Raw genomic sequence first — 53,974 nt, 5'->3', positions numbered from 1 at the left:
AGGAGGCTTTGGCGACCTTGGCCCAAGCCAAGGCTCAGGGCAAGATAAGGGCGATTGGCGTGTCAAACTTCGATGTTTCTCAGCTTGAGCGAGCCCGCTCCGTAACCGATATCGCCTCCCTTCAACCGCCGTATTCAGCTTTGATGCGTGATATCGAGGATCAGATCCTGCCTTATTGTGCAACAGCGCAGGTCGGCGTGATTGCCTACTCGACGTTACAATCTGGTTTACTGACGGGAAGCATGACCCGCGAGCGGATTGCACAGCTGTCCGACGATGATTGGCGAAAATCGCGGAGCGCCGACTTCCAGGAACCTCGTCTCAGCAAGAACCTCGCTTTGGTAGAAGTCATGGCAAATATCGGTGCCAGGCATGGGGTCAAAGCGGCGGCCGTAGCCATTGCTTGGGTACTACGTAATCGGGCAGTCTCCGGCGCTATCGTAGGCGCACGCAGGCCCGACCAAGTGAATGGATTGATCGACGCCACGAGAATTCGTCTTAGCCACGCTGAAATAGAAGAAATACGCCCCTATTTACCTGAAGGTATGGGTACAAATGTACCCAGCAGTGTGTCCTGAGCATCTGATACCCACCAGTTGATACGTTGATGACATAGCTTCTATTGCGGGCCGTGCGGATGCCGGTGAGCGATAGGGATCGCGGCCGACAAAACAGGGGCCAACATCGACCGTCCGGGTCGGGTCGATAGCAGCCGTTCGCGACGGACTGCTTGCGACCCATTATAGATAGCCCGTTCCCCCTTCAACAATACTGGTAACGGTTGGCAGGTAGCTGTCAACGAGGGTGGAACATGCATGCCTTTCTTGCCACATCCCAGGTATCGGTGCCGGTACTTGCAGTCAGCGCTCTGTATGGTCCAGTGGCATCAGCCCACTGTCCTTAATCGCTGCGTCAGCTTCTGGTGATGCCAGGTAGTCGAGGAGCGCCTGGGCTGCGGCATGGTGCTGGCTCTTGCTGACGACAGCGCCCGAATACATGGTCATTTTCTGCGCTTCAGCCGGGATCAGACCAACGATGTCGATGCCCTTTACTGGCTTGAGCTCACTTAGCTGTTGGAAGCCGATCTGCGCTTGGCCGCGAGCGATCACTGCGCCGACGGGCTCGGCTGGTATCATGTGAGCCTTGGCCGTGAACTGGTCACCGAGCTGCATGCGAGGGAACAGGGTCTTGGAGAGATATACGCCACTTGCGCTGTCGGAGTAGGCGACAGAGCTGCTGTTCTGCAGCGCCGTGCGCAAGCCCTGCATGGTGCCTATATCCGGCTTCGGTTCGCCTTTGCGTACGGCCATGGCAATGAACGATTTTCCGAGATCTACTCGGCTGGTTTTATCGGCTTGACCGCCGGCCACCAGGTTGTCGAGCGCCGAACCCACCATCAGGATAACATCCGCCTGCTCACCGCGGGCGAGCCTGTTCGGGACGGCCTGCGGGGTCTCCCCCATCGAAGGAGCGGCGAGAACTTCCAGCTTCACGCCAAATTTCTTCTCATAAGCTGGCGCCACTTCCCGGATAGCGCCCATGATGCCGCCGGAACTCAGAACGGTCAGCGTTTGCGTACCACCTTGCACAACGTCAGCAGCCAAGCAGACGAATGAAGTGGTCAAGAGGGCAGCAAAGGACAGCATTCGAAGCATGGGAACTTTCTCCACAGTAAAAGCGCGAAACTTTACCGGGCGAGGAGCACGCTTATGGTTAATCAGTTATTAAGAAAGTTTCACATTTTTATCCGCCAATAGCAGCTATGAGTTGTGGATTCAACCGGTCGTGGATGGCTGCCTCTGGTGATCGGCAGCTCACAGCCAGAAGCGGCCAAATCTCATCTTTGGTGAGTAGATCGGTTTCCAATGTGATTAGATACCGTTAGGAAAGAACTTTCCTGACCATTGAGTAGGGTTTAAAATCAAAATAGTTGACATTTATATTTGACAGTAGCCACTGCACCTTTAGGTAGTCTCTGAAAGCAACAGCTTTTGTATACCTATCACTTATAAAAAAGGAAGGTGCAAGACCACAAAGTATTTCTCTTGCAGTCTCATCAAAGATTGGGGTATCAATCGACATTGCATCTAAAAATGCAAATGAGCCTGCCCAGTGACGGACATGATATATTCCAACCGATGTAGCTCTATAATGCAGTTGATCATTCCGCTCATGCTCTGCAAGATGTATTTCGCGATAGTGTGCGTATGGTCCCTCTCGCGTGGTGCAGCATTCTTAACCTGCAAAGCCGTCAAAGGCATGCTGAGTACCCATAGATTATTGAACTAACCCAAGGGACTTGCAGAGGTACTCACAAGACAAGCGCTTGGATGAAACTGGATGGCACCGCATGAAGCAAGAAGCCCGCACTAGGCGGGCTTCTAAGGGGGGTCATGCTACTGCTTGGCACTGCATGAATCTATTGACTGGTGCGGAGACAGGAATCGAATCAGGCACCTACAGACCAGTAAATTCAGGATATCTAGCAAGCTAAAGCCGGCACTGTATACCTAAACATATACCTAAATCGAAAAGCACCCCGTTAGCGCCGTACTTAGCGGCGATCACAAAAAAGCCCTCCTGAGAGGGCTTATTCTTACGCTTTTTTCGGAGGCGGAGGCGGCGGCGGTGGTACGCGTCGAGGCAGATCCACATCACTCTTGATGTTTCTCATCGGCGGCGGCGGCGGAGGTGGCGGCTTTTGCTCGGACATGAAGTGCTCCTATGGTTGGGTTGATACGTAAATCGGAAGGAAGGAGATCAGTGACAAGATCACAGTGTAGATGACGTTCCTCGACAAGCCGTCCAGCTCGGAGCTTCGTCGATCGTTGTTGGTAGCATTTCTCGTTGCTCCCATGACGTAGTAATCCATCATGGTCTGCATGAAGAAGCTGTTGGCCTGCTCAACGCTTCCATCGTAGTAATCAATGAGCGTCTTTCGGTGGGCTTCTAGCTTTTCTGCCACCGGTATGGCCAAGTCATCGAAACGGACACGCCAGGCCCAGGCGAAATGCCACATCGCTCTGACGACGAAAACCCCTGCCCCTAGGTACAGAATCCAGAAATAGATTCCCGCGGTAGTTTCTGTCGGCGGGGCTTTGGGAAGAAGGTAGGAGAGGAAGCTCAAGAGGGCGACGATCAGCGCGAGCGGCAGATTCAATCTGGAGATCAGCTTCTCTTTCCGATCGGCCTCAGCTAGATAAATTTTCTCATACAGCTTGTACTCCTCGTCATCGGACCTCATGTCTCAGTGGCTCCTTGGCGCTCTGTGTGGCTCGTGGCCATCATCATCTGTGCGCGACTCACTGCCAAGAGCCGCGCCACGAAATCGAACCTCGCCATTTTGTGGCGCGCCCGGAACTAACCGATTGCTGGACAGTTAAATCTCCGGTTTGAGGCACGTAATCCTCCTGACTATGCCTCAGAATAGCCGAGAGCCGTTAGCTTGAAAGATTCACCGCCACGTATGATTTCGACCCAGCCCTTCTCTGCCGCGTGCTCCATACCTGGCTTGAAATCAGCCTCATGGAGGCCCCTTGTACGCCATACCGCAAGAAAGTTTTTGTGCTGTAACACATGGTCTGCTCGGCAGCCAAACCGTTCTACAAAGATGGTCAAAATCTCTCGAGCAGTTGCCTCATGGGAGGGTAAAGAAGCCATTGAAATCTCCTTGGCACGATGAGGGTCGCGCTAACCATAAGTGTGATGAAACCTGAAACTAACGAGGTCGAAGCTTCGCGTCAGAGCTATCCGACGCTTGCCGCAACCAGTTCCGCGATTCTTTGCCGCACGGCAATGATGTTGTCATCCATGGTGGTCAACGCACCATTGACGTTACCCACCACCGCCTCCGATCCCCGCTCGCCAACCCACTTGGCCAGCTCCTCTACTGAGGCCCGCAGTGCGTCTTGGTTGTGAATAAGTCGCTCAAGCACCTCAGCGACGAGCTTTAGCTCTTTCATGGGTGGGTCTCCGCTCGGTCGTACACTGGGCATCCCTGTTTAGGGTCGCTGGACCTGGATTGTCTAAAATCTCAGAATCACATGTACTCTTTTTGCCGCCTAATGAACTGACCCAGCAGCGGAACTGCAAATGAGTACTTGCCGTGACGGTTCTTATAAATCAAACCTGAATCGGCCAAACTCGAAAGCATTTGATTAACGTGACTGCTACTGAAAGGCTTCTCAAGTAGTTCCTTCGATTTGACTGTAACATCTTGAACGGAGAACTCTCCGTCACAATGCTCAAGCTCAGCAATAACCCCAAGCAGCTCACGCTGCCGATCTGTTGCCCTAGCCCATCGTCCAACGAAAAAGTCACTGTCGAGCTTACGCAGAATCTCATCAGCCGGAACACCGACCTGCGCACCGTTATCTATCTGCTGTATGAATACGTCATACACTTCCCTACAGATAAACTGAACAAAATACGGATAACCTCCTGAAAGCTGTCCAATCTGCTGCATTGAAGAATCAGATAGCTTAACCGGACATTCTTGCAGTGGAATCCGAATCGCGTCCTGTACGGCACTCTCGCTTAGTTTGTCGAGCATCACCACTCGGAACATACGCTCAGCGTAGGTCCGCGCTTCAACCAGTTTTGGGAAAAGCGTGGGCAACCCCGTCAGTGCCAACATAAAGGGAATCCCTTTTCGCTGTATAGACTGAAAGACGTCCAACAGCATAGAAAGTGGAAATTGATCTTTCTGCGCATGATCGGATAAGTTTTGCGCCTCGTCATACGCAAAAACTATTCCAGACACACCCAGGTCGGCGATAGCGCTCCAAACGATCTCCAGCACCCGCTTCACTTTGTCTTCCACCAGCCCCGGTGTTGACTCATATATGCTTTGAAGTGTCTGATAGCTTAAAGTTTGACTCACGGTGGATTCAGTTCTAGTGAAACCAATCCCCTCAGAGACTTTAAACTCCCCAACCTTTACTCCTGATGTCACCACCGAAAGATCGGTGAGCAGCCGGGTAGCGATACTGCCCTCATTAAGGCTAGCGCTTTCAGAAAGGTCGGTACCTACCCACAACCACTTGGCTTGCTGAGCCATGGGTTTGAAAGTTTCTAGTAGAACGGTCTTGCCAGTCCCGCGCAGGCCCGTGAGCACCAGGTTCTCCAAGATGGTCTTCTGACCTAACAGGCGCGCAAATTCCTTTTTTTCATCCTCCCGACCTGCGAGGTAGGGAGGCATGTGCCCCGCGCCCGGCTTGAAAGGGTTTTGAAATGCGGCCATGATTAGCTCCAGCTATAAACTTAGAAAGAATACTAAATTTACACCCTGAGCTTTAAATGTCAAAGCCCTTTTGTCGGCTATCACTTGACGGTGGCAAACTCCGTCGACTTAAGAGACTGCGTTGATTTTTCGTTAACCAGTTGCCCTTGACGAGCGCACCCAAATCTCTTGACGGCCGTTGGTCCCACAAAGCCCCCCGGCTTAGCTCTAGCGCTTCTACAACGCGGCTTACAGCTAATCTACCCGAGCACCAGGGGCCCAATCTGTCAAGAAGGGTCAATAATTTCCGTCAAGGCTGGTCAAGGATTCAATATGCTGCGATTCCATGCCATTCCGAGGTGATGCCAAAAATCCTACAGAACCGACGAGGCATACTTCCAGCGGTATTCCATCGGCGATTGCCCCCCCCTTTTAATTCACCCACAAAAAAGCCCCGCGGGGGCGCAGGGCTTTTCGTACAGGATGCTATTCCTGTTATGCGCAGGTAAAAGTCACCGCACCACCGCTGAATACCACTTTACGTGGTTGGGATCGCTCAGGCTCTTGACGTTGAGGCTCGTACAGAGGACGGGAGACCAAGCGGCCGCTTCGCTCGTGATCCTGAGGGGTCGAGGGAGTACCGGCGTGACTCGGTAAGCTTCCTGCGTTCATCAAGTCGTCATAGATCATGGGAGTACCCTGTATGATTGTGTGTAAGTTCTGGCTCATTGAGCATTCTGAAGCCCTCACCGCGCCGCAGGACACCAATATGGGTTCGCCCTCCGACAGTCGGTATACCGCTACCAAACCGCTGCATCCCTGACTGCGTATTGACTAGGAGCTCCACAAACTCAATTGCGTATTGAGTAGAGAGGTCCGAAAACTGAATGTCAGTCTGCGCAGATTCCCAAGATGGAGCTCGGCTTACGCCGGGAAAATCCATCTCAAAACCTTCTGGAATGTTGACCCCACTCTTGGTAAGAGATTCAACCATCGTGGTCAGCGCCTCAGTCGTGGCATCCTGAATCGTTTTGTCGAATTGCAACTGAACCGAATGTCTGACGCCATGATCTACCCCTAGCAAAAGGCGTTCCACGAAGTCGGACTGCCCGGCCCAAGTCGCTCCGCATTGATCTCCATCAGGGAACGTATCGATGCAAGACGGCGCTGTCACATCCAGTTTGAACACCCTCCCGACGTGATCATCTGGGCAGTGTCCTGCTACGATGAACTGTAGCGGCGGAAGAAAATTCCGCAAACTTGGATCAGTATTCTCGAAGTCAACGTCAGTTTCCCATTGAATCCGAATGAACGCCAAGAATTGATTCGCAACCTCCTCAACGCGAGTGAACTGCTCCCCCCGCTTTGAGTAGCAAAAGCGCTTCGCCCACTCGGCGACGGTAAGCCCGCAGAGCGTAGCTTTCCCAGCAGTCACGGCTGCGACAGAGAATCCATCATTCTCATAAAGAGAGAACATCTTGCTAACGCCACCATAAACATTGGTGACAACGCTTCTGACATGACCAACCGGAATGAGTCGCCTTCCCTCTGCATCGACCATCTCATTGCCCTGCACATCCCTAGCAAAACCCATGCCATTTCGAAGAGGGAATGCAGCGGTTTCCACCACGCTCGACAGGCTGTCACAACCCAAAATGATCGCGTCTCGAGTTGCTACAGCGATGTTAATCGTCACTGCTGAACTTCCATGTGAAAAATTAGGCCGGGGAGTATCGCTTTGATATCACTTTGACTGCAAATTCTTATTCGCTATAACTCTCCTTCCAGCCCAGTCTGTCACGAAGACAAATCGTGAAAATTTCAACGCCGGTAATGACTTACACAAAAAATGAAATTTCTTTTCTCATCTCATCAGTCGATACCTCCTTTGGGCGTTTAACAGACGGTACGGTCCAAACCACTAATGGCGCTCACAACGGGGCAGGACATCGCGTTTTGCGAGTTTGCGCGTCATCAGCGTTGCGACGATCCATCCAGAGCCTATCCAACGTATGCTCGCCGCCGTTTGACGAGCTGAGCTCGCAACTCCGCTGATTAAGCCACGTACCAGCCTTCAACCATTTTCTGCGTATTCTTGACGGCAAACAGCTTGAGCCACATGCGGTACCGGCTGAACGCTAAGCGGTCCGGAGCCAAACCCCATCGCGGCCAACCGATCCGTCCAGAGCCTGTCCAGAATTTGCCGCCCATATTTGACGAGGTGGTGGGTATCAGTACCACAGATTCAGCAGCGGCCCAGAACCACCCTAGGTTTGAGTACGATTCACTAGCAACAGCCCGTCTGCTTCTGTCTAGCGCCTGTCAAACATTCACTGCTGAATTTTGACGGTCCCTAAGCTGACGAAGGCGCCAAACCAGGTTGAATGCTCGATGGCATCGGCCCTCGGCGCAATTCCTCCCACCTGTTGCTGGCGCCGATCCGTCCAGAGCCTGTCCAGAATTCGGGCCTGGGCATTAGACGGGATAGCCCGAGCCAGCCCCTCACGTATAGGCCTAGGCCAAGCCCCTTGAGCCCATCAGGGCGGCTGTGCTGGTCGACCACCGTCTATTGCCGTCTAGTGCCGGTCTAGTTCCCCTGGCGATTCTGGACGAGCGTGTGGCCGGAGCAGCCCACCACTACACTGGCAGCCCAGCCATTACGCGCCATGCCGCCAGCACCACCGCGTAACACCAGCGACGACTCGTCCAAAGCTGTCCAAAATCCGTCTAAGGCCTGTCTGGGGTCTGAAACGGTCAGGGCCTTTACTTTGACGGCCTCCAGCACCGTGAAGACCTCAGACGCCCGGCCACAGAGGCTACGGCTATCTGCCTGGCCCGTGATCCGTCAAAGCGTGGTCAAAGTAGCGCCCAGCAATGTGAGACAGCGCCGACCACCAGCTTTACCGGCACGGCCTTGCGTGAGGCCGCGGGCGCCCAGGTCAAACGGTTTTCGTCTCATGCCCGTCTCACATTCCGTAAAGGCCCGGTAAAGGTACAGGCAAGGCAATCCATCATTGCTCATCAACAGGCTTGGTATCGATGACGGTAACGTTTGTAGATATCCGGAGTAGCTTTTGAACTTCAGATGCCGAATAACCCTTTGCGTGGAACGACTCACCCGCCTCTGTATAAATGATTACTTCTCGGCTTTTTCTCGCCTCAATCCACGCAACCACAACCTTCGCGATTGCATTCCAAGGCATCGCGTCAGACAAAGCAGTAATAGCTTCGACAAGCCCTGAGTTTTGAGGAGCACTTGAAAACATACGAACGGGGTCATGAGGAATACCAGCCTCGTCCAACGCGGACAAGAATGACTCCGCGCCGTGTTTGAAAAGCGTTAAGCGAACCACCGCACATTCCTGAGTGCTCATCCTATCCTCGCTTGCTGATTTGAAACGACTGTCGCGTGACTGCAGTAACTGCTGGCGTGGATAGTACTCGATGCCGTGCTGTAACGTGGAAACCACAGTGGAAACCAACGTCCGGCAACCTCAACATTTCTCAACAGGCAGGACGCCCAGGTTCGCGCCATGGTGGTTGCGAACGGCTGTGCGAACCCAGGGTGCGGACCTGCCCAGTACGCACCCCGGAATGCGTACCAGCGGTGCGTACTATGACGGGCTTCGCGCACTGCGCATGCGTGAAGATCGTGCGTGAAGCGCTGCGCGAAACAAGCCCGGCACTCCTTGCTGGAACCGCCCGTTTCGTGGATACCTCGGTGGATACCGGGCGCCAGCGATCTGACAAGAACCAACCTACGTGCCGGCGCCTGGGCCAGGCTGGACGTTGACAAATGTTGACATGGGAACGGCCCCGGGCCGCTGCCAGAGACCTCGCCCAGGTAGCAAATGTTTGTGCCTGGCAGGGGCTGGCCAACCCTCAATCCTGTTAACAATTGTCAAGGTTCCAGGCTGGCGCAGAGTGTGTCGGTGATGACCAGTAACCACGCCTGGGTGGTTACCAGAGTTGTTGCCGGGCGGTGCCCGCGGCGGCCTCACCGAACACAAACGAACCTTTGAACTGCGGAAAAATACAGCTCGTCAATGTCGAAACCCATAATGAAAGGATCTTGGCAGCCCTGTATACGGTAGAGGTAGGTCAGATTGCACACGGTCTTCGCTGCGAGCTTGATGATGTCGTCGTGATGAACTTGGTTAGCCTGATGCTCATATGTGTATCGGCTGCGTGTGAATAGGTCGCTATTTGTCCTTAGCGTCTGCAAGTCATGCTGATTAAACAGGTAGTTGCGAATCTCAGGGTCTAGCGCTTCAGCAAACTGAAGCAAGCCATGGCCATTTGAGCCTTTTGGCAGAAGGCCTCTGTCAAACTGATAGCTTTCGTTCAGCGCGCCTGGATTTGCTGTGACAACAGCGAAAAAGCTTTTGAGGCAGATTTCAAGGGAGAGAGCGGAAAGGACGCAGGTCAAGCCCATACGCTGATCAGCCGCTGTGGTCCCGATAGAATAGTAGTCGTAAGCCGTTTCAATCATGTAGGGCCTGAAATCGACCGTGGGTAGACCTTGAACATCAGGGCAAAAGCGTAAGTCCATTCACGTGATCCTTGGTTGATTGCGAAACTTTCTTGCGCAGCGAGACAGACGTTATGATCCTAGTCTCGCGCCACGTCTCCGCTCAAAAACCGGACCTCCCATTGCAGTAGATCAGGTTCGCGCGTTTGGGGTTGCGAACCAAAGTGCGAACCAGCAACGTCAGGCACGGCGCGAGAATCTACGAACAAGCAAACGCCGCCCGAAGGCGGCTGTCTGCCTTTTACATGGAGCTCGGGCGGATGTCGTTCCCATTTTGGGTTCCAGTGACTCTGAACCGCTGTACCTCTCCAACCCGCAAGTCAGTTGCCATTTCCTTCAGCGGCTGGCCAACCTGCATGGCGCACAATCCACTGCCATCGGCGTCACCCGCAACCCCAACGATATGACGGCCCGACTGCAGATGAAATCTTGCAACCTCCCCCGTATCGATACGCGCGGCCTTTTTGCCGTCGATGACAATCGTGGCGAAGCAGCCGCCAGACGCCCAGTAGCCGTTATCTCGCGTAATCACCAACATGCCCCCACCTTGCACCTCGGCTTGGTGTGCTAGAGCCCGATTTGCTGGTACGTTCTTGGCTGTGCCTGGGTCGACTGGGGTGCTTGAGCAACCAGCCAGGAATGTGATTGATGCAGCAGCGAGCAAGGTCCTGAGCATGATTCGTCCTCTGAATTGATTCGAAGACTCTACACCAGGTCGGCTACACCTTGTCTTCGGCATAGATCCCGGCGCTGATGATCGCGCCGCCCCACCGCCGATGGCCGATGCAGATAGGCACCGGGTTGCCGCTGGCTGTGGTGTTTTTTGCACTCCCAAACGCGTAGCTCGGGGTGTTCTCTGGGGCAGCGCTGGTGCTCAAGCCCCTTACCTGTGGGCTGAGCATCTGCACCACCCCGCCAGCCGCCAGCGCGATACCTGGTGCCATCGTGGCACCTCCGGTGAACGGACTGGCTATGATTAGGGCGATCCCGACGATGGTCTGCAGAATGCCCGCTCGCTTGCTCCCTTGGACGACCGGCACAAACTTGAGTTCACGTGCTCCCCCAAGATCGAGTTCGTCCTCACCGATGTTCTTACCATTCTTGAAGACTGCGAACCGAAGCCCCTTTAGCTGAGCATCGGCAATGTCTTTGGCAAACCCGGGGAAGTTCGCGTCCAACGCCCGCACTGCCTCCCTCGGGTCGCCTCGCCCGAGAAGCAAGTTGTACTCTTTGCCATATTTTTTACCCAAGAAACCGCCGAGGATAATTCTTGTTTTTGGGGTGTAGTTGATCGCTAAAGTGGACATTAGACAGCCTCCTGAGCTGGGTTAGTGGAAGACGGAACATTGAGCCGGCAAGCCAGCAGAGAGCGCGACATGCGAGCTTGGTCGCGGATCAGCTGCTCCCGCTTCGGATCTGGATTCCATGTCGCGCAGTGGCAGACGGAATAAGCCCTAGCGCCGCGGAATGTGCCGCGGAGCAAATCAGCAGAAATTCGGGCTTCGTCCTCGGTGAAGAAGGGACCGTCGATTTCGACGTGCTTACCATCCCGGACATAGCGCACATCCCACACGTCGTAACCGCTGATGGCCTTCGAATTGTCGGCGAAGTCGGTGGCCTTGCAGGCCTCTGTGAATCGTTCTTGGAACGTGGTCATAGATCGGTTTCTCCTTGGTATTGATCGTTCATGGATCTCTCTCTCGCATGGGCGCCACTGGCGCTGGTCATGGGCTGGTGCCCGGTGGTGTTGCTCTATGTCGCGCCACGTTTTCGCGCAGTTGCGTTTCGTGGCGCGGCCTATCCAATCAAGTTGCAAAGAATTGCCTCAGACTCCGCCATGTCGTTGCGCTGGCTGGCGATCAGGTAGCGGAACACCGCCAGCGCTTCGGCCTTATCACGGGGCCGGATCTGCGCCAGCAGGCCGAACACAAACCAGTCCCGTGCTGTTGCATCGGGCGGCCCGTCGCTGGCGTCCCGGTCCGCGGCGTGACGTAGGCGGTAGAGCTGATCCCAGTAGCCCAGCTCGTACAGGCAATCAGCCAGGGTGTGCGGCAGCAGCTCAGGGTGGGCGTTGAACCTGGCGGCTACCTGGCCCTTATCGAAGTCACCGAATTGGCCGGTAGCCTCCAGCCCGCGCAGCGCCTCGATACAGAACGTTTCCGCCACGGTGTCGGCCAGCAGGTCGTCACCGAAGCGGGCGGCGCCCTCCTGTCGTAGGTGGTGCTGCTCGATGGCCCGGCTGGCCAGCGCCTCGAGGTCAGCGAAGCCGAACGACGACATGGCAGCGAACAGGTGGCCGGGGTTTGCGACCACCAGGTAATCGCGGTACCGCTTCTCCAGCACATCGAGCGGCGTCCTGATCTTCTTGGCGCCCTCCATGGCCCGGTCAATGAGAGCGGTTTGGCCGGTACTGATGATCGAGCGCAGCCAGAGCACCGCATCCACCTCCTTGTCCCCGGTCACGACCTCCTGCGCCGGCAGCTCGGGCACGCTCGGCAGGGTCTCGGTGCTGGCGCTGATCGGCGGCAGGGTGAACATGGCGCGGTGCTGCTCGTTGTCGCGGAATGCCCCGGAGCGTGAAACCAGGGTCTTCACCGTTCCCAGCGGCAGGCCGGTCGCTTCGGCCACTTCGCGCAGCGAGTGACGGCGGCGCAACTCCAGCACCAGGTGCCGCTGCTCATCTGAAACCCGTTGTTTCGTCTTGGCGGCTGAATCCGCCTGTTTCATTGGCGTGGTCATGGCTCACACCACGCTCAGCTTGGGTGGCAACTTCGGCCCGAACGGTGCCCCGGGTGCGAAGGGATCGGGCAGCAGATGCTTGGGGCACTCCCTGATGAATTCCGCCATCGCCGCATGGCACGCGTTGAACAGCGGCGCGTCATTCCACTCTTGCCCCCGGCGTTCTGCGCTGTCCTCCAGCGCATGGGCGAACACCAGGTCTTCCAGGCTGGTGAAGCCCTCCCGCCTGGCCTGCTCGCGCTCAACGGTGTTAACGCTCAGCAGGTCGCACATACGCTCGAACCCCAAGGCACCGGCCAACCCGTCATTGTCGAACAGCAGTGATTGGCCGAACCCGGCCAGCGCGGCCAGGGCCTTGCTGCGTTCGTCCTCTCGGTGCGCTTGAGCCTGCTGCTCCAGATCGGCAATGGCCTGGCGGGTGAACGGCAAGAACGCTTTCAGCTTGCCTGCCTGGCGGCGCATGGCACGTTGCTCATCGCGGACCGAATCGAGGTTGCGGTTGATGTTGCGGCAGATGCGCCGGGTGGTGATGAGCTGCGTGCTGGCGCTGGCCCCTGGCTTCAGGGCGATATCGCACAGGCGCATTGTCTGTGTGGGCTTCATGGGTGGGCCTCCATGGGCGTGTTGTCGTAGGCGGTGCGCAGCTCGGCACCGGTCAGGCAATGGCGACCACCAGGCGCATAGCAGCCCCGGCAGGTCATAACGTGGTTGATGTACCGGTCACGGGCCTGGCGCCACTCGGGCGTGGCATTGGCGGCGTTGGTGTACGGGCTGGACGGCAATTGCGCGGGCTCAACCAGCACCAGGCGTGGGCGGTCCTGGGCGTGTTTCGCCACGGATGATTTGCCAGCGCCAGCAACGTTCGGCGGCATGTGATTGAGCAGGTCGGCAAGGAGGCTCATGGCGTCACCTCTCCCTGATTTCCATAACGCCCAAATGTATCTGTGAAAAAAATTGGGGGGAACGGGGGAACGCGGGGAACGCCCAGGGTTTCCGGGGCCTCCAGCGGGGGTACGTGTTCCCCACCCGAAAAACTGGGGAACAGTGATAACCAAACTTCAGGAACAGCATCGGCGCTTATATTCAAAAACATGTTTGTGTTCCCCCTGTTCCCCAACACTTCAATAAGGGGGAACGGCTACAGCCCCCGGACTTACTAGCTGTTCCCCCGTTCCCCCTGTTCCCCACGTTTTTAGGTTCCTGTGGATTCGGGCATTGGCGTTGGGTGGTGATGGCGGTCATAGGCCACCGCCTTCGCTGTCCATGGCGTCGGGGTCGATCACATACAGGCGGGCAGACCCACCAGCAGGCAGGCGATATTTCTTGGTCCTGCGGCTGTCTCGGTCGGTGTCGTGCTTGGCGATTGCGCCAGCGCCCTCCAGTGCTTTCACTACACGCGCCAATCCGTGCCCATGGGCTGCCTCGGTCAGCGCGGACTTGTTGAACAGGTAAAGCCGCTTGGTGCCGGCCACCTCCCAATACCCAGCACGGTTGAACACCTTGGCGTCTGGCGTTTGGTCTTCCACGTCCGAAAACCGGCTGCTGCCATGTTTGTCGATGAAGTCGAGGATGCCCGCCAATATCTGGCGGTCTTCGGCATTGCCGCTGCCCACCCGGCTCAGCCACTCGCCGTACAGCAACTGGCAGTCGGCCAGAGCGGTGCCCGGCGTCCAGGGCAGCAGGCCGTAGGCAATGGCCATTTCGCCCGCCAGCGCGATCACCGCGAAGCGATCTGCCACCCGCCCGGCCTGGGCGTTGTCTTCGACGAACTGGGCGCGGATTCCGGCGAAGTCCTCCAGCAGGCCGGGGCGGTCATCGCTGGCCAGCAGCTTCTCCACGAAGGCCGGCCCGATATGCCCATGGTTCGCTCCTACGGCCACCGTGAGCTGGCGGTGGAAGTCGGCGCCCTCCAGGCCGTGCAATTCATCGAAGGCGCGGTGTGTGCGGGTACCGGCGTTCACGTCCACCATGCGCAACTCAGCACCAGCATGGGCGGCGTTACCGCTGATGGCCGCGTGCTCAGATAGGGAGCGCTCGCCGCTGGATAGCGCCAGGAGGCGCCAGCTCAGTTTCCCGCGGGCTTCCCGATCGCGAGTCATGGTGCCCTTGCCCTGGCCGTTGGCGAGCGAGTAGGCCATCTCCTGTACGCGCTTGGGGTCGGCCCGCTTGATCTCGTCCAGGGGCAGCATGGTGTCGTTGCGGCTCGACGCCTCAATCTCCAGACCACCCTTGGTCATGTCCCATGACGCGGCGAATATGCCGGGGTCGCCCCATACCGACGAGCCGATCAACTGAGCCAGCGACTTGCCGCTGGAGCTATCGCCCACCAGGTGAACACCGCCACCCAACACGCCCACCAGGCTCAGTAGCGGGCCAGCGAGGGCGCAGCCGATCGCCAGGGTCAGCACCGGGTTTCCCTCGCACTTGGCCGCCACTTCGACCTTCCAGCCGTCCAGGCTCCCGCGCACGCTGAACAGGTTTTGGCCCTTGGCGCTGGCCTGATAGCGCACCTTGTCGCTACCAATGGTCCGCCCAGGCAGCACAAAGGCGCCTGACTCATGCCAACCGGGGCGGCAGGTGGTAGCGAACACCTCGGCGGGGCGCTGGTCCAGCAGGTACTCCATGAACTGGCCGCGCTTCTTCAGGGCGATGATGACGCCCATGCCGAACAGCGTCCGCCTGGCGTCCTCTCCGCTACCGCCGAACACCTCCATGGGAATGATCCACTCCTTGGGGCCGCTGTCGGTGAGCAGGCGCAGAAACCGGCCCTCGCTGCCGTCGTCGCTGTTGGTGGTGCGAGCGGCGACAGTCACGGGCGTGGATATCCACTCGTCAGTGATCGGGCGGTCGGCCTTGTCGTCGTCGCCGTCATCGTCGCTGGCGCTGCGCTTGAAGCCGTGCCAGTACACGCCGGGCTTGAGCCTGCGGCCTTTCTCATTGGTCACCCAGTGCTCATACACGCCCCAGCACGGGCGATCAGGCTCGACCTTGGGCGCCTCGGGCCGCAGGTTGATGACGTTGTTCTCAGGCGGGCGCATGGCGGTACCTCCAGGCGGCGAGGTCGTTGAAGTCGGAAAGGGTCAGCGGCGCATCGGCTGGCCACTCGGGGAAGGTCACCAGGCCGCCACACGCGGCAGCGGCCTCATGGGCGGCGGTGCGCCCCGGATTGCCCTTGCCTTCGGCTTCGGTCTGGCGGTCGTCGTCGCCGGTGACGATGATTTCTGAGCCGGGGTAGTCGGCCCGTAGCGCCAGCGCCACCGGTTTCAGGTTTCCGGCGTTCATCGCGCAGGCGACGGTGTAGCCGCTTTCGTGAAGCGTGGCACCCGTGGCCCAGCCTTCGCAGATGCACAAAGGCTTGCCCGGTGTGATGCGTCCCAATGGCGAATAGACGCCCTTGATGCGCCCGCCATACAGAAAGCGCTTGTCGCCGTCCGCGGCGATTCGTTGCAGGTTCACCAGCACGCCACCCGCATACAGCGGCACCAGCAGGTCGTCACCACGCTGGCGCAGGCCGTGGGAGCGAATACCCTTGGCGACCAGGTAGGGGTGGTCAGGATCAGCGCGGCGAGCGTCACGCCACCAGCGTTGAGCCTTGTTCGCCGCTTTGAGCTGTCGCCGTTGCCGTTCGGCCTCACGCTGACGCCGGGCCTGCTCGATGCGCTGGCGCACCTGCTGGGCTTCGCGGGCATCCACCGGCTCACGGCTACACCAGGTACTGGTGCCGCCCGTCTTCCAGCTCCCGAACGCACCCGAGGCGATGCCATCGGCAAACAGGCAGTACCAGCCGTTTAGGGTGCCGGACTTGTCGCCGGGGACGTGGAAGCGGTGAATATCGCCATCGTCTAGGGGCAGCCAGTCGAGCGGCCCATAGACCGACTGGAGCGCTTCACGGAAAAGGATCGTGGCGCCGGTCATGCGGCCCCCTGCGGCGGTGTGAAACGCTGGGCCAGCCGTTCCAGCTGGTTGGTCAGGCGCTCCAGCTCAGGGCAGTGACGGCCCGCGTCACCCTCGGCAAGGCGCAGCTCCAGGAAACCCACCAGGGTTTCCACCAACAGCGCATAGCTGGCGCTGTCGATGTGAGCGCCAGCAGTGGGTGGGCCACCGGCACCCTTGCGGCGAATAGGCGTGACCTTACTCATGGCTCACGCCCTCTCGATCAGCGCCAGCGAAGGCCCGGCAGACCTGGCCATTGTTCACCGTGTGCCAGTAGGTCAGTTCCTCCAGCGAATCGACGAGGCAAGCCGTCACCATGGCGTCAGCGCTACGCAAGACTACGCGCCCGCATTCGGCATCGGCCTGGCTGAGGAATGGCCCGAGCACAGCCCTAGAAGCCTTGGGATGAGTAACGTAAAACAGCTCGGTGGCTTTCTTCAGGCAAGCCGATCCCGTCGGCGCTGAAGCACCATTTTGAAGTTTCATGGTGTTACTCCCCGTCGAAGTCTTTAGGCGTGAAGCGTTCGGCGCCGTTGCGTACTACTCGCAGGCCAAGTGCGGCAGCCCTTGCCAATGCGTCTGCAAAGCCCAGCTCTAGATTGGTTGTACGCCCGCCCATGCCAGCAATAGCAAACCTGATGGCCTCATATGCTGCGGTTTCATCGTTCGCCGCTAGTTCGGCAATTTCACTGTCGAAAAAGGCGATGCCCTTTTCCCAGTCAGCGGCCACACCAGGGTTGTTGCGCGGCCAGTTGACCATACGCCCGCAATCGTCCCGGCTTGTGAAAGTGAGATCTTCGCGACAAACGATGGGAGCTTTAATCACGGCATTCACAGATCACCCCCTTGTTCGGCGATCACCCCGTCCAGCATTTCGGCCCAGGCCATGGCGGTGTGCTGCGCCATCACGGCGGTGACGCGGGTGACGATGACAGGAGTGGCCGGCGAGGCGATCACCGCAAAGGCCATGCTCAGCAGCACCAACACGCCTAGCACGTCGCGCAGGTCGTCCTGGGTGTCGTCGGACATCTGGATAGGGGGATTCATGCGGTAGCCCTCCCGTCCATGTTGGCGCGCTTGCCTACGACGCCATACGAGGCGCCCAGGTGGCGGTGCTTCCAGCAGAAATTGGCGCTGAAGATGCGGATCTGCTCAAGGTGGCGGGCAACGTCAGAGGCAATGGTGTTTTCCTCCCGACACAGCAGCGGATCTAGCAGCGGCAAAAGGATGCGCTCCAGCTTGTCGAACTCTTCGCGGGCGAAGTTCATTGAACTCATGGCGTGGGCGTCGAGAACCGCTTTAGGTAGCACCTCGCCTTCAAGGATTGCAGCATTCGGGAAGCAGCTCATTGGACACCCCCGACACGAGCCGCGATCTTGAAGTGCTTTAGCAGCGCGGCACCTGGGCGCGATTGGTGTTGGCAATCCACCAGCATGGCTCTGACATCATCCGATACACGCAAGGCTTCATCCAGACCGTCCAAAGAGCACTGGCAGCGCTCTTGAATGCTGATTGAAGCGTCGGGGAAATATGAATGCAGCAAGCTGGCTATGGCGGAGGCTGAGCTGCGGCCAATTATTGCTGGAAGACGAAATGGCTCCTGGCCCGGTACGTTGATCACGACTCTGCATTCGATAAAGCCTGGAACGGCACCGGCTGCGCGGAGAGCATGAGTCATGCTGGCACTACCTTGCGCTTCAAGGGCGCGGGCAATCTCTGCGTGATGGTTGTAGCGTGCGAGGCGGACGGAAAGGGATGAGTTTGCGCGGAGTGCGCTCAGGGCCATACGGCGGTGAGCAAGGGCGCGGAGGCGGGCAGGAATACTCATTTGGCACCACCCTTCAGCCAAAAGCTGCGATAAACGTCATAGCTTGCATCGTTCAGACCTGGGACGAATCGCGTGGCTAGCGTCTTGCTGACTTCACTCTCAAGCGTTGCAGTGATACGGCCCAACTCGTTTGCTGAGGAATAGCGCAGCAACGTCTTCAACAGACGCGAGCAGTAGGCTTTCTGAAGTTCTGGGGAAATTGCGGACGGATTGAGGGCGTGCATGGGTGGAGCTCCTTCTGCTGTCGAGGAGCTGCCACGATCCTTCCTACGGGATTGGGTGGCAGCTGTGCACGGGGTAGGAATACCGGGGCAAAAGGAACCCGGCCAGGCCGAAGCCTGCCCGCACACAGCCGCCATAACACGGAGCTGCAGGCGAAAAAAAACGCCGGCAGTAGTGATCTGGGCGCTGTTGCGCCTTTTGCTCATCGGGTTCCTACGCCCGGCCGCTGAATTTGCAGCGACGGGCAAACCATACCGAGCAACACGACTGCCTGCAATAGAAAATATCGACCGGTCATCTTCTGTCTTGAGCGCCAGCATCATGCGACTTCACTCCTGAGGTGTTTAGCGCGCAGGCTCTGGACGTAGCTCAACAGAGCCTTTTTACGGGCTTCGAAGTCTTTCCCCTGGCCGATCAGCAGCACGTCGCGGATCTCGATGAGCGAGACCAACAGAAGCTCCTCAGCGCTCAGCTGATCACGATCACGACCGGCAAACCTCCCTGTGATCACTTGGTTGATCAACCGGGCCTCGTTGATAAAGTGGTGGCGCTGTGGCGTCTTGCCGCGCTCCTCGCAGGAGATGGCTAGGGCGTCACACAACCCGCGATAGCCAACGGCGGACTGCAGGCGGGCCTGCTGCCAGTTGCCTTGACCACCGCGCAGTAGGGCGTCGATCTGCTCGTCACACCAGACGGCAAAGTCCACAGAGAGCCACCGGGCGAAGACCACCGCCAGCTTCGGGTGAAGCCAAGTGCCGCCGTAGCGGCCACGCTTGGTCCTAACCAATTCCGGGAATTTCCCGGTTTTAGAAATGGCCGCCAGGTAGGAAGCGGTGTCGGGCAGGCGCAGCCACTCGTGAGGCTCTTTGCCGAACCTATCTGCAATCTCAGTGGCATGCAGCCAGCCGTCGGCGTCGAAGCGCACGGCGCGACCCTGGTAATCGAACGGAATGATCTTGGCCGTCATGCAACCACCTTCTGCGCCGGGACGGCGCTCAGGAAGTAGGTGGCCACCTTCTGGTGCTCACGGCCTTGGTCATCTTTCAGAGTACCCAGGTGGGTGACGATATTGTGACCCTGGTCCCGTAGCTCTGAGATACGGGCGCCCGGACGCAGTATGTTGAGCAGCGTGATGGCCTGAAAGGTGTTGATCGAACCATGCTGGCGCAGGTGTGCGAGAAGACGGATGCGTTGCGCGCTGCCGCTGGTATCATGAACGTGCATATCTTTGGGGCTGGCCTGTTGGTCGGCCTTTCTTTTGTTCATTAGGCGGCCACCTCGCGCAATGCGATGCGCTGGCGTACCCAGGCCTGAATCTCAGAAAGAACGAACCCCACAGGCGAGCCACGCGACTTGCTGTTGCTCAGCGACACAGGGCGGGGGAAAGACGGGTCATCCTTGAGGCGCTTGTAGACAGTGGCGCGGGCCAGGCCCGTGATGGCCTCGACCTCGGGGAAACGGATGATAGTGTTGGCAGGGTCGAACTGAGGGTGAGTAGCACCTGGAATTTGGCTGATGTTGCTCATGTCTGTATCCCGTTGTTGATGGCGACGGGATTCAGGTTTGCAGAGAGGATCGGGTGACCAGCAACCTTTCTAGGTGGGCAGTAGGTGGGCACATTCCGACTATTGCAGGTGCCCACTTGTGCCGCCGACTGAGGTGGGCACCTCAGCTGGAGAGCTTGGTTTCACTGGCTTTTTCAGGTGGGCGCCTTCTTCACTTTACGACCACCACGCCTCAAGTTGGCAGGACGGAGAATGAGGTTGACCGCGTCCGCCATGTTGGCCCCCGCGCCCTTTTCGCGAAGATACCTAATCACTTCCTCCTGTGTCGGCGCAGTGCTAGGGTCATCTTCGTCATAAGTCGACCACAGTTGCTTTATCGCATCCTCCACATACTCCAACCCTTCAGATCTATGCCCGTGATAAGGCAGTGTCAGCGGCTCGACCTTAGTCTCAATGATGGTTGGCGGTTCAGGATTGGACTGCTGACGAGGTGGGGCGACGACTCTAGGAACGGATGATCTTGGTCTGGCGAATTGAACCCGTTCAGTGCTTACCCAGTTGGCCAACGTGGCGCGAGTAATGATTGTATGTGATGCACTAATTTCCATATCACGATCAGATGGCTTCATTGCCACAGCTTCCCAGCCACTCCACTGACCGTTCTCTTCAAATATATAAGCGCGACACACGACAGGAGAGATAACCCCCTGCCGGATGGCTGAAACGATGGCAAGGGAATGAGCCCATGCCTGCTTCCAGCGTGGAACGCTGCGCTCCTTAGCTTCTACAAGGGATTCGATATCGAATGGATCAATGCCTGCCAGCAACAGGGCTGCTTGCTCCACAGTGAACTCCATGACCTGCTTCCAATGGTTCAGGTCCGGCAGGTCATCTTCGTACTCCATTCTCACGCCCTCCCAGGCGCTCCCATATTGGATAGATCGGCTGGCCAGGCGGATGGGAAATCCGCTTTTCACTCCGTCGAGCTAGGCCGGCCGAAAACCGTAGCCTGTTCGAATACTGGCCATCCAAACAGTAATGGCATTCAGTCTATATCTGTCTATGTGGACAATGGAAGGCCCGCATCAGGCCCTCTTGATCGGCACCACATTGGCATTCTGCTCAGCACGATGCGCGTAGTCGTATGGGGTAACGTGCTTCTCGCGGTTCGCACCGAGGTAGTCCGCCCACCACTGAACCATCAACCGGCGCTCCTCGATGTACTCCGCCTTGTGGATGTAAGCCGCCCGCACGCTGTTACGCTCCTGGTGGCTCATCTGACGCTCTACGGCGTCCTTGCTCCACAGTCCCGATTCGACCAGCGCGGAACAAGCCATGGCCCTAAACCCGTGGCCGCACACTTCGGTTTTGGTGTCGTAGCCCATGCGCCGCAACGCCTTGTTCACCGTGTTCTCGCTCATGGGTTTCCAGTGATTGCTGTCGCCAGCAAATACCAGGTCAAAGCGCCCGGTGAGCTGTCGCACCTGCTCGAGCGTGGTCAAGGCCTGGCGACTCAGGGGCACCAAATGGGGCGTGCTCATCTTGGAGCCGCGGTGCGAGTTCTTCACACCCTCGATTTGCTGGCGCTCACCAGGGATCTCCCACATGGAACGGCCAGTGTCGATCTCTGGCCAGCGAGCAAACCTCAACTCACTGGAGCGGATGAAGACCAGGAGGGTGAGCTGGGTTGCCAGACGGGTCAGCGGCCGGCCAGTGTCGCTATCGATTCTTTGCAACAGCTCGGGCAGACGATCCAGCGCCAGCGCAGGCCGGTGGACTGTTTTGCGCGTTGCGGTGGCGCCCTGCAGGTCTACGGCCGGGTTCGTGTCTATATGGCCATGCTGGACGGCCATGCGCATGATCCCTGTCATGTACTGCCGCAGCCGGCTGGCAGTATCCAGAACATCGCGCTTCTCCACGGCCTTGAGCGGCGCCAGCAAGTCGCGGGTCTTCAATCCGGCCACCGGTCGCTGGCCCAGGGCTGGGAGCAGGTAAGTTTCGATCCGCCGCCAAACCGTCGCGGCATGGCCTGGGGACCATTTCTTCGAACAGGCCTCGTGCCAATCCTTGGCCAATACGCCGAAGGTGTTGGCCCTGGCATTCGCCGCCTCGATCTTTCCCTGCCTGGCGTTCTCGATCGGGTCTTTACCGTGCGCCAGCAGCTCCAGCGCTTCAGCACGGCGCTCCCGCGCGGCCTTTAGCGTCAAGGCTGGATAGTTGCCGAATGTGGCCAGCCCTTCCCTGCCATCCGGCCGCTTGAACTTCATACGCCAGATCTTGCTGCCGTTCTTCTTTATCAGCAGGAACAGGCCCTGGCCGTCGAAAAGGGTGTAGTCCTTGTCCCGTGGCTTGGCAGCCTCGCATTTGGGGTCTGACAGGGGGGTAACGGTGCGTGCCATAGGTATACGTTTTCTCGTCGAACCGGCGTATACCCTAACGTATACCTAAAACTGGTATATGCCTAGAGACAGAACGAGACAGACAGAAACAAGAAAGCCCGCACATGGCGGGCTTTTCATGGGGTTCCGTATACAGGATGAAACGTATCGGAACAGCTGGATGGTGCCGGAGACAGGAATCGAACCTGCGACCTTCGCGTTACGAGTGCGCTGCTCTACCGACTGAGCTACACCGGCGTGGCGATAACGCTACCACTGCCGGGTCGCTTTCGCAAATCACTGTTTATTAACAGCAATTGCGCCGGTTTCAGAGGGCTTTGCAGCCTGCCGGGGCGAGGTCTTCGCTGAGGGTGCTGGTGCAGGCCCAACCGGTCGCGGCGCGGGTCAGGGTGATGGTTTTGTCGGTGGCGATGGCCGGGGCGTCGATCAGGGTGCAGACGATGCTGCCCACGCCCGTGGCCGCGGTGCCGCTGGCGGCAATGGCGCAGTGGGCGGTGCGCTCCTGGCCACCCAGGGCGGCGACGTTGGCGATGTCTTTGCCTTCGTTCAGGCGCAGGTCGAAGGCGGTCTTCAGGGCAGAAATTTCTACCAGGGCCGCCGTGGCTTTGGTGCGGACCTGGCTGTTGGTGTAAATCGGTAAGGCGATGGTCGCCAGAATGCCGATGATCGCCACCACGATCATCAGTTCGATCAAGGTAATACCGCGTTGCCCTTTCATGGACACTCTCCCTCACAAAATCAGTTCATGCCAGGCCGCAGTGGTGCGGCGCCAGCAGGCGCGCCAGTAGGCCCGAACAGACACCTTTTGTCACCCCGTGACGGTCATTCGGTCATCCTGGCTCGACTACTCTAGTGGGCGGCGGGCATCACTGCTCGCCGCTTGGGGCCTGGAGCTGTTACCAGGCTTGTGCAAGGCCGCGCAGCAAGGATGTGGCGATGACCGACAGCAACCAGATGTACAACTGGCAAGGCACCAACGCCCAGGGCGCCTTGATCAGCGGCCAGAGCGCCGCACGCAGCCCGGCGTTGATCAGGGCGCAGTTGCGCCAGCGGGGGATTCGCCCGGGGCGTATCGCCAGTGTGCGCCCGCCGCTGTGGCAATGGCGCCGGCCACTGGATGGCAAGGCGCTGAGCCAGTTCAGCCGCCAGCTGGCCACCCTGGTCAAGGCGGGGGTGGCGCTGCTGCAAGCGCTGGATGTGGTCGCCCAAAGCAGCGCCAACCCGGCGATGGCCCGCCTGCTGGGGGCGATCAAGGCCGATATTTCTGCCGGCAGCAGCCTGGCCACTGCGCTGCGCCGGCACCCGCATTACTTCGATCGGCTGTACTGCAACCTGGTGGACGCCGGTGAGCAGTCCGGCAGCCTGGAAGTGGTGCTGGCCCAGGTCGCGGCGCTGCAGGAGCAGCGCCAGGCCCTACGCGCGCGGCTTAAAAAGGCCATGACTTATCCACTGCTGGTGCTGCTGGTGGGCTTCGGGGTGTCGGCGCTGTTGCTGCTGGAGGTGGTGCCGCGCTTTCAGTCGTTGTTCGGCGGCTTTGGTGCCGAGCTACCGGCCTTTACCCAACAGGTGATCGGCCTGTCGCAGTGGTTGGGGGCGCACTTCTGGTGGCTGTTGATAACTTTTGGCAGCGCTTGTGCCGCGGGGGTTTGGGGTTATCGACACAAGCCTGCGTTGCGTTTGTGGCTGGTGCGCGTGGCCCTGCGTTTGCCGGTGCTTGGCAGCCTGCTCAAGCATGCCGCCCTCGCCCGCTTTGCCCGCACCTTGTCGACTTCGTTCGGCGCCGGGGTGCCGTTGGTGGAAGCGCTGGGGACGGTTGCCGGGGCGTGTGGCAATCCGGTGTATGAGCAGGCGCTACACAAGGTGCGCGAGGACCTGGCCAGTGGTCTAGCCTTGAACGTGGCATTGCGCGCCAGCGGCTTGTTCCCGGCGCTGGTGGTGCAGATGTGCGCCATTGGCGAGACAGCCGGCACGCTGGACGATATGCTCGCCAGGATTGCCAGCCACTATGAACAGGCCATCGACCACCTGCTCGACACCCTCACGGCCCTGATTGAGCCGTTGATCGTGCTGATCCTGGGGTTGCTGGTGGGCAGCCTGGTGATCGCCATGTACCTGCCAATCTTCCAGCTGGGCAATGTGATCTGACCATGAACCTGTTGAACTCCCTGGCCAGCCAGCCACTGATGTACCTGAGCATCGCCCTGTTGCTCGGGCTGATCATCGGCAGCTTTCTCAATGTGCTGGTGCATCGCCTGCCGATCATGCTCGAACGCCAATGGCAGGCCGAGGCGCGCGAGGTGCTGGAGTTGCCTAGCGAGGCACAAGCGCCGCGCTTCGACCTGTTGTTGCCGCCGTCGCAGTGCCCCCATTGCGCCCACCGTATTCGCCCCTGGGAAAACATACCGGTCATTAGTTACCTCGCCCTGCGCGGGCGCTGCTCCAGTTGCCAGGCGCGCATCAGCCCGCGCTACCCGCTGGTAGAGCTCGCCTGCGGGGCGCTGACCCTGTTTGTCGCCTGGCGCTTCGGCGTCACCGGCACCGCCCTGGCCCTGCTGCTGCTGAGCTGGGGCCTGCTGGCCATGAGCATGATCGACATCGAGCACCATCTGCTGCCCGATGCCCTGGTGTTGCCGCTGTTGTGGCTGGGGTTGATCGTCAATGCCTTCGAAATGTTCGTGCCGCTGGAGGATGCCTTGTGGGGCACGGTGGCCGGTTACCTGAGCCTGTGGTCGGTGTTCTGGGTGTTCAAGATTATTACCGGCAAGGAAGGCATGGGTTATGGCGACTTCAAGTTGCTGGCGATGCTGGGCGCCTGGGGCGGCTGGCAGATCCTGCCACTGACGTTGCTGCTGTCGTCCTTATTGGGGGCGTTGATCGGGCTGATTATGCTGCGCCTGCAGCGCAAGCAGGCCAGCACGCCGATCCCCTTTGGTCCCTATCTGGCCATCGCGGGCTGGATCGCGCTGCTCTGGGGTGGTCAAATAACCACTTCCTATCTGAAATATTCCGGATTCTGATGACCACCGCTGCTTTCACCCCCTGGATTCTCGGCCTTACCGGCGGCATCGGCAGTGGCAAGAGCGCCGCTGCGCAGCGCTTTGTCGAGCTGGGTGTGCACCTGGTCGACGCCGATCAGGCCGCGCGTTGGGTGGTCGAGCCGGGCCGCCCGGCGCTGGCCCGTATCGTCGAGCGTTTCGGCCCGGGGGTGCTGCTCGAGGACGGCCAGCTCAACCGCGCCGCCCTGCGCGAGCTGATCTTTGCCGACCCGCAGCAGCGCCTGTGGCTCGAAGCCCTGCTGCACCCGTTGATCGGCCAGGAGATCTTCAGCTACCTGGCCAAGGCCGAGTCGCCCTATGCGGTGTTCGTCTCGCCGTTGATGGTCGAGTCCGGCCAGTACAAGCGCACCAACCGCCTGCTGGTGATCGATGCGCCGCAGGCGCTGCAGGTGCAACGCACCCTGCTGCGCGACCAGACCAGCGCCGAACAGGTGCAGGCCATCCTCAAGGCCCAGGCCAGCCGCGAAGAGCGCCTGCGCCACGCCCACGATGTGCTGGTCAATGACCGCGACCTGGACTGGCTGCGCTCGGAGGTCGACCGCCTGCACCACTTTTACCTGACTTTGCGAGGAGGCCAAGCATGAGCCAACCGATGACCGTAGATTGCCCGACCTGTGGCGCCCCTGTGGAATGGAACGCGGATAGCCCGTTCCGGCCGTTCTGTTCCGACCGCTGCAAGCTGATCGACCTGGGTGCCTGGGCCGCTGAAGAGCACAAGATTCCGGTCGCCCCGGATGCCGAAGACGAGCTGTTCTCCGGCGAGCTCGACCCGCGCCACTGAGCCATCAGCGCCCGGGGTCGTCGTCCTTCCACGGGGCCTGCAGGTAGCGGGTCCGGTTGAAGGTCTCCAGCCACTCCGGGCAGAACACCACCAGGGCGCTGACCACCATGCCGTTGATAAAGGCCTCGGGGAAGATGATCAGCCACAGGTAGCCGATAAAGTCCTCGATCCACTCCGGCATGACGAAGCGCCCGTCCATCCACAGCAAACCCAGCCCACCGAGCAGGCACAACAGTGCCGACAGCGCCGCGGCAAAAAAGCCCGAACAGAAGATATAGACGAACAGGTTGCGCGGCTGTGCCCGCTCCACCAGCATCGCGCACACTTCGGTGACCAGCACCGGCAGGCCGATCAGCAACAGGCCGTTGACCCCCATCGCCGCCAAGTCCTGGCGCCCCAGCGCCAGCAGGCCGAGCTGCGCCAGCAAGCCACCGACAATCGCCAGCGGCCAGTCCAGCAGCAGGGTCACGGCGGTCATGCCGATAAAGTGATAAGACACCCCGGTGTCGAAGTCGCGCCGCACCAGCCACAGGGCAAACAAGGCGAATACCGTGCCGAACAGCAAGTGCTGGCGGCGGCTGTCGGCGAACAGTTCGAGCCAGCGGGTACGCGCCACCGCCCAGATCAGCACAGGCACGTAGGCGACCCAGGCGATGGTCAGGGTCTGACTCGAAAGCACGGCGGCACTGATCACGGCAAATAACCCTTGTTCGAGTGAGGCAATAGGCGTGGGGGCAGTCTACACCTCGGGGCTGGCATGATCAGCCTCAGCGGCTGCGGAAAATACAGGCGCTGTGCGGCGCAACGCACCTGAAGCAACCAGCAGCACAATGGCCGGGAGTATCACCATGCTGGCGCCCAGCATGGCGCCCCGCAGGCCAATACTCTCAAGCGCTCCACCGCCGATGATCACCCCCAGGCCGATCGCACCATTGAGCACTGCTGTATGCAGGGCCGTGGCCGGAACGGTATGGGCGCCGGCGATGCTCAACACCCAGGTCTGCAGACCGGTAAACAGCGCCGAGATGGCAACGCCCCAGGTCATCAGCAAGGCCGCCACGGCCAGCAGGTTCAACTCGGGCCCAAGCAGGCCCAGGGTCAGCAGCGCCCCTGCCATGGCGATCAGGGCCAGGAGGATGAAGGGTTTGAGGTGGCGGTCGATGAAGATCGCACTCAGCAGGTTGCCCAGAAAACCGGCGGCGCCAAAGGCGAAAAGCAGTGCCGCGACCAGCCACGGGGTCACATCTGGCACCTGACTGATAAAGGGCTCGACAAAGGTGTAGGCGGCAAAATGTGCGGCCGCCGTCAGCGCGGTTATGACGAAGGTGATCAGCAGATCCCGGCGCCGCAGCACCGCCGCATACCCGGTGCCGGGTGCTGCGGCGACCAGGCCCAGGTCAGGGACTACCAGGGCGATTGCCCCGGCACTGGCGACGCAGAGCAGCGCCAGGCAAGCAAAGGCGGTTCGCCAGCCGTCGTACTGGCCCACCAGGTTGACCAGTGGCACGCCCATGACGGTGGCGAGGGTGATACCGCCCAGCACGATCGAGGTGGCCAGGCCCATCTGCCGGGCAGGCGCAATAAGGGTGGCGGTGGCGGCCACGGTTGCCCAGAACACGCCATGGGCCAACGCCCCCAGTGCCCGGGCACCGAGCAGCGCGGCAAACTCCGGGGCGATTGCCGAGAGCGCATTCGATGCTGCCAGCATCAACATCAGGACAATCATCAGCGGCTTGCGGGCGATCCAGCGGCTCAGGCTGTTGGCAAGCAAGCCACTGACAGCGCCAATCCATGCATACAAGGTCACGCTGAGCCCGACCCTGGCCGGCTCCTGCGCCAGGTCGGCGGAAATCTGTGACAACAAACCGATAGGGGCGAACTCGGAGGTCACCATCGCGAAGGAAGCGATGCACAGCACCGTCACCGCGCTCCATATCCGCCAGGTTGATAAGGCCATGCGCACCTCCGTCCCTGTCATGAGTGGCTCTACACCTCGGGGTTGGCTTGATCAGCCTCGGCGGGTGCTTTCGGTGCCTCGAACAGGCGGAACACGGCGCCTTCAACCAGCCAGTCCGGCGGCTGGCAACTGGGGTTGCGCTGCTGCTCGATGACGCTGATGGTGGTCGCCGACACCTGCACATCGGCCCAGGCGCCGTAGCAGCCGAACTCGTTCAGGGTCAGGCGCAAGCGGTAGTCGCCGGGCATGACGCTGAGCACCTTGGGGTTGAACTCGGCGTAGCTGCGGACGATTTCATCTTCTGCGCCGCGATGATCGATGAGTTTGACGCTGTAGGGCGGTGAGTCGCCTTCCTTGAGCAGCACATAGCGGCCATCTGCAGTGTCGTAAGGCACGGTGGGCGTCCAGAACAAAAAGCCCACGCCGTACACCACCAGGGCACAGACCACCGTACCGGAACCGAATATGCCGCCCATTTTCACTACGCTCATGCTTCTTCCCTGACATTCACTGAGCCCACAACGGATGCGCAGTCTAGGCGCTGGTTTACATGCGCAGCAATGGCTTGCAGACATTTCCTGCAAAGCTCAATTGAACGCTAAGCTTGTGCCCATGGACGACTCAGACTATTTGCGCCTGCTCACCATTCAGGCCGAACAAGCCAATGCGTTTCTATCCAATGCCCGTAAATGGGAACGTGAGCGTTGGGTCTGCCAGCGCCTGCTGCAAGGCTTGAACATTCCCTACCGCAGCGAAGACTTTGCCGCCGCCGGGCAAGAACCGCCTGACGTGCTGTTTCGCGATGCCGCCTTCGAGGTGTTTTTTGTCCTCGATGAAGGCCGGCGCCTGAACGACGAATGGCGCGAAGAGCTGCAGCGCCGGCGCAGTGCCTTCTCGTTGAGCCAACTGGTGCGCCGCGAAGCCCGGCCCCGGCGGATCAGCGCCCAGGAACTGCTGCAGCGCCTGGCACCGACCCTGCGTAAAAAATCGCACAACTACCAAGAGCGCGGCCTGGACCTGAGCGAGCTGGACATCATTGCCTTTGCCAGCCTCAAGCGCGAAGTGCTCGACCTCAACAGCCACTTCCCGCCGCCCACCGAGTACCTGCGCCAGGGCTGGCGCTCGTTGTCGCTGGTGGGCCCGACCTTCGCCCGGGTGCTGTTTGCCCACCCCGATGCGCCGGACTTCTTGCGCGGCAATTTGGGGCGCAGCATCGTTTTTGATGTAGGAATAAGCCTCTGAGCTGGCCCCCTGCCAAAGCCCGATGGCATAAATTCTGTGCCGGTGATACAAAGCGCAATCATTCGTTATAAAGACAGCCAAGTGGCTGAACGCTGGGCGACCTTCGAGCGACTAGAGTGAACACTGTAGCGTTCCCACAGTCACAAGCGTCTATCTGACGAGGCCCTCATGACCAGCCGCCTGAATCCCGAAGACCAGCGTCGTGTCGATGAATACCTGCGAGCCCCCCAGCACCAAGTCGAGCGCAAGCCATTCCGGCCCTGGCTGCTCCTTCTGCTGGTGGTGGTCGTGACCGTTGCACTCGGCTTGTTGAGCCGCCTCTTGAGTCATCTGGTGCTATGAGCTGCCTTGCGCTCGCCCACAACGCCCGCCCCGCGCGGCCTGCCACTCAAGACCCGAATTCCGTAAACCTTATGAGATATCTCCATGACTCACCGTATTGTGATTGTCGGCGGCGGCGCCGGCGGCCTGGAACTGGCGACCCGCCTGGGTAAGACCCTGGGCAAAAAAGGTAGCGCCAGCATCACCCTGGTCGACGCCAACCTGACGCACATCTGGAAGCCGCTGCTGCACGAAGTGGCGGCGGGCTCGCTCAACTCTTCCGAAGACGAACTGAACTACGTGGCCCAGGCCAAGTGGAATCACTTCCAGTTCCAGCTCGGGCGCATGAGCGGCCTGGACCGCGAAACCAAGCAGATCCAGCTGGCTGCCACCCTCGATGAAGACGGTCGCGAGCTGCTGCCTGCGCGCACCCTGGGCTATGACACCCTGGTGATCGCAGTGGGCAGTAACACCAACGACTTCGGCACCTTGGGCGCGGCGCAGCATTGCCTGTTCCTCGACACCCGCAAGCAGGCCGAGCGCTTCCACCAGCAACTGCTCAATCATTACCTGCGCGCCCACGCCGGCGATCAGGCCAATGAACAAATCAGCGTGGCTATCGTCGGCGCCGGTGCCACCGGTGTGGAACTGGCGGCCGAGCTGCACCACGCGGCCCATGAGCTGGCGGCTTACGGCCTGGATCGTATCCAGCCCAAAGACATGCTCATCACCCTGATCGAGGCTGGCCCGCGGGTCCTGCCAGCGCTGCCGGAGCGCATCAGCGTGCCCGTGCACAAGACCCTGGAGAAACTCGGGGTGACGGTGATGACCAACGCGGCGGTCAGCGAAGTGACCGCCGATGAGCTGCGTACCAGCAATGGTGACGTGATTCAGGCCAGCCTCAAGGTCTGGGCGGCGGGTATTCGTGCGCCGGGTTTCCTCAAGGACATCGACGGCCTGGAAACCAACCGGATCAACCAGTTGGTGGTGCGTCCTACCCTGCAGACCACCCTGGACGACAACATCTTCGCCTTCGGCGACTGCGCCGCCTGCCCGCAACCGGGCAGCGACCGCAACGTGCCGCCACGGGCGCAGGCTGCGCACCAGCAGGCATCGTTGCTGGCCAAGGGCTTGAAGGCGCGCCTGGAAGGCAAGCCGTTGCCGACGTATGCGTACCGGGATTATGGCTCGCTGGTGTCGCTGTCGCGCTTCTCGGCGGTGGGTAACCTGATGGGCAACCTGACCGGCAGCGTGATGCTGGAGGGCTGGTTGGCGCGGATGTTCTATGTGTCGCTGTACCGCATGCACCAGATGGCGCTGTACGGGACCTTCCGTACGCTGATGCTCATGCTCGGTAGCCGGATTGGTCGCGGGACTGAGCCGCGGTTGAAGTTGCACTGAGTTTCAATTGTTAGTGGCAGTGCCGGCCTCATCGCCGGCAAGGCCAGCTCCCACAGGGTTCTATGTTTACCTCAACAAGCAGGCCTGACATCAATCCCTGTGGAAGCTGTAAGCTCTACTTGAGTACCCGATAGGTACTCTGCACAAAGCCGCTTTCAAAGGTGGTGCTGCGCATATGCTGCAGCGTCACGTCCTTCGCCAGGGCCCCGAATAGCGGGATGCCACTGCCCAGCAACACCGGTATGCGGGTGATGGTCAGTTCATCCAGCCGCCCTTCGCGCAAAAAGCTCTGAATCACCTGCCCGCCATCGAGGTACAGGCTCTTGGCGCCTGTGTCGCCCAGGTATTCAACCAGGTCGGCAAGCGGCCCGGGATGCACCTCAACACCTTTACCGAGTTCTGCCGGCACATCTGCTGCGCCCAGGGTGCTGCTCAGCACCACCACACGCTTATGCGGATACGGCCACTCGCCAAAGGTCAGGACCTTCTCGAAGGTGTTGCGGCCCATGACCAGGGTGTCGATGGTCGCCATGTACGCCGCATAACCGTGATCGTCACTGGAACTGGTGGCGACCATCAGCCAGTCCAGCTCACCGCTTTCACGGGCGATGTAGCCATCGAGGCTGGTGGCGATGTAGACGGAGGTTTTCAGGGTCATGGGGCAGCTCCCTTGCAGGAAATAGCCGGATAGTATCAGGCAGGCTGCAGAAACGAAAAAAGGGCACCTTTTGCAAGGTGCCCTTCTTTCTGAAGATGGTCGGGGTAAGGGGATTCGAACTCCTGACATCCTGCTCCCAAAGCAGGCGCGCTACCGGACTGCGCTATACCCCGGTAAAAAAAAGGCTCCAATAAAGGCGCCTTTTTTATGGCTGGCTGCTAATGGCAAACCAACCTTTTAAGATTTGAACCCAGCGTACCGGCTTCAAAAATGGTGGGTCGTGTAGGATTCGAACCTACGACCAATTGGTTAAAAGCCAACTGCTCTACCAACTGAGCTAACGACCCAAAAATGGTCGGGGTAAGGGGATTCGAACTCCTGACATCCTGCTCCCAAAGCAGGCGCGCTACCGGACTGCGCTATACCCCGGCTTGAAATTTGGCTCCGCGACCAGGACTCGAACCTGGGACCCAATGATTAACAGTCATTTGCTCTACCGACTGAGCTATCGCGGAACTATCAATTTCAATTACAACAGTGCTGCAATTTCGAGTGCTGTATCACTACCGCTTCGAACTCTTCGACCTTGTGCATCGCTGCGTTCATGTCTCTGAGGCGCGCTATTCTACAACCTTCAAAACCCTTGTCAACCCCTAATTTGCATTCAACTTACTGATTTGCAACTTTTTTTCAGATTCCCAATTTTGCCGGGAAGCTGCGGGGCGACATACAGCGGGGCGCACTTTACAAGCACTCGAGAAAAAATGCAAAGAAAAAAGGCCTCGAAAATCGAGGCCTTAGCGTAACCCACCGAAAACTCAGGCAAAGACGATCTCTTCGCCCTCCACTTTCGCCATGATGGCGCTGCCTGGCAGGAACTTGCCCGACAGGATCAACTGCGCCAGCGGGTTCTCGATCCAGCGCTGGATCGCCCGTTTCAGCGGCCGGGCGCCATAGACCGGGTCGTAACCGACAGCGATCAGTTTATCCAGTGCCTCAGGGCTCAGCTCCAGGCTCAGCTCACGTTCAGTCAGGCGGCTGCGCAGGCGGCCGAGCTGGATCTGGGTGATACCGGCGATCTGCTCGCGGCCCAGCGGTTCGAACACCACCACTTCGTCGATACGGTTGATGAACTCCGGCCGGAAGTGCGAACCCACGGCATCCATCACCGCCGCACGCTGCGCTTCACGATCGCCCACCAGTTCCTGGATCTGCGAGGAGCCCAGGTTGGAGGTCATGACGATCACGGTATTACGGAAATCCACCGTCCGCCCGTGGCTGTCGGTCAGGCGACCGTCTTCAAGCACTTGCAGCAACACGTTGAAGACATCCGGGTGGGCCTTCTCGACCTCGTCGAGCAGCACCACCGAATAAGGTTTGCGCCGCACCGCTTCGGTCAGGTAGCCGCCCTCTTCGTAACCTACGTAGCCTGGTGGGGCACCGATCAGGCGAGCCACGGAGTGTTTCTCCATGAACTCGGACATATCGATACGCACCATGGCCTCTTCAGTGTCGAAGAGAAACTCGGCCAGCGCCTTGCACAACTCGGTTTTACCGACACCGGTCGGGCCGAGGAACAGGAACGAGCCGCTCGGGCGGTTCGGGTCCGACAGGCCGGCACGCGAACGGCGCACGGCGTTGGAGACTGCCACCACCGCTTCTTCCTGGCCGATCACCCGCTCGTGCAGCAGGCTTTCCATTTTCAGCAGTTTTTCTCGCTCGCCTTCGAGCATCTTCGACACCGGGATGCCGGTCCACTTGGACACGACCTCGGCAATCTCTTCTTCAGTAACCTTGTTACGCAGCAGCTGGTTTTCCGCCTTGCCGTGCTGGTCGACCATCTGCAGGCTGCGCTCCAGGTCCGGGATCACCCCGTACTGCAGCTCGGCCATGCGGCTGAGGTCGCCCTTGCGGCGGGCCGCTTCGAGCTCCTGACGCGATTGCTCGATTTTTTGCTGGATCTGCGCCGAGCCCTGCACTTCGGCTTTTTCCGACGTCCAGACCTCTTCCAGGTCGGCGTACTCGCGCTCCAGCCGGGCGATCTCTTCGGTGAGCTTCTCCAGGCGCTTGATCGCGGCTTCGTCGTCTTCTTTCTTCAGTGCCTGGGACTCGACCTTCAGTTGAATCAGGCGGCGCTCCAGGCGGTCGAGCACTTCCGGCTTGGAGTCGATCTCCATGCGGATGCGGCTGGCCGCTTCGTCGATCAGGTCGATGGCCTTGTCCGGCAACTGACGGTCAGTGATGTAGCGATGGCTGAGCTTGGCCGCGGCGATGATCGCGCCGTCGGTGATCGCCACCTTGTGGTGCACCTCGTAACGCTCCTTGAGGCCACGCAGGATGGCGATGGTGTCCTCTTCGCTCGGCTCTTCAACCAGGACCTTCTGGAAACGCCGCTCCAGCGCGGCGTCTTTTTCAATGTACTGGCGGTATTCGTTAAGCGTGGTGGCGCCGACGCAGTGCAGCTCGCCACGGGCCAGGGCCGGCTTGAGCATGTTGCCGGCATCCATCGAGCCTTCGCCTTTACCGGCGCCGACCATGGTGTGCAGCTCGTCGATGAACAGGATGATCTGCCCTTCCTGCTTGGACAGCTCGTTGAGCAGGGCTTTGAGGCGTTCCTCGAACTCGCCGCGGAACTTGGCCCCGGCAATCAGCGCGCCCATGTCCAGCGACAGCAGGCGCTTGCCTTTAAGGCCGTCCGGCACTTCGCCATTGATGATGCGCTGGGCCAGGCCTTCGGCGATGGCGGTCTTACCGACGCCAGGCTCACCGATCAGCACCGGGTTGTTCTTGGTCCGGCGCTGCAGCACCTGGATGGTGCGGCGAATTTCGTCGTCACGGCCGATCACCGGGTCAAGCTTGCCGTCTTCGGCGCGCTTGGTCAGGTCGATGGTGTATTTGTCCAGGGCCTGGCGCGACTCTTCGGCGTTGGGGTCATTGACCGCCTCGCCGCCACGCAGGTTGCTGATGGCGTTTTCCAGGGCCTTTTTGCTTACACCCTGGCTGAGCAGCACCTTGCCGAGCTTGCTGTTCTCGTCCATGGCCGCCAGCAGCACCAGCTCGCTGGAGATGAACTGGTCGCCCTTCTGCTGGGCCAGGCGGTCGGCCTGGTTGAGCAGGCGCGCCAGGTCCTGGGACATGTTCACATCGCCCGTGGGGTTCTGGATTTTCGGCAGTTGGTCGAGCTCTTTGCTCAACGCCTTGCGCAGGCTGTTGACGTCAAAGCCGACCTGCATCAGCAGCGGCTTGATCGAACCGCCCTGCTGATCGATCAGGGCCTGCACCAGGTGCGCAGGCTCGATGGCCGGATGGTCCATGCCCACGGCCAGGGATTGGGAGTCGGATAATGCTAATTGCAGCTTGCTGGTCAAACGGTCTATTCGCATGGGTTACCTTCCTTTATGGGCAGGTCGGAGCGATGGACACACCTGATGAAGAAAAACCTGCCAGAGATACCACTGTAGATAAGGGTGATTCTGGAAGATTCAAGCTAGCCGGGCTTGATCCAGGTCAGCGCGGTGCCAGCCAGACCAGGGAAGCGAAGCGGCCACCCTGCGGGGTGCGCCGATAAGAATAGAAGCGCGGGTCGCTGACGGTGCACAAGCCACCACCATAGACGGCATTGACGCCGCGTGCTGCCAGGCGCAGGCGGGCCAGTTGGTAGATATCGGCCATCAGCTTGCCGGGCTGGGCACCGGGCACGAAGGCCCGGGCAGTTTCCGGATGAACGGTCGTGAACGCGTCGCGTACTTCCAGGCCAACTTCGAAGGCTTGCGGGCCAATGGCCGGGCCGAGCCACACCAGCACCTCGTCGGGCGGCAGCGCCAGGCGCTCCAGGGTGGCTTCGAGCACACCGTTGGCCAGCCCGCGCCAGCCGGCGTGGGCAGCGGCTACCCGGGTGCCGGCGCGGTCGCAGAACAGCACCGGTAAACAGTCGGCGGTCATCACCGTGCAGGCAATGCCCGGGGTCGCGCTGTAGCTGGCATCGGCTTCGGCGATAACACTGGGGTCGGCATCGGCCACCACCACGCCATGCACCTGCTTGAGCCAGGCCGGCTGAATGCCGAACTCGACGGTCAGGCGCCGGCGGTTCTCGGCCACCGCAGCTGGCGCATCGCCAACATGGTCGCCGAGGTTGAAGCTTTCATAAGGCGGCAGGCTGACCCCGCCGCTGCGCGTGGTGACGCAGGCGCGCACCCCGGCTGGCGCAGGCCAGTCGGGAAACAGCAGCGCTTGCGTCAACTCGCTCATCCGATGAACGCCTCACGGTCTTGCTTGAGCAGCGACAGCAGCCAGACGAAGTCATCCGGCAGCGGCGATTCCCAGCCCATGCGCTCGCCGGTCACCGGGTGATCGAGCTCCAGGAAGCGCGCATGCAGGGCCTGGCGCGGGAAGGTCTTGAGCGCGTCGACCATGGTCAGGCTGGCCGCTGGCGGAATACGGAAACGCCCGCCGTAGACCGGATCGCCGACCAACGGGAAGTTGACGTGAGCCATGTGCACGCGAATCTGGTGGGTACGCCCGGTTTCGAGCTTGACCCGCACATGCGTGTGCGAGCGGAAGCGCTCCAGTACACGGTAGTGGCTGACCGCCGGCTTGCCGCCTTCGGTGACCGCCATGCGCTGGCGCTGCCCGCCGTGACGGCCGATCGGCGCGTTGATCTTGCCGCCGGCCGTTACCACGCCGATCACGATGCATTCATAGATGCGGCTGACGCTGCGGCTCTGCAACTGGGCGACCAGCTGGGTCTGCGCCTGGATGGTCTTGGCCACCACCATCAGACCGGTGGTGTCCTTGTCCAGGCGGTGGACGATACCGGCGCGCGGCACATTGATGATGTCCGGCACATGGTGCAGCAGGGCATTGAGCAGGGTGCCATCAGCGTGGCCCGCAGCCGGGTGGACCACAAGCCCGGCAGGCTTGTTGATCACCAGGATGTGGTCGTCTTCGTAGACGATATCCAGCTCGATGTCCTGGGCCACCCACTCGCCCTGGGCTTCCTGCTCGGCGTCGAGCGCCAGCAGCGCACCGCCGTGGACGATATCGCGCGGACGCAGGACAGCGCCATCGACCGTCAGGCGCCCCTCCTTGATCCAGGTGGACAGGCGCGAGCGCGAGTGCTCAGCGAACAATTGGGCGGCGACTTGGTCGAGGCGTTGCCCGCCCAATTCGGACGGCACCTCTGCGCGAAGTTGAATGATCTCGGACATGCTCGAATCAGCGGGCGGCACAGCCTTTGGTTTCGACTGCACGCTTGTGGTTAAATACGACGTCTTTTGCCCCGAGGGTTGCATCGGGGTGCTCATCATAACAGGACGGCCACGCCCAAGACAGCGGCCGTCATAGGGACGCAAGCCGCCATGCAAGTGAAACACCTGCTGCTGATCGCCATCCTCGGACTGACCGCTGCTTGTTCTTCGAAGGAAGTCGTCGACGAAAACCTGAGCGAAGCCGAGCTGTACCAGCAGGCGCAGGCCGACCTGGACAACCACAGCTATACCAGTGCCACGAGCAAGCTCAAGGCTCTGGAATCGCGCTATCCGTTCGGCCGCTACGCCGACCAGGCCCAGCTCGAGCTGATCTACGCGAACTACAAGAACGCCGAACCGGAGGCTGCCAAGTCTGCCGCCGAGCGTTTCATTCGCTTGCATCCGCAGCATCCGAACGTCGACTACGCCTACTACCTCAAGGGTCTGACCTCTTTCGACCAGGACCGCGGCCTGTTGGCGCGCTTCCTGCCGCTGGACATGACCAAGCGTGACCCGGGTGCTGCCCGCGACTCGTACAACGAGTTCGCCCAGCTGACCAGCCGCTTCCCCAACAGCCGCTATTCGCCAGACGCCAAGCAGCGCATGATCTACCTGCGCAACCTGCTGGCTTCCTACGAAATCCACGTGGCCGACTACTACCTGACCCGTCAGGCCTATGTCGCTGCCGCCAACCGTGGCCGCTACGTGGTCGAGAACTTCCAGGAAACCCCATCGGTCGGCGACGGCCTGGCGGTGATGACCGAAGCCTACATGCGCCTGCATCTGGACGAACTGGCCGCCACCAGCCTGGAAACCCTCAAGCTCAACTACCCGGATCACCCGAGCCTGGTCGATGGCCAGTTCGTGCCGCAACAGAACGAGGCCGACACCCGCTCGTGGCTGTCCAAGGCCACCCTGGGCCTGATCGATACCGCCGCGCCGCTGCCGCCGGGCGAGACCCGCGCCAACCAGGACGTGATGAAGCAGTACCAGGACGCCAAGGACGCGATCCCGCAAGAGCTGCAGCCTAAAGATGCCAACGGTGACGTCATCAAGGAAGAGAACCACGAAGCGGAAGGCAACAACGAAGACCGCTCCTGGTTCAGCTACATGACCTTCGGTGTGTTCGACTGAGCCATCGTGTAAAAGATAAAGGGAGGCCAAGGCCTCCCTTTTTTCATGCCTGAGCCCTAGACTGAAGGCTCTTCACTGACAAAGCTGGACACCATGGTTCGCCTACTATTCTGGATTGCCCTGATTGCTGCCGCCTTCTGGCTGTGGCGCAAGTTCAAGGCCAGCAATGCTGCTGGGCAAAACAACAGCCTCGAAGACCCGCTGAAGATGGTCCGCTGCGCCCATTGCGGTGTGCATTTGCCCAGTGACCGGGCATTGCATCGCGGGGCGCAGTGGTATTGCAGCCAGGCGCACCTGGAGCAGGGGCCTGGGGCGCAGCGCTGAGTCCGGCAACCTTGGGCTGCTTCGCAGCCATCGCCGGCAAGGCCGGCTCCCACAAGTACAGCGCACACATGACACTGTGGGAGCCGGCCTTGCCGGCGATAGGGCCCTAGAGAGCAGCCACCCGCCCAGCCGGTGCATACGGCGCCGGGTCGATCATCGGCTCACGCCCCAGCAACAAATCCGCAAACAACTGGCAGGACGCCGGCGCCAGCACCAGGCCGTTGCGGTAGTGCCCGCAGTTCAGCCACAGCCCGGTATACCCCGGCACCTCACCGATGTACGGAATGCCCTCAGGCGACCCCGGCCGCAGCCCTGCCCAATGGGCCACCGGGGTGGCATCGGCCAGCGCCGGCAGCAATTCCACCGCCGAAGCCTTCAGGCTTTCCAGCGCCTCCTCGGTCGGGGTCTTGTCGTAACCGGCATGCTCCAGGGTACTACCCACCAGAATATGCCCGTCACGCCGCGGGATCGCATAGCGCCCCTTGGCCAGCACCATGCTCGGCAAAAAGTCTTCGGCGCACTTGTACAGGATCATCTGCCCTTTCACCGGCTCCACCGGCAGCTCCAGGCCCAGCGGCCGCAGCAAGTCGCCGCTCCAGGCGCCAGCCGTCAGCACGACGTGATCGGCCTGGATCGGCCCGGTCGCGGTCTCCACCCCGCTAATGCGCGCGCCCTCACGGCTGAAGCCGGTGATTTCGCAGTGCTCGCGAATGCTCACGTTCGGCAGCGCCAGCAAGGCGGCCTTGAGTGACTTGACCAGGCGCGGGTTACGCACGTTGGCAACCCCGGCCATGTAGATGGCGCGCCGGAAACCGCCGCCAAGTACCGGCACCGCGTCATAGGCCGCCGAGATATCCACAGCCGTCAACGGCCGCCCTTCGCGCTTGGCCCAGGCCAGCGCTTGGGCTTCGTCGTCCAGGTCCAGCCAGTACAGGCCGGTGGTGTGCACTTGCGGGTCAACCCCGGTGCTGGCGAACAGGCGCTCGCCCAGCTGTGGATAAAAATCCTGCGACCAGTGCGCCAGGGCCGTTACCGCTGCGCTATAGCGCCACGGATACAGCGGCGAGACGATGCCGCCACCCGCCCAGGAAGACTCCTGGCCGAGCGCGCCACGGTCACACAGCACCACCTGATCGACTTCGGCCGCCAGGTTGAACGCTGTCAGCAGGCCGATCACCCCGCCACCGACAATCACTACTTGCTTGGTCATGTATTGATCCAACGTCTGAAGTAAACCTCAACCACCCCAACAGCCACGGCCAGCATCAACGGCGCCGGGATTGCTGCGCACACCGGCCTGGTCGAGTACGAAATCAGCGCAGCGGTCACTGGTCATCAAACCACCCGGTATGCGCCGGGCGGTCAGGGTGAATGACGTCGAATGACGAACGGCTTGCAGCCGGTAGTGCTCGGTCCCGGACGCCAATGGGGTGACCAGGGCCTCGCTGTCGGCGTACTGGCCGGTGCGTGAATAGTGACGCTCCAGCAACTGCGCACTTTCGAACAGCAACCCGGCGATTTCCGTGCGTGCGGCCTTGCGGACCTGTTCGCTGTAGCTGGGATAGGCAATGCCCGCAAGAATGCCGACCACGGCGACGACAAGCAACAGTTCAATCAGGCTCAAACCTTTCTGCAGGTTGTACATAAGTCGAACGCCTAGTGAGTCTGCCGCCAGAGAATACGCCTGGGCTGATGGGTGCCTGCTTCTACAGCCTGCGCATAAACGCTTTCCAGCACGCTGCGCCCCGCCCCGCCATGGCTGACTGCGGTTATCCGGTACAGGGTGGCGGCGAGATTAGCCGGCAAGTGCGCTGCGCGGGTGCTCTGGCCAAGGTTCTGCACCAGGTAAAAGCCGCTGGCGCCGCGTTGCCAGCTCAGGCCGGACGTGGGGCCTTCGCCGCGATAAACGCCGGCCGCCCTCACTCGAGCGGCTTCCGGGGGCGGCAAGCAGTACGTGCACGGCAGCGCCAGCGACACGGCCGATTCCCCCAGTAGCAAGGTCTGCTCCGCCTGCTCGAAGCTTTGCAGGGTAGCCAGCAAATTGCCGGCCATGCGCTCCTGCAGGGTGGCACTGACCATGGCCGAGATGCCGAGCAACCCCAACAGCCCCAGCAACACCAGGCTGATCAGCAGGATCACGCCGCGCTGGTTGCCGGGCCTAGCCATTGCGCAGCGCTACCGTCAGTTGATACTGCTGCGGCCTGACCCGTGACTGCGGGTCAATCAAGGTCAGGCTCAGGCGCAAGCCGGCGATGCCCTCCGTGCCTCGCCTGAGAACATCCACCCGCAGTTCGCCAAGGTTATCGATCAACGGCGCATAGCTGGCGCCGCTTCCGAGCATCAGGCTGGCGCCATCAACGCGATAGATCTGACGCCGTATCGGTATCGCGTACTGCCCGGCGGGCGCCACGTGCACCTCGGGATAGACCCGCGCCTGCTCCGTGCAATCGGTGACCAGCGTCCAGTTCGGCCGGCCACCTGCACCCGCCATTTCGGCGCTGATGAGGCTAAGTTGCAACAGACGCCCATCCGCTGCCCGGGTTATTTCCAACGGGCGGGAAAAGGCCTGTGCCGAGGATGGATTCACATGGCTTGTGGCATCCGCGCGCAAGCAGCCGAACATGCCACTCATGCGAATGTCCTGGGCCATGCGCTGCAACGTCAGGCGCGCGTCCTCCTGCAATTGGGCCGCGATGCCCTGAGCCTGCCAGTTCTGGCTGGCGGCCAGGAACAAGCGGCTGACACCGAGTAGCAGCAACAACCCGAGGCTCAAGGCCAGCAACACTTCGACCAGGCCAACGCCGCCTTGCCGGTTCATCGGCCTGGCCCTTGCTGGGTGTCGTCGATACGCAGCTGTTCGAGCACGCCATGCTGCAGATACGCCGCCTGGGTACTCTGCAAGGCACTGTCGGTAGCCTGCAGCGCCCGCACTTGCGCGGCCGCCGCGGCAAACAGACCAAGCCCCAGCACCAGCATCGCCAGCAGCACCTCGATCAGGCTAATCCCTTGTTGCCGTCCGCCATCCATGGCGCCTTCCCTCCTGCGACTTTTCCACAGCCCTTTGCCAACCCGGCCGACTGGACGCTCCTGTCCGCCGGCCTGACTCTATAGAAGCACTTCCAGGGAGGAATGCACGGTGAAGCAACAGGGCGTAACACTGATACAAATGATGTTTGCGCTAGCGCTGGTGGGGATGCTCACGTACATCGGCGTACCGACCTACAGCGCCATGAGCCATGGGCTACAACAGCAAGCTGCCGCCCAGGACCTGGCTCACGCCCTGCGCACGGCGCGAGCCGAGGCCTTGCTGCGCAATCAGGTGGTACGCCTGCAAGCGTTGGAGGACAACTGGGGCAATGGCTGGCGCATGGTTCTGGAGCAGGATGGCCAACCTCTGCTGTACCAACAGCGTCGGCTCGAACGGGTAAGCATAATCGGTAATCAACCGGTGGCCCGGCAGGTACGCTTCAGTGGGCTGGGGGTGCCCTTGCACGAGGGTGGGGCGTTTCAGGCCGGGACGCTGTTCATTTGCCAACGCCCCGGGCCCTTCAGCCAGTACCGGGTGGTACTGGCGCACACAGGCCGGGTCAGCCTGCGCGAGGAGCCCGGCGAACAGCCGCTGTGCGCGGCTGCCGGGTCAGATCAATGAACGCACACGCAGCTCTTTGGGCATCGAGAAGGTGATGTTCTCCTCGCGGCCATCGAGCTCTTCGGCGCCGGTGGCCCCCCAGGCCCGCAGTTGCTCGATCACCCCACGCACCAGCACCTCGGGTGCCGAAGCACCGGCAGTGATACCAATGCGCTCGACGCCATCGAACCAGCTTTTTTGCAGGTCTTCGGCGCCGTCGATCAGGTAGGCCGGGGTCGACATGCGCTCGGCCAGCTCACGCAGGCGGTTGGAGTTGGAGCTGTTCGGGCTACCGACCACCAATACCACGTCGCATTCGTCGGCCAATTGCTTGACCGCGTCCTGACGGTTCTGGGTGGCGTAGCAGATGTCGTCCTTGCGCGGCCCGCCAATAGTCGGGAAGCGCGCGCGCAGGGCATCGATCACCCGGCTGGTGTCGTCCATCGACAAAGTGGTCTGGGTGACGAAGGCCAGCTTATCCGGGTCGTTGACCTGCAGGCTGGCAACATCGTCCTCGTCTTCGACCAGGTAGATGGCGCCACCATTACTGGTGTCGTACTGACCCATGGTGCCTTCGACTTCCGGGTGGCCTTCGTGGCCGATCAGGATGCACTCGCGGCCGTCGCGGCTGTAGCGCGCCACCTCGATATGCACCTTGGTCACCAGCGGGCAGGTCGCGTCGAACACCTTCAGGCCGCGCCCGGCGGCTTCCTGGCGCACGGCCTGGGAAACACCATGGGCGCTGAAGATGACGATGACGTCGTCCGGCACCTGGTCCAGCTCTTCGACGAAAATCGCCCCCCGCGCGCGCAGGTCCTCGACCACGAACTTGTTGTGCACCACTTCATGGCGCACATAGATCGGCGGGCCAAACACTTCGAGGGCGCGATTGACGATCTCGATCGCCCGGTCCACGCCGGCACAGAAGCCACGGGGGTTGGCGAGTTTGATTTGCATGGCGGACTCCAGGCTCACAGGGCCTTGACCGCGAGGATTTCCACCTCGAAGTTCAGGGTCTTGCCGGCCAGTGGATGGTTGAAGTCGATGGTCACCTGGGTATCATCGAACGCTTTCACCACACCTGGCAATTCGGCGTTGGCGGCATCGTTGAAGATCACCAGCAGGCCTTCGGACAACTCCATGTCCTGGAACTGCGAGCGCGGCATGACCTGCACGTTCTGCGGGTTCGGCTGGCCGAAGGCGTTTTCCGGGACCACGGTCACGGTACGCTTGTCACCGGTCTTGAAGCCAAACAGCGCCGCTTCGAAGCCTGGCAGCAGGTTGCCGTCGCCGACCTTGAACACCGCCGGCGCCTTTTCAAAGGTGCTGTCGACGGTGTCGCCGTTTTCCAGGTGCAGCGCGAAGTGCAGGGTCACTTCGGTGTTCTGGCCGATACGGGTCTCAGTCATGGACGGGTTCTCCGGACTTTTTGCTCTTGAACATGTCCAGCGCCAGCATCACCGCACCCACGGTAATGGCGCTGTCGGCCAGGTTGAAGGCCGGGAAGTACCAGCGGTTCTGCCAGTGCACGAGGATAAAGTCGACCACGTGGCCAAGCACGATACGGTCGTACAGGTTGCCCAGCGCGCCGCCGAGCACCAATGCCAGCGCGACTGCCAGCCAGGTCTCGTTGCGCCCCAGGCGCTTGAGCCAGATCACCAGCACGGCGCTGACCACCACGGCAATCAGGGCGAACAGCCAGCGCTGCCAGCCGGAGCTGTCAGCCAGGAAGCTGAAAGCGGCACCGGTGTTGTAGGCCAGGGTCCAGCTGAAGTAGTCAGGGATGACCACGATCTGCTGGTACAGGCTCAGCGCGCCCTCGAAGTAGAACTTGCTGGCCTGGTCGAGGACCAGGACCAGCACGCTCAGCCACAGCCAGCTGAGGCGCCCGAAGCGCCCCACACCAGGGTTAGGCATAGTGGCGCACCTCGCCATTGCCGCTGATGTTGTCGGCGCAACGGGCGCAGATTTCCGGATGCTCGGGGTTCGAACCGACGTCTGCGCGGAAGTGCCAGCAACGGCCGCACTTGGCGTGGCCGGACTTGACCACTTTCAGCTTGAGGCCAGGCACTTCGGTCTCGACCGCATCGGCTGGAGCCTGGGCGAACGGCGCAACGCTGGCCGCCGAGGTGATCAGCACGAAGCGCAGCTCGTCGCCCAGCTTGTTCAGGTCGGCGCTCAGGGCGTCGTCGGCGAACAGGGTGACTTCGGCTTGCAGGTTGCCACCGATGGCCTTGGCCGCACGCTGGTTTTCCAGTTCCTTGTTGACCGCAGTCTTGGCCGCCATCACGCGGTCCCAGTAGGCGCGACCCAGCTCGAAGCCTTCCGGCAGCTCGCTCAGGCCTTCATACCAGGTGTTGAGCATGACCGATTCGTTGCGCTCGCCCGGCAGGTACTGCCACAGCTCGTCGGCGGTGAACGCCAGGATCGGCGCGATCCAGCGCACCAGCGCCTCGCTGATGTGGTACAGCGCGGTCTGGCAGGAACGACGGGCAACACTGTTGGCGCCCGTGGTGTACTGACGGTCCTTGATGATGTCCAGGTAGAAGCCACCCAGCTCCTGCACGCAGAAGTTGTGGATCTTCGAGTAGACGTTCCAGAAGCGGTACTCGCCGTAGTGCTCTTGCAGCTCGCGCTGCAGCAGCAGGGTACGGTCGACGGCCCAGCGGTCCAGCGCCAGCATGTCTTCGGCCGGCAGCAGGTCGCGGGCCGGGTCGAAGCCGGACAGGTTGGAGAGCAGGAAGCGCGCGGTGTTGCGGATACGCCGGTAGGCGTCGGCGCTGCGCTGCAGGATCTGCTCGGAAACCGCCATTTCGCCGGAGTAGTCGGTGGCCGAAACCCACAGGCGCAGGATGTCGGCACCCAGGGTGTCGTTGACCTTCTGCGGCTCGATGGTGTTACCCAGCGACTTGGACATCTTGCGGCCGTTCTCGTCGACGGTGAAACCGTGCGTCAGCAATTCGCGGTACGGCGCATGGTTGTCGATGGCGCAACCGGTCAGCAGCGAGGAATGGAACCAGCCGCGGTGCTGGTCGGAACCTTCCAGGTACAGGTCGGCGCGCGGGCCGGTTTCGTGGCCGATGCTGTGCGAGCCACGCAGCACGTGCCAGTGGGTGGTGCCGGAGTCGAACCAGACGTCGAGGGTGTCGGCGATCTTGTCGTACTGGCCAGCCTCGTCACCGAGCAGCTCGGCGGCGTCGAGCTTGAACCAGGCCTCGATACCTTCTTTTTCGACGCGCTTGGCCACTTCTTCCATCAGCTCGACGGTGCGCGGGTGCAGCTCGCCGGTTTGCTTGTCGAGGAAGAACGGGATCGGTACGCCCCAGTTACGCTGACGCGAGATGCACCAGTCCGGGCGGTTGGCGATCATCGAGTGCAGGCGCGCCTGGCCCCAGGCCGGGACGAACTTGGTTTCTTCGATGGCCTTGACCGCGCGCTTGCGCAGGGTCTCGCCGTTGTCGGGCTGCTTGTCCATGCCGACGAACCATTGCGCGGTGGCGCGATAGATCAGCGGGGTCTTGTGGCGCCAGCAGTGCATGTAGCTGTGGCTGATGGTTTCGGTGTGCATCAGCGCACCGACTTCCGAGAGTTTGTCGACGATGGCCGGGTTGGCCTTCCAGATGAACTGGCCGCCAAAGAACTCCAGCGACTGCACGTACACACCGTTGCTCTGCACCGGGGTGAGGATGTCGTCGTTGACCATGCCGTAGCGCTTGCAGGTGACGAAGTCGTCTTCACCGTAGGCTGGCGAGGAGTGAACCACACCGGTACCGGCGCCCAGCTCGACGTAGTCGGCCAGGTACACCGGCGACAGGCGATCGTAGAACGGGTGACGGAAGTTGATCAGTTCCAGCGCCGAACCTGGCGCAGTGGCGATCACCGAACCTTCCAGCGCATAACGCTTCAGGCACGATTCGACCAGCTCTTCGGCCAGCACCAGCAGCTTGTCGCCGGTATCGACCAGGGCGTACTTGAACTCCGGGTGGACGTTCAGCGCCTGGTTGGCCGGGATGGTCCACGGGGTGGTGGTCCAGATCACGATCGAGGCAGGCTTGGCCAGCGAGGCCAGGCCGAAGGCGGCGGCCAGCTTGGCGTCATCGACTACCGGGAAGGCAACGTCGATGGTCTGCGATTTTTTGTCGGCGTACTCGACCTCGGCTTCGGCCAGGGCCGAACCGCAATCGAAACACCAGTTGACCGGCTTGAGGCCCTTGAACACGAAGCCGTGCTTGACCATTTCTGCCAGCGCGCGGATTTCACCGGCTTCGTTGGAGAAGTTCATGGTCTTGTACGGGTTGTCCCAGTCGCCCAGCACACCCAGGCGGATGAACTCGGTCTTCTGCCCTTCGATCTGCTCGGCGGCGTAGGCGCGGCACAGTTCGCGGGTCTGATCGGCGCTCAGGTGCTTGCCGTGGGTCACTTCGACCTTGTGCTCGATCGGCAGGCCGTGGCAGTCCCAACCCGGGACGTACGGGGCGTCGAAACCGGACAAGGTCTTGGAGCGGACAATCATGTCCTTGAGAATTTTGTTCAGCGCATGACCGATGTGGATCTTGCCGTTGGCGTAGGGCGGGCCGTCGTGCAGCACGAACTTCGGACGATCCTTGCCAATTTCGCGCAGCTTCTGGTACAGGCCAATGCTGTCCCAACGCTGCAGGATCTGCGGTTCGCGCTGTGGCAGGCCGGCCTTCATCGGGAAGGCGGTGTCCGGAAGGTTTAGCGTGGCTTTATAGTCGGTCATTTCAGGCTCTTCGTTAGCGGTTGACCGTGCCAATGGGCACGTGCGGCGGCGATATCCGCATCGATCGCCGACTTCAGCGCCTCCAGGGAGGCGAAACGCTGCTCTTCACGCAGCTTGTGGTGGAATTCCACCGTCAGACGCCGGCCATAAAGATCGCCGGCAAAATCCAGAAGATGTACTTCCAGGTGGGCTTTGCCATCACCTGAAACAGTAGGCCGTACGCCGATGTTGGCGACACCCGGCCAGTGCTTGCCGTCGAGTTCGACGCTGACCAGGTAGACCCCGCTGAGCGGTACGCGATGGCGCTTGAGCTGGATGTTGGCCGTCGGCGTACCCAACTGGCGTGCCAGCTTCTGCCCATGCAACACGCGCCCGCGGATGCAGAACGGCCGCCCCAGCAGACGCTCGGCCAGCTCGAAATCGGCGCTGGCCAGCGCATCGCGCACTTGCGTGCTGCTGACCCGCAGGCCGTCGAGCTCGACGGTTTGCGCCGCTTCCACGGTAAAGCCCTGGAGGATACCGGCCTGTTCGAGGAAGTCGAAGTCGCCAACACGGTCGCAGCCGAAGCGAAAGTCGTCGCCCACTTCCAGGTGTTTCACACCCAGGCCATCGACCAGGATGGTGTCGACGAACTCGGCGGCGCTGAGCTTGCTCAAGCGCTGGTTGAACGCCAGGCACAGCACCCGGTCGACGCCGGCGGCGGCCAGCAGGGCGACCTTGTCGCGCAGGCGGGCCAGGCGCGCGGGCGCGGTGTCGGGGGCGAAATACTCACGCGGCTGTGGCTCGAAAATCACCACGCAGCTGGGCATGCCCAACTCGTCCGCTCGCTCACGCAGACGCGCCAGGATTGCCTGGTGGCCGCGGTGAACACCGTCGAAGTTGCCAATAGTGGCGACACAGCCCCGGTGCTGGGGGCGCAGGTTGTGGAGGCCTCGAACCAGCTGCATAACGCGCTTCTTGCTCATAAAGTGGTCGATTATAACCACACCCGGGCGCTGACGACAGGCAGCAGCGTCACCCCGTGGCGTGGAATGTGTAAAACCGACGTCTGACCGCCATTACGCCTTAATGCAACGCCTTGCGGGCGAAGTCACGCGGGCGCAAACCAAACAGCAACAGACAGCCGAAATAGGTCACGACCCCGGCCAGGATCAGCGCACCCAGGCGCAGGAAGCGCTCGAACATCTGCCCTTCGGCCCAGGCCGGCATGTAATGCATGCCTACCAGCAATACCGCCGACATCAGCAACACCGCCACCACCAGCTTGGCGAGGAACCTGGCCCAGCCCGGTTGTGGCTGGAACAACTGCTGCTGGCGCAGCTTCCAGTACAGCAACCCGGCATTCAGGCAGGCACCCAGGCTGATGGCCAGGGCCAGGCCGGCATGCGCCAGGTGGGTAATGAACACCAGGTTGAACAGCTGGGTGCAGACCAGGGTGAAGATGGCGATCTTCACGGGCGTCCGGATGTTCTGCTGGGCATAGAAGCCTGGGGCCAGCACTTTGACCAGAATGATCGCCAGCAGGCCCACCGAATAGGCAATCAGCGCACGCTGGGTCATGGCCGCGTCGAAGGCGCTGAATTTACCGTACTGGAACAGCGCCACGGTCAACGGCTCGGCAAGAATCGCCATGGCCAGGGTGCATGGCAGCACCAGCAAAAAGCACAGGCGCAGGCCCCAGTCGAGGATCCGCGAGTACTCGTGGCGGTCGCGGTTGGCGTAGGTCTTGGCCAGGGTTGGCAGCAGGATGGTGCCCAGGGCCACCCCGAGCACGCCGGAGGGCAGCTCCATCAGGCGGTCGGCGTAGTACATCCACGACACTGAGCCAGCCACCAGGAACGAGGCGAAGATGGTGTTGATGATCAGCGAGATCTGGCTGACCGACACCCCGAGGATCGCCGGCAGCATCTGTTTGAGCACCCGCCACACGCCACTATCGCGCAGGTTCAAACGCGGCAGCACGAGCATGCCGATCTTTTTCAGGTGTGGCAGCTGATACAACAGCTGCGCCAGGCCACCGGCCAGCACGCCCCAGGCCAGGGCCATGATCGGCGGGTCGAAGTACGGCGTGAGGAACAGGGTAAAGCCGATCATCGCCACGTTGAGCAGGGTCGGCACGAAGGCCGGCACCGAAAAACGGTTCCAGGTATTGAGGATGGCCCCGGCCAGCGACGACAGCGAGATCAGCAATATATAAGGAAAGGTCACCCGCAACAGGTCGGTGGTCAGCTGGTACTTCTCGGTGCTGTCGACAAAGCCCGGCGCCGTTACCCACACCACCCAGGGCGCGGCAAGGATCCCCAGGGCAGTCACCAGGGCCAGCACCAGGGTCAGCAGGCCGCTGACGTAGGCGATGAAGGTACGGGTCGCCTCCTCGCCTTGCTGGGTCTTGTATTCAGCCAAAATTGGCACGAACGCCTGGGAAAACGCGCCCTCGGCGAAGATGCGCCGCAGCAGGTTGGGCAGCTTGAAGGCAATGAAGAAGGCGTCGGTGGCCACGCCTGCGCCGAACACCCGTGCCAGGATGGTGTCACGGACAAAGCCCAGCACCCGCGAGATCATGGTGATGGAGCTGACCGCGGCCAGGGATTTAAGAAGATTCATCGAAAGTTTTTCACGCCTGAGGATAAAGGGCTGTGCCGCAACGCGCCCAGTTGTGCGATACTCCGCGCCGCAACGCAAGCAGAGCAAAAGCTCCCGAGTTTACAGGTCGTGCCGCAGAAGGGAATCACTCCCTTGTACAGAACGACCACTCAGCGGAACCATGCAAGTGCCCTTGACAACCGATCAACTCATCGGCATGATTCGCGGCCTATTTTGTTTGCTATTTACCAAGTCTTTCGAGGAGCTCGACGGTGGCCAACTCACCTTCCGCCAAAAAACGTGCAAAACAGGCTGAGAAGCGTCGCAGCCACAACGCCAGCCTGCGTTCCATGGTTCGTACCTACATCAAGAATGTAGTTAAAGCCATCGACGCAAAAGACGCCGAAAAAGCGCAAGCTGCTTACACTCTGGCTGTTCCAGTTATCGACCGTATGGCCGATAAAGGCATCATCCACAAGAACAAGGCTGCTCGCCATAAAGGCCGTCTGAATGGCCACATCAAGGCGCTGAAAGAAGCTGCAGCTGCCTAAGCGACATGCTTGTTGAAAAACCGACCCTAGGGTCGGTTTTTTATTGCCTGTGATTCCTGAGATTGACCTTTAACCCTGTGGGAGCTGGCTTGCCAGCGATCGACCGCAAAGCGGTCGCAGCCCAGGCAACACCAGATGGATAGCCTGGACCGGCCTCATCGCTGGCAAGCCAGCTCCCACAATGGGCTGCAATGCAGCCCGGGGTGTTTGTTACTTACCAATCTGAATCTTCGGCGCCCACTGCAGCCATTCATCCTCGGCCTTGTCGAACAGGGCGAAGGTCTGCTGCGGACGAGCCGGGTTACCCATCTTCTCGCCGTCCGGCGTTGCAAAGGCAATTCCGCCCTCGATCAGGGTCTCCAGCGACTCGGTCCGCACCGTTGCGCCCTTGAACAGGCCGATGTCGAAGCCAAATCCACTGCTGTTCCAGAAACGGCTACCACCGCGTACCAGCGCTGCGTACCTGGGCTCGATCAGGATATGGATCAGCACCCGGTCGGCCGTCTGCCCCAACTCGAAACCGGTGACCTTGCCCACTGGAATCTCCCGGTAGGTCACTGGCACGCCCGGCTTGATCGAACCCCGCCGCGGTGCGCTGAGCACCAGCGCCAACCCGGCTTCGCGCTCGGAGAAGTCCGGCGCCTGTGGCAACGCATTGAAGTTGAGCTGCGGCCCTGCACTCCTGACTGCCGGCTGCACTTCCAGGTACTGGCCGGTGACCAGGGTTTCCAGGTTGGCGGTCTTGACGATCCCCAGGGCCGGCTTGACCACCCAGAACTGCGTACCTTCGCGGGCAATGCGCTCCGGCACCTCGGTGATCCGCGCCTTGAGCAGCACAGCCTGCAGATCCTTGGTCAGGTCGACCTGCTCGACCTTGCCGACATCCAGGCCCTTGAAGCGAACCGGCGTGCCAACCTTGAGGCCGTCTGCGCGATCGACACGGATGGTCACCGTGGTTCCGCTGCGGTTGGCTGTTTCCTGGCTTTCATGCAGGAGGAAGAACGGAATACGGCGTTTGAGCGCCACATTCGGGATGGGCGTGTCGAAGGCAATGCCGCCGGCCATCAGGCTCTGCAGCGACTCACTCTTGATCTGAATGCCCGACAGGCCACCGCTCAGGGTAATGCCGCTGGCATTCCAGAAGCGTGTCGAACCGTTGACCAGGCCGGCGTACTCTTTCTCGATATGCACGCCGATCAGCAGGCGCTTGCTCTTTTTGGAGAACTGGTAGCTCTGTACCGTACCGACCTTGACCTGACGGTAGAGGATCGGGCTGCCGACTTCCAGCGAACCGAGGTTGTCGCTGTACAGCACCAGGTGCAGCCCAGGCGCCTTGAGGTCCAGCGGCGGCGCCTTGGCCCGCGCCTCGAACTCACGCTGCGGGGTCGCGCCCTTGTCGCCCGGGCGAATGGCAATGTAGTTACCTTTGACCAGCGCTTCCAGGCCGGTGATACCGGCAAGGGAGATCGACGGCTTGACCACCCAGAACTGGGTGCCGTCGACCAGGTAGTCTTCGGCCAGCGGATCGAGGGTCAGATCGGCCATGGCGCTGGCCAGGTCGGCATCGACCTTGAGGGTCTTCAACGAACCAACCTGGATACCTTTGTACATCACCGGGGTACGCCCGGCCTGCAGGCCCTCGAAGTCGCTCAGCTTGACCTTGACGCGAATCCCGGCCTGGGCTGCATCGAAGTCTTCGTACAGGCGGAACGGTAAGCTCGGATCAGTTGGCGGGCTGTCCTTGCGGTGCTCGGGCGTGGCGAAGGCGATACCGCCGGCGACAATACTGGCCAGCGATTCACTACGGACCTTCACCCCGGAAAGGTCGGCATCGATGCTGACGCCGCTGGCGTTCCAGAACCGCGTATGTTTGCGCACAAGGGCGGCGTAAGCCGGCTCGATGTACACCTTGACCTCGACCGTGCCCTGGTCTTCGGCCAGACGATAACTCTTCACCCGGCCAACCTGGATCTGCTTGTAGAACACCGGACTGTCGCGATTGAGCGAGCCCAGGCGGTCAGCCTTGAGGACTAGGTGCAGGCCTGGCTCGCTATCAGACAGCGGCGGCGCCTCATCCAGCGCCTTGAAGCGCTTGGTCGGCTCGCCTTGCCCAGGGCTCACGGCAATGTAGTTACCCGAAACCAGGGTCTCCAGGCCGGTGATCCCGGCCAGGCTGACACTCGGCTTGACCAGCCAGAAGCGGGTACCGGTATTCAGGTGCGGCTCGGCTTCCTTGTTCATCTCGATGGTGGCGATGACCCCGGTATTGTTGCCCTTGGCATCCAGTACCAGCTCTTTTACCTTACCGACCGACATGCCCTTGAAGACCACTTCGGTCTTGTTGGCAACGATGCCCTCACCGCTTTCAAAGCGGACCTGGATGTTCACCCCTGACTCGCGATAGGCCTGCCAGCCAAGCCAGCCACCGATCACCAGGGCGATCAGAGGCAATATCCATATGGCCGACCAGTTCGAAGCTGGGCGGGTTTTAGCCGTAGGCAAATCACTCATGGTCGTCATCCGACTCCGTGTTATCCCAAATCAGTCGGGGATCGAAGGTTACTGCAGCGAGCATCGTCAGAATCACCACACTGGCGAAGGCGACGGCGCCCAGATTGGCTTCGACACTGGCGATCCTGCCGAAATTCACCACCGCCACCAAAATGGCGATCACGAAAATATCCAGCATCGACCAGCGTCCGATGAATTCGATGAAGCGGTACATCAGGATTCGTTGCCGCGCCGACAACGGCTGGTGGCGCTGCACCGAATAAAGCAACAGGGCAATGCCCACCAGCTTGAAGGTCGGCACCAGGATACTGGCGATGAACACCACCGCAGCGATCGGCAGCATGCCGTGCTTCATCAAGGTAATAACGCCGGACATGATGGTGTCCGGGCTGCCCTGGCCCAGCGCGCTGACGGTCATGATCGGCAGCACATTGGCCGGGATGTACAAAATTGCCGAGGTGATCAGCAACGCCCAGGTTCGCACCAGGCTGTTCGGCCGCCGCGCATGCACCACTGCACCACAGCGGGTGCAGGTTTGCGCGTCACTGCCCGGCTCCTGGCGATTCAGCTCGTGGCATTCACCACAAACCAGAATGCCAGCATCAATCGCACGCATGCAGGTCTTCCCCCGATAAAGCGCTCCATATCTGGTGGGGCGACATCACCACCTCCAGCCACACCTGCACCAACAACAAACTGATAAAGCAGGCCAGACCCAGGCCGAGGCTCAGATCCGCGAGATCGACCAGCTTGACCATCGCCACCAGCACGCCCATGAAATACACCTCGAGCATGCCCCAATCGCGTAGATGGTGATAAATCCGATAGAGCAACAAGCCGTAACTGCGGCCGATGTTCAGGCGAATGCTCAACAGCACTACCAATTGGCACAACAGCTTGAGCAAGGGGATGGCCATGCTGCACAGGAATACCACCACCGCCACGCCGCGCATGCCGGTGTTGTACAGCCCGACCACACCGCTCCAGACGGTATCGTTGGAGCTTTGGCCGAGCAGGTGCAATTGCATGATCGGCAGGAAGTTGGCGGGTACGTAGAGCAGCAAGGCCGCCAGCACCAGGGCCAGGCTGCGCGGGACCACATTGTGTCGATGGGCGTAGAGCTCGTAGCCACAGCGCGGGCAGTGGGCCTTTTCGTCCTGTTTGAGCACAGGCTTACGCATCAGCAGGTCGCATTCGTGACAGGCCACCAGGTCTTCCAGGGGCAGGTCGGCGAGCTGAGGGGGGTCGGCAGATTCTGACATAGTGAACTTCTGAGTCAACGCGAGGGCGCTATTCTAACCGATGTAGGAGCGGGCTTGCCCCGCGATGAGGCGGCCCCCACAGTCGAGGTAAACGCCAGAAAGACAAAACCCCTACCTGCGTACGCAGATAGGGGTTTCGGAATTTAATCTTGACGATGACCTACTCTCACATGGGGAAACCCCACACTACCATCGGCGAT

Annotated in this window: 61 protein-coding genes and 5 tRNA genes (1 of these 66 cut by a window edge); 12 read left to right on the top strand and 54 right to left on the bottom strand. The window is 60.7% G+C overall.

Going from position 1 to position 53,974, the window contains the following annotated elements:
- On the top strand, nucleotides 1-578 hold the 3' portion of the coding sequence (locus NLX68_RS21240; RefSeq protein ID WP_026001168.1) for an aldo/keto reductase. 433 nt of this gene lie to the left of the window's left edge; the window shows 578 of its 1,011 coding nt (coding positions 434-1,011); its start codon lies beyond the left edge, outside the window; its stop codon occupies nucleotides 576-578.
- Nucleotides 579-860: 282 nt separating this feature from the next.
- Here the strand turns inward: NLX68_RS21240 and NLX68_RS21235 are convergent, their stop codons facing one another.
- The 29 genes from NLX68_RS21235 to NLX68_RS21095 all read right to left on the bottom strand — a co-directional run bounded on the left by NLX68_RS21235 (nucleotide 861) and on the right by NLX68_RS21095 (nucleotide 23,096).
- A complete protein-coding gene (locus tag NLX68_RS21235) occupies nucleotides 861-1,655 on the bottom strand; it encodes a substrate-binding domain-containing protein (RefSeq protein WP_254285677.1) in 795 nt (264 codons plus the stop codon).
- Between the two features lie 1,067 nt (nucleotides 1,656-2,722).
- Nucleotides 2,723-3,244 carry a hypothetical protein gene (locus NLX68_RS21230; RefSeq protein ID WP_254285676.1) on the bottom strand — a complete coding sequence of 174 codons (522 nt, stop codon included), beginning with the start codon at nucleotides 3,242-3,244 and terminating at the stop codon, nucleotides 2,723-2,725.
- A gap of 502 nt (nucleotides 3,245-3,746) precedes the next feature.
- The gene (locus NLX68_RS21225; protein WP_254285675.1) at nucleotides 3,747-3,962 is read right to left on the bottom strand and encodes a hypothetical protein; all 216 of its coding nucleotides are present in this window, start codon (nucleotides 3,960-3,962) and stop codon (nucleotides 3,747-3,749) included.
- A 77-nt stretch (nucleotides 3,963-4,039) separates the two neighbouring features.
- Complete coding sequence (locus NLX68_RS21220; RefSeq protein ID WP_254285674.1) at nucleotides 4,040-5,242, bottom strand: ATP-binding protein; 1,203 nt, start codon at nucleotides 5,240-5,242, stop codon at nucleotides 4,040-4,042.
- 658 nt (nucleotides 5,243-5,900) lie between these two features.
- Nucleotides 5,901-6,917: a hypothetical protein gene (locus tag NLX68_RS21215; protein WP_254285673.1), complete on the bottom strand. Its 1,017-nt coding sequence runs from the start codon at nucleotides 6,915-6,917 to the stop codon at nucleotides 5,901-5,903.
- A gap of 1,315 nt (nucleotides 6,918-8,232) precedes the next feature.
- Complete coding sequence (locus NLX68_RS21210; RefSeq protein WP_254285672.1) at nucleotides 8,233-8,595, bottom strand: hypothetical protein; 363 nt, start codon at nucleotides 8,593-8,595, stop codon at nucleotides 8,233-8,235.
- A 623-nt stretch (nucleotides 8,596-9,218) separates the two neighbouring features.
- Nucleotides 9,219-9,773, bottom strand: coding sequence for a hypothetical protein (locus NLX68_RS21205; RefSeq protein WP_254285671.1), 555 nt, complete (start codon nucleotides 9,771-9,773; stop codon nucleotides 9,219-9,221).
- Nucleotides 9,774-9,993: 220 nt separating this feature from the next.
- Nucleotides 9,994-10,290: a hypothetical protein gene (locus NLX68_RS21200; RefSeq protein WP_254285670.1), complete on the bottom strand. Its 297-nt coding sequence runs from the start codon at nucleotides 10,288-10,290 to the stop codon at nucleotides 9,994-9,996.
- A gap of 181 nt (nucleotides 10,291-10,471) precedes the next feature.
- Nucleotides 10,472-11,059: a tail assembly protein gene (locus tag NLX68_RS21195; RefSeq protein WP_254285669.1), complete on the bottom strand. Its 588-nt coding sequence runs from the start codon at nucleotides 11,057-11,059 to the stop codon at nucleotides 10,472-10,474.
- A complete protein-coding gene (locus NLX68_RS21190) occupies nucleotides 11,059-11,409 on the bottom strand; it encodes a hypothetical protein (RefSeq protein ID WP_254285668.1) in 351 nt (116 codons plus the stop codon). Before NLX68_RS21190 ends, NLX68_RS21195 begins: the two co-directional genes overlap by 1 nt.
- Nucleotides 11,410-11,549: 140 nt before the next feature.
- Nucleotides 11,550-12,491, bottom strand: coding sequence for a hypothetical protein (locus NLX68_RS21185; protein ID WP_254285667.1), 942 nt, complete (start codon nucleotides 12,489-12,491; stop codon nucleotides 11,550-11,552).
- Nucleotides 12,492-12,494: 3 nt separating this feature from the next.
- Nucleotides 12,495-13,094 (bottom strand): hypothetical protein, encoded by a 600-nt coding sequence (locus NLX68_RS21180; protein WP_254285666.1) that lies wholly within the window; start codon nucleotides 13,092-13,094, stop codon nucleotides 12,495-12,497.
- On the bottom strand, nucleotides 13,091-13,393 hold the full coding sequence (locus NLX68_RS21175; RefSeq protein ID WP_254285665.1) for a hypothetical protein: 303 nt from the start codon (nucleotides 13,391-13,393) through the stop codon (nucleotides 13,091-13,093). The genes NLX68_RS21180 and NLX68_RS21175 overlap by 4 nt, the downstream gene beginning before the upstream one ends.
- Before the next feature lie 336 nt (nucleotides 13,394-13,729).
- Nucleotides 13,730-15,529 carry a DUF927 domain-containing protein gene (locus NLX68_RS21170; protein ID WP_254285664.1) on the bottom strand — a complete coding sequence of 600 codons (1,800 nt, stop codon included), beginning with the start codon at nucleotides 15,527-15,529 and terminating at the stop codon, nucleotides 13,730-13,732.
- Nucleotides 15,516-16,406 (bottom strand): toprim domain-containing protein, encoded by an 891-nt coding sequence (locus NLX68_RS21165; RefSeq protein ID WP_254285663.1) that lies wholly within the window; start codon nucleotides 16,404-16,406, stop codon nucleotides 15,516-15,518. The genes NLX68_RS21170 and NLX68_RS21165 overlap by 14 nt, the downstream gene beginning before the upstream one ends.
- Entirely contained in the window at nucleotides 16,403-16,630 is a 228-nt protein-coding gene (locus tag NLX68_RS21160; protein ID WP_254285662.1) for a hypothetical protein, read from the bottom strand. Before NLX68_RS21160 ends, NLX68_RS21165 begins: the two co-directional genes overlap by 4 nt.
- Nucleotides 16,623-16,910, bottom strand: a complete 288-nt coding sequence (locus NLX68_RS21155; protein WP_254285661.1) for a hypothetical protein — start codon at nucleotides 16,908-16,910, stop codon at nucleotides 16,623-16,625. The genes NLX68_RS21160 and NLX68_RS21155 overlap by 8 nt, the downstream gene beginning before the upstream one ends.
- Before the next feature lie 4 nt (nucleotides 16,911-16,914).
- Nucleotides 16,915-17,259 (bottom strand): hypothetical protein, encoded by a 345-nt coding sequence (locus NLX68_RS21150; RefSeq protein WP_254285660.1) that lies wholly within the window; start codon nucleotides 17,257-17,259, stop codon nucleotides 16,915-16,917.
- The gene (locus NLX68_RS21145) at nucleotides 17,256-17,471 is read right to left on the bottom strand and encodes a hypothetical protein (RefSeq protein WP_254285659.1); all 216 of its coding nucleotides are present in this window, start codon (nucleotides 17,469-17,471) and stop codon (nucleotides 17,256-17,258) included. The genes NLX68_RS21150 and NLX68_RS21145 overlap by 4 nt, the downstream gene beginning before the upstream one ends.
- Nucleotides 17,468-17,773 carry a hypothetical protein gene (locus NLX68_RS21140; RefSeq protein WP_254285658.1) on the bottom strand — a complete coding sequence of 102 codons (306 nt, stop codon included), beginning with the start codon at nucleotides 17,771-17,773 and terminating at the stop codon, nucleotides 17,468-17,470. Before NLX68_RS21140 ends, NLX68_RS21145 begins: the two co-directional genes overlap by 4 nt.
- Complete coding sequence (locus NLX68_RS21135) at nucleotides 17,770-18,252, bottom strand: hypothetical protein (protein ID WP_254285785.1); 483 nt, start codon at nucleotides 18,250-18,252, stop codon at nucleotides 17,770-17,772. The genes NLX68_RS21140 and NLX68_RS21135 overlap by 4 nt, the downstream gene beginning before the upstream one ends.
- The gene (locus NLX68_RS21130) at nucleotides 18,249-18,476 is read right to left on the bottom strand and encodes a hypothetical protein (RefSeq protein WP_254285657.1); all 228 of its coding nucleotides are present in this window, start codon (nucleotides 18,474-18,476) and stop codon (nucleotides 18,249-18,251) included. Before NLX68_RS21130 ends, NLX68_RS21135 begins: the two co-directional genes overlap by 4 nt.
- Nucleotides 18,477-18,793: 317 nt before the next feature.
- Nucleotides 18,794-19,441, bottom strand: coding sequence for a KilA-N domain-containing protein (locus NLX68_RS21125; protein WP_254285656.1), 648 nt, complete (start codon nucleotides 19,439-19,441; stop codon nucleotides 18,794-18,796).
- The gene (locus tag NLX68_RS21120) at nucleotides 19,438-19,740 is read right to left on the bottom strand and encodes a helix-turn-helix domain-containing protein (protein ID WP_254285655.1); all 303 of its coding nucleotides are present in this window, start codon (nucleotides 19,738-19,740) and stop codon (nucleotides 19,438-19,440) included. Before NLX68_RS21120 ends, NLX68_RS21125 begins: the two co-directional genes overlap by 4 nt.
- A complete protein-coding gene (locus tag NLX68_RS21115; RefSeq protein WP_254285654.1) occupies nucleotides 19,740-20,000 on the bottom strand; it encodes an AlpA family transcriptional regulator in 261 nt (86 codons plus the stop codon). The genes NLX68_RS21120 and NLX68_RS21115 overlap by 1 nt, the downstream gene beginning before the upstream one ends.
- A gap of 173 nt (nucleotides 20,001-20,173) precedes the next feature.
- Complete coding sequence (locus NLX68_RS21110; protein WP_254285653.1) at nucleotides 20,174-20,884, bottom strand: hypothetical protein; 711 nt, start codon at nucleotides 20,882-20,884, stop codon at nucleotides 20,174-20,176.
- A gap of 180 nt (nucleotides 20,885-21,064) precedes the next feature.
- Nucleotides 21,065-22,378, bottom strand: coding sequence for an integrase arm-type DNA-binding domain-containing protein (locus NLX68_RS21105; RefSeq protein WP_254285652.1), 1,314 nt, complete (start codon nucleotides 22,376-22,378; stop codon nucleotides 21,065-21,067).
- A 161-nt stretch (nucleotides 22,379-22,539) separates the two neighbouring features.
- Nucleotides 22,540-22,615, bottom strand: a tRNA-Thr gene (locus tag NLX68_RS21100).
- A 70-nt stretch (nucleotides 22,616-22,685) separates the two neighbouring features.
- On the bottom strand, nucleotides 22,686-23,096 hold the full coding sequence (locus NLX68_RS21095; protein WP_134061371.1) for a pilin: 411 nt from the start codon (nucleotides 23,094-23,096) through the stop codon (nucleotides 22,686-22,688).
- 218 nt (nucleotides 23,097-23,314) lie between these two features.
- Here NLX68_RS21095 and NLX68_RS21090 point away from each other — a divergent pair, with 218 nt between their 5' ends.
- Genes NLX68_RS21090 through yacG form a run of 4 tightly spaced genes read left to right on the top strand, consistent with a single transcriptional unit; the run spans nucleotide 23,315 to nucleotide 26,215 of the window.
- Complete coding sequence (locus tag NLX68_RS21090) at nucleotides 23,315-24,523, top strand: type II secretion system F family protein (protein WP_254285651.1); 1,209 nt, start codon at nucleotides 23,315-23,317, stop codon at nucleotides 24,521-24,523.
- Nucleotides 24,524-24,525: 2 nt separating this feature from the next.
- Entirely contained in the window at nucleotides 24,526-25,395 is an 870-nt protein-coding gene (locus NLX68_RS21085) for an A24 family peptidase (RefSeq protein ID WP_254285650.1), read from the top strand.
- Nucleotides 25,395-26,018, top strand: coding sequence for a dephospho-CoA kinase (gene coaE / locus NLX68_RS21080; RefSeq protein ID WP_254285649.1), 624 nt, complete (start codon nucleotides 25,395-25,397; stop codon nucleotides 26,016-26,018). The genes NLX68_RS21085 and coaE overlap by 1 nt, the downstream gene beginning before the upstream one ends.
- A complete protein-coding gene (yacG, locus tag NLX68_RS21075) occupies nucleotides 26,015-26,215 on the top strand; it encodes a DNA gyrase inhibitor YacG (RefSeq protein ID WP_254285648.1) in 201 nt (66 codons plus the stop codon). The genes coaE and yacG overlap by 4 nt, the downstream gene beginning before the upstream one ends.
- Nucleotides 26,216-26,219: 4 nt before the next feature.
- Here yacG and NLX68_RS21070 read toward each other — a convergent pair whose 3' ends face one another.
- Genes NLX68_RS21070 through NLX68_RS21060 form a run of 3 tightly spaced genes read right to left on the bottom strand, consistent with a single transcriptional unit; the run spans nucleotide 26,220 to nucleotide 28,663 of the window.
- On the bottom strand, nucleotides 26,220-26,909 hold the full coding sequence (locus tag NLX68_RS21070) for an energy-coupling factor ABC transporter permease (protein WP_254285647.1): 690 nt from the start codon (nucleotides 26,907-26,909) through the stop codon (nucleotides 26,220-26,222).
- Between the two features lie 45 nt (nucleotides 26,910-26,954).
- A complete protein-coding gene (locus NLX68_RS21065; protein ID WP_254285646.1) occupies nucleotides 26,955-28,172 on the bottom strand; it encodes an MFS transporter in 1,218 nt (405 codons plus the stop codon).
- Nucleotides 28,173-28,201: 29 nt separating this feature from the next.
- A complete protein-coding gene (locus NLX68_RS21060; protein ID WP_254285645.1) occupies nucleotides 28,202-28,663 on the bottom strand; it encodes a hypothetical protein in 462 nt (153 codons plus the stop codon).
- A 121-nt stretch (nucleotides 28,664-28,784) separates the two neighbouring features.
- Between NLX68_RS21060 and NLX68_RS21055 the strand changes: the two genes are divergently transcribed.
- From NLX68_RS21055 to NLX68_RS21045, 3 genes are all read left to right on the top strand, one after another.
- On the top strand, nucleotides 28,785-29,414 hold the full coding sequence (locus NLX68_RS21055; RefSeq protein ID WP_010220617.1) for a DUF1780 domain-containing protein: 630 nt from the start codon (nucleotides 28,785-28,787) through the stop codon (nucleotides 29,412-29,414).
- A gap of 168 nt (nucleotides 29,415-29,582) precedes the next feature.
- Complete coding sequence (locus NLX68_RS21050; RefSeq protein ID WP_081492759.1) at nucleotides 29,583-29,756, top strand: DUF3094 family protein; 174 nt, start codon at nucleotides 29,583-29,585, stop codon at nucleotides 29,754-29,756.
- A gap of 84 nt (nucleotides 29,757-29,840) precedes the next feature.
- Nucleotides 29,841-31,136: an NAD(P)/FAD-dependent oxidoreductase gene (locus tag NLX68_RS21045; protein ID WP_254285644.1), complete on the top strand. Its 1,296-nt coding sequence runs from the start codon at nucleotides 29,841-29,843 to the stop codon at nucleotides 31,134-31,136.
- Between the two features lie 115 nt (nucleotides 31,137-31,251).
- Here NLX68_RS21045 and NLX68_RS21040 read toward each other — a convergent pair whose 3' ends face one another.
- The 8 genes from NLX68_RS21040 to rluD all read right to left on the bottom strand — a co-directional run bounded on the left by NLX68_RS21040 (nucleotide 31,252) and on the right by rluD (nucleotide 37,001).
- Entirely contained in the window at nucleotides 31,252-31,794 is a 543-nt protein-coding gene (locus tag NLX68_RS21040; RefSeq protein WP_254285643.1) for a dihydrofolate reductase family protein, read from the bottom strand.
- A 96-nt stretch (nucleotides 31,795-31,890) separates the two neighbouring features.
- Nucleotides 31,891-31,967: transfer RNA gene (locus NLX68_RS21035), tRNA-Pro, on the bottom strand.
- A gap of 98 nt (nucleotides 31,968-32,065) precedes the next feature.
- A tRNA-Lys gene (locus NLX68_RS21030) sits at nucleotides 32,066-32,141 on the bottom strand.
- Between the two features lie 5 nt (nucleotides 32,142-32,146).
- Nucleotides 32,147-32,223, bottom strand: a tRNA-Pro gene (locus NLX68_RS21025).
- A 10-nt stretch (nucleotides 32,224-32,233) separates the two neighbouring features.
- A tRNA-Asn gene (locus tag NLX68_RS21020) sits at nucleotides 32,234-32,309 on the bottom strand.
- Between the two features lie 303 nt (nucleotides 32,310-32,612).
- Nucleotides 32,613-35,177, bottom strand: coding sequence for an ATP-dependent chaperone ClpB (gene clpB, locus NLX68_RS21015; RefSeq protein ID WP_254285642.1), 2,565 nt, complete (start codon nucleotides 35,175-35,177; stop codon nucleotides 32,613-32,615).
- Between the two features lie 124 nt (nucleotides 35,178-35,301).
- Nucleotides 35,302-36,042, bottom strand: coding sequence for a peptidoglycan editing factor PgeF (pgeF, locus tag NLX68_RS21010; RefSeq protein WP_254285641.1), 741 nt, complete (start codon nucleotides 36,040-36,042; stop codon nucleotides 35,302-35,304).
- The gene (rluD, locus tag NLX68_RS21005; protein ID WP_010220609.1) at nucleotides 36,039-37,001 is read right to left on the bottom strand and encodes a 23S rRNA pseudouridine(1911/1915/1917) synthase RluD; all 963 of its coding nucleotides are present in this window, start codon (nucleotides 36,999-37,001) and stop codon (nucleotides 36,039-36,041) included. Before rluD ends, pgeF begins: the two co-directional genes overlap by 4 nt.
- Nucleotides 37,002-37,151: 150 nt before the next feature.
- On the opposite strand from rluD, the gene NLX68_RS21000 reads away from it, so the two are divergent.
- On the top strand, nucleotides 37,152-38,174 hold the full coding sequence (locus NLX68_RS21000; protein WP_254285640.1) for an outer membrane protein assembly factor BamD: 1,023 nt from the start codon (nucleotides 37,152-37,154) through the stop codon (nucleotides 38,172-38,174).
- A 93-nt stretch (nucleotides 38,175-38,267) separates the two neighbouring features.
- Entirely contained in the window at nucleotides 38,268-38,498 is a 231-nt protein-coding gene (locus tag NLX68_RS20995) for a PP0621 family protein (protein WP_038998721.1), read from the top strand.
- A 106-nt stretch (nucleotides 38,499-38,604) separates the two neighbouring features.
- Here the strand turns inward: NLX68_RS20995 and thiO are convergent, their stop codons facing one another.
- Genes thiO through pilV form a run of 5 tightly spaced genes read right to left on the bottom strand, consistent with a single transcriptional unit; the run spans nucleotide 38,605 to nucleotide 41,525 of the window.
- Nucleotides 38,605-39,708 carry a glycine oxidase ThiO gene (thiO, locus tag NLX68_RS20990; protein WP_254285639.1) on the bottom strand — a complete coding sequence of 368 codons (1,104 nt, stop codon included), beginning with the start codon at nucleotides 39,706-39,708 and terminating at the stop codon, nucleotides 38,605-38,607.
- Between the two features lie 27 nt (nucleotides 39,709-39,735).
- Complete coding sequence (locus tag NLX68_RS20985) at nucleotides 39,736-40,134, bottom strand: type IV pilin protein (protein ID WP_254285778.1); 399 nt, start codon at nucleotides 40,132-40,134, stop codon at nucleotides 39,736-39,738.
- A gap of 20 nt (nucleotides 40,135-40,154) precedes the next feature.
- On the bottom strand, nucleotides 40,155-40,664 hold the full coding sequence (locus NLX68_RS20980) for a pilus assembly protein PilX (RefSeq protein WP_254285638.1): 510 nt from the start codon (nucleotides 40,662-40,664) through the stop codon (nucleotides 40,155-40,157).
- Nucleotides 40,657-41,316, bottom strand: coding sequence for a PilW family protein (locus NLX68_RS20975; RefSeq protein ID WP_254285637.1), 660 nt, complete (start codon nucleotides 41,314-41,316; stop codon nucleotides 40,657-40,659). The genes NLX68_RS20980 and NLX68_RS20975 overlap by 8 nt, the downstream gene beginning before the upstream one ends.
- Nucleotides 41,313-41,525: a type IV pilus modification protein PilV gene (gene pilV / locus NLX68_RS20970; protein ID WP_254285636.1), complete on the bottom strand. Its 213-nt coding sequence runs from the start codon at nucleotides 41,523-41,525 to the stop codon at nucleotides 41,313-41,315. The genes NLX68_RS20975 and pilV overlap by 4 nt, the downstream gene beginning before the upstream one ends.
- 139 nt (nucleotides 41,526-41,664) lie before the next feature.
- Between pilV and NLX68_RS20965 the strand changes: the two genes are divergently transcribed.
- Complete coding sequence (locus NLX68_RS20965; protein WP_254285635.1) at nucleotides 41,665-42,147, top strand: GspH/FimT family protein; 483 nt, start codon at nucleotides 41,665-41,667, stop codon at nucleotides 42,145-42,147.
- Here NLX68_RS20965 and ispH read toward each other — a convergent pair.
- The 6 genes from ispH to murJ all read right to left on the bottom strand — a co-directional run bounded on the left by ispH (nucleotide 42,136) and on the right by murJ (nucleotide 49,471).
- On the bottom strand, nucleotides 42,136-43,083 hold the full coding sequence (gene ispH, locus NLX68_RS20960; RefSeq protein ID WP_254285634.1) for a 4-hydroxy-3-methylbut-2-enyl diphosphate reductase: 948 nt from the start codon (nucleotides 43,081-43,083) through the stop codon (nucleotides 42,136-42,138). The two genes, NLX68_RS20965 and ispH, sit on opposite strands and share 12 nt — an antisense overlap.
- A 14-nt stretch (nucleotides 43,084-43,097) precedes the next feature.
- Nucleotides 43,098-43,535, bottom strand: coding sequence for an FKBP-type peptidyl-prolyl cis-trans isomerase (fkpB, locus tag NLX68_RS20955; protein WP_254285633.1), 438 nt, complete (start codon nucleotides 43,533-43,535; stop codon nucleotides 43,098-43,100).
- Nucleotides 43,528-44,043: a signal peptidase II gene (lspA, locus tag NLX68_RS20950; RefSeq protein ID WP_010220597.1), complete on the bottom strand. Its 516-nt coding sequence runs from the start codon at nucleotides 44,041-44,043 to the stop codon at nucleotides 43,528-43,530. Before lspA ends, fkpB begins: the two co-directional genes overlap by 8 nt.
- Nucleotides 44,036-46,867, bottom strand: a complete 2,832-nt coding sequence (ileS, locus tag NLX68_RS20945) for an isoleucine--tRNA ligase (RefSeq protein ID WP_254285632.1) — start codon at nucleotides 46,865-46,867, stop codon at nucleotides 44,036-44,038. Before ileS ends, lspA begins: the two co-directional genes overlap by 8 nt.
- Complete coding sequence (gene ribF, locus NLX68_RS20940) at nucleotides 46,864-47,814, bottom strand: bifunctional riboflavin kinase/FAD synthetase (RefSeq protein WP_254285631.1); 951 nt, start codon at nucleotides 47,812-47,814, stop codon at nucleotides 46,864-46,866. The genes ileS and ribF overlap by 4 nt, the downstream gene beginning before the upstream one ends.
- Before the next feature lie 118 nt (nucleotides 47,815-47,932).
- Nucleotides 47,933-49,471, bottom strand: a complete 1,539-nt coding sequence (gene murJ / locus NLX68_RS20935; protein ID WP_254285630.1) for a murein biosynthesis integral membrane protein MurJ — start codon at nucleotides 49,469-49,471, stop codon at nucleotides 47,933-47,935.
- 251 nt (nucleotides 49,472-49,722) lie between these two features.
- On the opposite strand from murJ, the gene rpsT reads away from it, so the two are divergent.
- Nucleotides 49,723-50,001 carry a 30S ribosomal protein S20 gene (gene rpsT / locus NLX68_RS20930; protein ID WP_010220592.1) on the top strand — a complete coding sequence of 93 codons (279 nt, stop codon included), beginning with the start codon at nucleotides 49,723-49,725 and terminating at the stop codon, nucleotides 49,999-50,001.
- Nucleotides 50,002-50,211: 210 nt separating this feature from the next.
- On the opposite strand, the gene NLX68_RS20925 is transcribed toward rpsT, so the two are convergent.
- The 3 genes from NLX68_RS20925 to NLX68_RS20915 are packed head-to-tail and all read right to left on the bottom strand — an operon-like array spanning nucleotide 50,212 to nucleotide 53,774.
- The gene (locus NLX68_RS20925) at nucleotides 50,212-52,512 is read right to left on the bottom strand and encodes a PqiB family protein (protein ID WP_254285629.1); all 2,301 of its coding nucleotides are present in this window, start codon (nucleotides 52,510-52,512) and stop codon (nucleotides 50,212-50,214) included.
- Complete coding sequence (locus NLX68_RS20920; RefSeq protein WP_038998707.1) at nucleotides 52,505-53,128, bottom strand: paraquat-inducible protein A; 624 nt, start codon at nucleotides 53,126-53,128, stop codon at nucleotides 52,505-52,507. Before NLX68_RS20920 ends, NLX68_RS20925 begins: the two co-directional genes overlap by 8 nt.
- The gene (locus NLX68_RS20915) at nucleotides 53,115-53,774 is read right to left on the bottom strand and encodes a paraquat-inducible protein A (protein ID WP_254285628.1); all 660 of its coding nucleotides are present in this window, start codon (nucleotides 53,772-53,774) and stop codon (nucleotides 53,115-53,117) included. Before NLX68_RS20915 ends, NLX68_RS20920 begins: the two co-directional genes overlap by 14 nt.
- Between the last annotated feature and the right edge of the window lie 200 nt (nucleotides 53,775-53,974).

It is taken from the genome of Pseudomonas sp. SBB6, assembly GCF_024213215.1.
GTDB lineage: Bacteria > Pseudomonadota > Gammaproteobacteria > Pseudomonadales > Pseudomonadaceae > Aquipseudomonas > Aquipseudomonas donghuensis.
The sequence above is the reverse complement of the archived record's forward strand: the minus strand, read 5'-3'. Positions and strand labels throughout refer to the sequence as shown.

Coding starts and splice junctions, on each gene's coding strand:
- NLX68_RS21110 (WP_254285653.1), bottom strand. CDS start 20,884: ATGGAGTACGAAGATGACCTGCCGGACCTGAACCATTGGAAGCAGGTC.
- NLX68_RS21190 (WP_254285668.1), bottom strand. CDS start 11,409: ATGACCACGTTCCAAGAACGATTCACAGAGGCCTGCAAGGCCACCGAC.
- NLX68_RS21140 (WP_254285658.1), bottom strand. CDS start 17,773: ATGAGCTGCTTCCCGAATGCTGCAATCCTTGAAGGCGAGGTGCTACCT.
- NLX68_RS21085 (WP_254285650.1), top strand. CDS start 24,526: ATGAACCTGTTGAACTCCCTGGCCAGCCAGCCACTGATGTACCTGAGC.
- NLX68_RS21220 (WP_254285674.1), bottom strand. CDS start 5,242: ATGGCCGCATTTCAAAACCCTTTCAAGCCGGGCGCGGGGCACATGCCT.
- ispH (WP_254285634.1), bottom strand. CDS start 43,083: ATGCAAATCAAACTCGCCAACCCCCGTGGCTTCTGTGCCGGCGTGGAC.
- murJ (WP_254285630.1), bottom strand. CDS start 49,471: ATGAATCTTCTTAAATCCCTGGCCGCGGTCAGCTCCATCACCATGATC.
- NLX68_RS21055 (WP_010220617.1), top strand. CDS start 28,785: ATGGACGACTCAGACTATTTGCGCCTGCTCACCATTCAGGCCGAACAA.
- NLX68_RS20995 (WP_038998721.1), top strand. CDS start 38,268: ATGGTTCGCCTACTATTCTGGATTGCCCTGATTGCTGCCGCCTTCTGG.
- NLX68_RS21185 (WP_254285667.1), bottom strand. CDS start 12,491: ATGACCACGCCAATGAAACAGGCGGATTCAGCCGCCAAGACGAAACAA.
- NLX68_RS21230 (WP_254285676.1), bottom strand. CDS start 3,244: ATGAGGTCCGATGACGAGGAGTACAAGCTGTATGAGAAAATTTATCTA.
- pgeF (WP_254285641.1), bottom strand. CDS start 36,042: ATGAGCGAGTTGACGCAAGCGCTGCTGTTTCCCGACTGGCCTGCGCCA.
- ileS (WP_254285632.1), bottom strand. CDS start 46,867: ATGACCGACTATAAAGCCACGCTAAACCTTCCGGACACCGCCTTCCCG.
- NLX68_RS21170 (WP_254285664.1), bottom strand. CDS start 15,529: ATGCGCCCGCCTGAGAACAACGTCATCAACCTGCGGCCCGAGGCGCCC.
- NLX68_RS21115 (WP_254285654.1), bottom strand. CDS start 20,000: ATGAGCAACATCAGCCAAATTCCAGGTGCTACTCACCCTCAGTTCGAC.
- NLX68_RS20920 (WP_038998707.1), bottom strand. CDS start 53,128: ATGCGTGCGATTGATGCTGGCATTCTGGTTTGTGGTGAATGCCACGAG.
- NLX68_RS21125 (WP_254285656.1), bottom strand. CDS start 19,441: ATGACGGCCAAGATCATTCCGTTCGATTACCAGGGTCGCGCCGTGCGC.
- lspA (WP_010220597.1), bottom strand. CDS start 44,043: ATGCCTAACCCTGGTGTGGGGCGCTTCGGGCGCCTCAGCTGGCTGTGG.
- NLX68_RS21225 (WP_254285675.1), bottom strand. CDS start 3,962: ATGAAAGAGCTAAAGCTCGTCGCTGAGGTGCTTGAGCGACTTATTCAC.
- coaE (WP_254285649.1), top strand. CDS start 25,395: ATGACCACCGCTGCTTTCACCCCCTGGATTCTCGGCCTTACCGGCGGC.
- NLX68_RS20915 (WP_254285628.1), bottom strand. CDS start 53,774: ATGTCAGAATCTGCCGACCCCCCTCAGCTCGCCGACCTGCCCCTGGAA.
- fkpB (WP_254285633.1), bottom strand. CDS start 43,535: ATGACTGAGACCCGTATCGGCCAGAACACCGAAGTGACCCTGCACTTC.
- NLX68_RS21175 (WP_254285665.1), bottom strand. CDS start 13,393: ATGAGCCTCCTTGCCGACCTGCTCAATCACATGCCGCCGAACGTTGCT.
- yacG (WP_254285648.1), top strand. CDS start 26,015: ATGAGCCAACCGATGACCGTAGATTGCCCGACCTGTGGCGCCCCTGTG.
- NLX68_RS21050 (WP_081492759.1), top strand. CDS start 29,583: ATGACCAGCCGCCTGAATCCCGAAGACCAGCGTCGTGTCGATGAATAC.
- pilV (WP_254285636.1), bottom strand. CDS start 41,525: ATGGATGGCGGACGGCAACAAGGGATTAGCCTGATCGAGGTGCTGCTG.
- NLX68_RS21210 (WP_254285672.1), bottom strand. CDS start 8,595: ATGAGCACTCAGGAATGTGCGGTGGTTCGCTTAACGCTTTTCAAACAC.
- NLX68_RS20965 (WP_254285635.1), top strand. CDS start 41,665: ATGATGTTTGCGCTAGCGCTGGTGGGGATGCTCACGTACATCGGCGTA.
- NLX68_RS21000 (WP_254285640.1), top strand. CDS start 37,152: ATGCAAGTGAAACACCTGCTGCTGATCGCCATCCTCGGACTGACCGCT.
- NLX68_RS21145 (WP_254285659.1), bottom strand. CDS start 17,471: ATGAATCCCCCTATCCAGATGTCCGACGACACCCAGGACGACCTGCGC.
- NLX68_RS21105 (WP_254285652.1), bottom strand. CDS start 22,378: ATGGCACGCACCGTTACCCCCCTGTCAGACCCCAAATGCGAGGCTGCC.
- NLX68_RS20925 (WP_254285629.1), bottom strand. CDS start 52,512: ATGAGTGATTTGCCTACGGCTAAAACCCGCCCAGCTTCGAACTGGTCG.
- NLX68_RS21040 (WP_254285643.1), bottom strand. CDS start 31,794: ATGACCCTGAAAACCTCCGTCTACATCGCCACCAGCCTCGATGGCTAC.
- clpB (WP_254285642.1), bottom strand. CDS start 35,177: ATGCGAATAGACCGTTTGACCAGCAAGCTGCAATTAGCATTATCCGAC.
- NLX68_RS20980 (WP_254285638.1), bottom strand. CDS start 40,664: ATGGCTAGGCCCGGCAACCAGCGCGGCGTGATCCTGCTGATCAGCCTG.
- NLX68_RS21130 (WP_254285657.1), bottom strand. CDS start 18,476: ATGCACGCCCTCAATCCGTCCGCAATTTCCCCAGAACTTCAGAAAGCC.
- NLX68_RS21065 (WP_254285646.1), bottom strand. CDS start 28,172: ATGGCCTTATCAACCTGGCGGATATGGAGCGCGGTGACGGTGCTGTGC.
- NLX68_RS21195 (WP_254285669.1), bottom strand. CDS start 11,059: ATGTCCACTTTAGCGATCAACTACACCCCAAAAACAAGAATTATCCTC.
- NLX68_RS21135 (WP_254285785.1), bottom strand. CDS start 18,252: ATGAGTATTCCTGCCCGCCTCCGCGCCCTTGCTCACCGCCGTATGGCC.
- ribF (WP_254285631.1), bottom strand. CDS start 47,814: ATGCAGCTGGTTCGAGGCCTCCACAACCTGCGCCCCCAGCACCGGGGC.
- rluD (WP_010220609.1), bottom strand. CDS start 37,001: ATGTCCGAGATCATTCAACTTCGCGCAGAGGTGCCGTCCGAATTGGGC.
- NLX68_RS21205 (WP_254285671.1), bottom strand. CDS start 9,773: ATGGACTTACGCTTTTGCCCTGATGTTCAAGGTCTACCCACGGTCGAT.
- NLX68_RS21095 (WP_134061371.1), bottom strand. CDS start 23,096: ATGAAAGGGCAACGCGGTATTACCTTGATCGAACTGATGATCGTGGTG.
- NLX68_RS21160 (WP_254285662.1), bottom strand. CDS start 16,630: ATGAGTAAGGTCACGCCTATTCGCCGCAAGGGTGCCGGTGGCCCACCC.
- NLX68_RS21045 (WP_254285644.1), top strand. CDS start 29,841: ATGACTCACCGTATTGTGATTGTCGGCGGCGGCGCCGGCGGCCTGGAA.
- NLX68_RS21165 (WP_254285663.1), bottom strand. CDS start 16,406: ATGACCGGCGCCACGATCCTTTTCCGTGAAGCGCTCCAGTCGGTCTAT.
- NLX68_RS21180 (WP_254285666.1), bottom strand. CDS start 13,094: ATGAAGCCCACACAGACAATGCGCCTGTGCGATATCGCCCTGAAGCCA.
- NLX68_RS21060 (WP_254285645.1), bottom strand. CDS start 28,663: ATGAGCGTAGTGAAAATGGGCGGCATATTCGGTTCCGGTACGGTGGTC.
- thiO (WP_254285639.1), bottom strand. CDS start 39,708: ATGACCAAGCAAGTAGTGATTGTCGGTGGCGGGGTGATCGGCCTGCTG.
- NLX68_RS21155 (WP_254285661.1), bottom strand. CDS start 16,910: ATGAAACTTCAAAATGGTGCTTCAGCGCCGACGGGATCGGCTTGCCTG.
- NLX68_RS21235 (WP_254285677.1), bottom strand. CDS start 1,655: ATGCTTCGAATGCTGTCCTTTGCTGCCCTCTTGACCACTTCATTCGTC.
- NLX68_RS21200 (WP_254285670.1), bottom strand. CDS start 10,290: ATGTTGGTGATTACGCGAGATAACGGCTACTGGGCGTCTGGCGGCTGC.
- NLX68_RS21120 (WP_254285655.1), bottom strand. CDS start 19,740: ATGAACAAAAGAAAGGCCGACCAACAGGCCAGCCCCAAAGATATGCAC.
- NLX68_RS20975 (WP_254285637.1), bottom strand. CDS start 41,316: ATGAACCGGCAAGGCGGCGTTGGCCTGGTCGAAGTGTTGCTGGCCTTG.
- NLX68_RS21090 (WP_254285651.1), top strand. CDS start 23,315: ATGACCGACAGCAACCAGATGTACAACTGGCAAGGCACCAACGCCCAG.